54 protein-coding genes and 2 pseudogenes (2 of these 56 running past the window's edge) are annotated in these 56,558 nt (G+C 61.4%); 25 read left to right on the forward strand and 31 right to left on the reverse strand.

Going from position 1 to position 56,558, the window contains the following annotated elements; translation table 11 throughout:
- A protein-coding gene (locus NKI70_RS03320) for an ATP-binding cassette domain-containing protein (RefSeq protein ID WP_023678772.1) crosses the window boundary here: on the forward strand, positions 1-557 show its 3' portion. The gene continues 175 nt to the left of window position 1, outside the view; the window shows 557 of its 732 coding nt (coding positions 176-732); the start codon falls outside the window, past its left edge; the stop codon is at positions 555-557.
- A gap of 52 nt (positions 558-609) precedes the next feature.
- Here the strand turns inward: NKI70_RS03320 and NKI70_RS03325 are convergent, their stop codons facing one another.
- From NKI70_RS03325 to NKI70_RS03380, 12 genes and pseudogenes are all read right to left on the reverse strand, one after another.
- Positions 610-1,524, reverse strand: a complete 915-nt coding sequence (locus NKI70_RS03325; protein ID WP_352579041.1) for a sugar-binding transcriptional regulator — start codon at positions 1,522-1,524, stop codon at positions 610-612.
- Between the two features lie 181 nt (positions 1,525-1,705).
- Entirely contained in the window at positions 1,706-2,761 is a 1,056-nt protein-coding gene (locus NKI70_RS03330) for a hypothetical protein (protein WP_352724249.1), read from the reverse strand.
- A complete protein-coding gene (locus NKI70_RS03335; protein ID WP_352724251.1) occupies positions 2,762-3,844 on the reverse strand; it encodes an ABC transporter ATP-binding protein in 1,083 nt (360 codons plus the stop codon). It lies immediately after the preceding gene.
- A 77-nt stretch (positions 3,845-3,921) separates the two neighbouring features.
- Positions 3,922-5,247 (reverse strand): iron-containing alcohol dehydrogenase, encoded by a 1,326-nt coding sequence (locus NKI70_RS03340; protein ID WP_352724252.1) that lies wholly within the window; start codon positions 5,245-5,247, stop codon positions 3,922-3,924.
- On the reverse strand, positions 5,240-6,769 hold the full coding sequence (locus NKI70_RS03345; RefSeq protein ID WP_352724253.1) for a xylulokinase: 1,530 nt from the start codon (positions 6,767-6,769) through the stop codon (positions 5,240-5,242). The genes NKI70_RS03340 and NKI70_RS03345 overlap by 8 nt, the downstream gene beginning before the upstream one ends.
- A 64-nt stretch (positions 6,770-6,833) precedes the next feature.
- Positions 6,834-8,363 carry an ABC transporter substrate-binding protein gene (locus tag NKI70_RS03350; protein WP_352724254.1) on the reverse strand — a complete coding sequence of 510 codons (1,530 nt, stop codon included), beginning with the start codon at positions 8,361-8,363 and terminating at the stop codon, positions 6,834-6,836.
- Positions 8,364-8,410: 47 nt separating this feature from the next.
- The gene (locus NKI70_RS03355; protein WP_352724255.1) at positions 8,411-9,310 is read right to left on the reverse strand and encodes a carbohydrate ABC transporter permease; all 900 of its coding nucleotides are present in this window, start codon (positions 9,308-9,310) and stop codon (positions 8,411-8,413) included.
- Positions 9,310-10,221, reverse strand: a complete 912-nt coding sequence (locus NKI70_RS03360; protein ID WP_352724257.1) for a carbohydrate ABC transporter permease — start codon at positions 10,219-10,221, stop codon at positions 9,310-9,312. The genes NKI70_RS03355 and NKI70_RS03360 overlap by 1 nt, the downstream gene beginning before the upstream one ends.
- A gap of 347 nt (positions 10,222-10,568) precedes the next feature.
- Positions 10,569-11,615, reverse strand: a complete 1,047-nt coding sequence (locus NKI70_RS03365; RefSeq protein WP_352724259.1) for an NAD(P)-dependent alcohol dehydrogenase — start codon at positions 11,613-11,615, stop codon at positions 10,569-10,571.
- Between the two features lie 149 nt (positions 11,616-11,764).
- Positions 11,765-12,304, reverse strand: a pseudogene (locus NKI70_RS03370) (SDR family NAD(P)-dependent oxidoreductase); the annotation flags it as partial.
- The gene (locus NKI70_RS03375; RefSeq protein ID WP_352724260.1) at positions 12,305-13,144 is read right to left on the reverse strand and encodes a succinate dehydrogenase/fumarate reductase transmembrane subunit; all 840 of its coding nucleotides are present in this window, start codon (positions 13,142-13,144) and stop codon (positions 12,305-12,307) included.
- A 429-nt stretch (positions 13,145-13,573) separates the two neighbouring features.
- Entirely contained in the window at positions 13,574-14,365 is a 792-nt protein-coding gene (locus tag NKI70_RS03380; RefSeq protein WP_352692434.1) for a class I SAM-dependent methyltransferase, read from the reverse strand.
- A 143-nt stretch (positions 14,366-14,508) separates the two neighbouring features.
- Here NKI70_RS03380 and NKI70_RS03385 point away from each other — a divergent pair, with 143 nt between their 5' ends.
- From NKI70_RS03385 to NKI70_RS03395, 3 genes are read left to right on the forward strand one after another with little or no spacing between them, the layout of a single operon-like run.
- Complete coding sequence (locus NKI70_RS03385) at positions 14,509-15,618, forward strand: ABC transporter substrate-binding protein (protein ID WP_352692483.1); 1,110 nt, start codon at positions 14,509-14,511, stop codon at positions 15,616-15,618.
- Positions 15,608-16,687, forward strand: coding sequence for a FecCD family ABC transporter permease (locus tag NKI70_RS03390; protein WP_352724262.1), 1,080 nt, complete (start codon positions 15,608-15,610; stop codon positions 16,685-16,687). Before NKI70_RS03385 ends, NKI70_RS03390 begins: the two co-directional genes overlap by 11 nt.
- Positions 16,681-17,520 (forward strand): ABC transporter ATP-binding protein, encoded by an 840-nt coding sequence (locus NKI70_RS03395; protein WP_352692436.1) that lies wholly within the window; start codon positions 16,681-16,683, stop codon positions 17,518-17,520. Before NKI70_RS03390 ends, NKI70_RS03395 begins: the two co-directional genes overlap by 7 nt.
- 88 nt (positions 17,521-17,608) lie before the next feature.
- On the opposite strand, the gene NKI70_RS03400 is transcribed toward NKI70_RS03395, so the two are convergent.
- The gene (locus NKI70_RS03400) at positions 17,609-18,487 is read right to left on the reverse strand and encodes a GNAT family N-acetyltransferase (protein ID WP_352692437.1); all 879 of its coding nucleotides are present in this window, start codon (positions 18,485-18,487) and stop codon (positions 17,609-17,611) included.
- 242 nt (positions 18,488-18,729) lie between these two features.
- On the opposite strand from NKI70_RS03400, the gene argE reads away from it, so the two are divergent.
- The 5 genes and pseudogenes from argE (at position 18,730) to NKI70_RS03425 (ending at position 23,873) form a co-directional block, all read left to right on the forward strand.
- Entirely contained in the window at positions 18,730-19,854 is a 1,125-nt protein-coding gene (gene argE, locus NKI70_RS03405) for an acetylornithine deacetylase (protein WP_352692438.1), read from the forward strand.
- A gap of 15 nt (positions 19,855-19,869) precedes the next feature.
- Positions 19,870-20,793, forward strand: a pseudogene (locus NKI70_RS03410) (2-hydroxyacid dehydrogenase).
- Between the two features lie 14 nt (positions 20,794-20,807).
- Positions 20,808-21,164, forward strand: a complete 357-nt coding sequence (locus NKI70_RS03415) for a cupin domain-containing protein (protein WP_352692440.1) — start codon at positions 20,808-20,810, stop codon at positions 21,162-21,164.
- A gap of 171 nt (positions 21,165-21,335) precedes the next feature.
- Positions 21,336-22,379 carry a tartrate dehydrogenase gene (locus NKI70_RS03420; RefSeq protein ID WP_352692441.1) on the forward strand — a complete coding sequence of 348 codons (1,044 nt, stop codon included), beginning with the start codon at positions 21,336-21,338 and terminating at the stop codon, positions 22,377-22,379.
- An 18-nt stretch (positions 22,380-22,397) separates the two neighbouring features.
- The gene (locus NKI70_RS03425) at positions 22,398-23,873 is read left to right on the forward strand and encodes an NAD-dependent succinate-semialdehyde dehydrogenase (RefSeq protein WP_352692442.1); all 1,476 of its coding nucleotides are present in this window, start codon (positions 22,398-22,400) and stop codon (positions 23,871-23,873) included.
- Positions 23,874-24,030: 157 nt separating this feature from the next.
- On the opposite strand, the gene NKI70_RS03430 is transcribed toward NKI70_RS03425, so the two are convergent.
- Positions 24,031-24,720, reverse strand: coding sequence for a haloacid dehalogenase type II (locus NKI70_RS03430; RefSeq protein WP_352692443.1), 690 nt, complete (start codon positions 24,718-24,720; stop codon positions 24,031-24,033).
- A gap of 427 nt (positions 24,721-25,147) precedes the next feature.
- On the opposite strand from NKI70_RS03430, the gene NKI70_RS03435 reads away from it, so the two are divergent.
- Complete coding sequence (locus NKI70_RS03435; RefSeq protein WP_352692444.1) at positions 25,148-26,524, forward strand: aspartate aminotransferase family protein; 1,377 nt, start codon at positions 25,148-25,150, stop codon at positions 26,522-26,524.
- Between the two features lie 309 nt (positions 26,525-26,833).
- Here the strand turns inward: NKI70_RS03435 and NKI70_RS03440 are convergent, their stop codons facing one another.
- From NKI70_RS03440 to NKI70_RS03450, 3 genes are all read right to left on the reverse strand, one after another.
- Complete coding sequence (locus tag NKI70_RS03440; RefSeq protein WP_023678802.1) at positions 26,834-27,310, reverse strand: Lrp/AsnC family transcriptional regulator; 477 nt, start codon at positions 27,308-27,310, stop codon at positions 26,834-26,836.
- 10 nt (positions 27,311-27,320) lie between these two features.
- Positions 27,321-28,394, reverse strand: coding sequence for a tartrate dehydrogenase (locus tag NKI70_RS03445; RefSeq protein ID WP_352692445.1), 1,074 nt, complete (start codon positions 28,392-28,394; stop codon positions 27,321-27,323).
- Between the two features lie 84 nt (positions 28,395-28,478).
- Positions 28,479-29,804, reverse strand: coding sequence for an NAD(P)/FAD-dependent oxidoreductase (locus NKI70_RS03450; protein ID WP_352724264.1), 1,326 nt, complete (start codon positions 29,802-29,804; stop codon positions 28,479-28,481).
- A gap of 156 nt (positions 29,805-29,960) precedes the next feature.
- Between NKI70_RS03450 and NKI70_RS03455 the strand changes: the two genes are divergently transcribed.
- The 6 genes from NKI70_RS03455 to NKI70_RS03480 all read left to right on the forward strand — a co-directional run bounded on the left by NKI70_RS03455 (position 29,961) and on the right by NKI70_RS03480 (position 37,246).
- The gene (locus tag NKI70_RS03455; protein WP_352692447.1) at positions 29,961-30,164 is read left to right on the forward strand and encodes a hypothetical protein; all 204 of its coding nucleotides are present in this window, start codon (positions 29,961-29,963) and stop codon (positions 30,162-30,164) included.
- 416 nt (positions 30,165-30,580) lie between these two features.
- Positions 30,581-32,245: an ABC transporter ATP-binding protein gene (locus tag NKI70_RS03460; protein ID WP_352692448.1), complete on the forward strand. Its 1,665-nt coding sequence runs from the start codon at positions 30,581-30,583 to the stop codon at positions 32,243-32,245.
- 23 nt (positions 32,246-32,268) lie between these two features.
- A complete protein-coding gene (locus tag NKI70_RS03465) occupies positions 32,269-33,939 on the forward strand; it encodes a peptide ABC transporter substrate-binding protein (protein ID WP_352692449.1) in 1,671 nt (556 codons plus the stop codon).
- An 84-nt stretch (positions 33,940-34,023) separates the two neighbouring features.
- Positions 34,024-34,974 (forward strand): ABC transporter permease, encoded by a 951-nt coding sequence (locus NKI70_RS03470; RefSeq protein ID WP_023678808.1) that lies wholly within the window; start codon positions 34,024-34,026, stop codon positions 34,972-34,974.
- Between the two features lie 32 nt (positions 34,975-35,006).
- Complete coding sequence (locus tag NKI70_RS03475) at positions 35,007-35,885, forward strand: ABC transporter permease (protein ID WP_023678809.1); 879 nt, start codon at positions 35,007-35,009, stop codon at positions 35,883-35,885.
- A 29-nt stretch (positions 35,886-35,914) separates the two neighbouring features.
- The gene (locus NKI70_RS03480) at positions 35,915-37,246 is read left to right on the forward strand and encodes an NAD(P)/FAD-dependent oxidoreductase (protein ID WP_502898911.1); all 1,332 of its coding nucleotides are present in this window, start codon (positions 35,915-35,917) and stop codon (positions 37,244-37,246) included.
- A gap of 144 nt (positions 37,247-37,390) precedes the next feature.
- Here NKI70_RS03480 and NKI70_RS03485 read toward each other — a convergent pair whose 3' ends face one another.
- The gene (locus NKI70_RS03485; protein WP_352724314.1) at positions 37,391-38,329 is read right to left on the reverse strand and encodes an ornithine cyclodeaminase family protein; all 939 of its coding nucleotides are present in this window, start codon (positions 38,327-38,329) and stop codon (positions 37,391-37,393) included.
- Positions 38,330-38,458: 129 nt separating this feature from the next.
- Between NKI70_RS03485 and NKI70_RS03490 the strand changes: the two genes are divergently transcribed.
- The 6 genes from NKI70_RS03490 (at position 38,459) to fghA (ending at position 45,113) form a co-directional block, all read left to right on the forward strand.
- Positions 38,459-39,421, forward strand: a complete 963-nt coding sequence (locus tag NKI70_RS03490) for a GNAT family N-acetyltransferase (RefSeq protein ID WP_352724266.1) — start codon at positions 38,459-38,461, stop codon at positions 39,419-39,421.
- Between the two features lie 11 nt (positions 39,422-39,432).
- A complete protein-coding gene (locus NKI70_RS03495; protein ID WP_352724267.1) occupies positions 39,433-40,611 on the forward strand; it encodes an alanine racemase in 1,179 nt (392 codons plus the stop codon).
- Between the two features lie 56 nt (positions 40,612-40,667).
- Positions 40,668-41,942: an NAD(P)/FAD-dependent oxidoreductase gene (locus tag NKI70_RS03500; protein WP_352724268.1), complete on the forward strand. Its 1,275-nt coding sequence runs from the start codon at positions 40,668-40,670 to the stop codon at positions 41,940-41,942.
- Positions 41,939-43,393, forward strand: coding sequence for an aldehyde dehydrogenase family protein (locus tag NKI70_RS03505; protein ID WP_352724269.1), 1,455 nt, complete (start codon positions 41,939-41,941; stop codon positions 43,391-43,393). The genes NKI70_RS03500 and NKI70_RS03505 overlap by 4 nt, the downstream gene beginning before the upstream one ends.
- Before the next feature lie 227 nt (positions 43,394-43,620).
- On the forward strand, positions 43,621-43,839 hold the full coding sequence (locus NKI70_RS03510; protein WP_352724271.1) for a hypothetical protein: 219 nt from the start codon (positions 43,621-43,623) through the stop codon (positions 43,837-43,839).
- A 422-nt stretch (positions 43,840-44,261) separates the two neighbouring features.
- Positions 44,262-45,113, forward strand: a complete 852-nt coding sequence (fghA, locus tag NKI70_RS03515) for an S-formylglutathione hydrolase (RefSeq protein WP_352450659.1) — start codon at positions 44,262-44,264, stop codon at positions 45,111-45,113.
- 21 nt (positions 45,114-45,134) lie between these two features.
- On the opposite strand, the gene pqqE is transcribed toward fghA, so the two are convergent.
- From pqqE to NKI70_RS03555, 8 genes are all read right to left on the reverse strand, one after another.
- Positions 45,135-46,256 carry a pyrroloquinoline quinone biosynthesis protein PqqE gene (gene pqqE, locus NKI70_RS03520; protein WP_352724272.1) on the reverse strand — a complete coding sequence of 374 codons (1,122 nt, stop codon included), beginning with the start codon at positions 46,254-46,256 and terminating at the stop codon, positions 45,135-45,137.
- Entirely contained in the window at positions 46,253-46,549 is a 297-nt protein-coding gene (gene pqqD / locus NKI70_RS03525) for a pyrroloquinoline quinone biosynthesis peptide chaperone PqqD (protein WP_352578031.1), read from the reverse strand. Before pqqD ends, pqqE begins: the two co-directional genes overlap by 4 nt.
- Positions 46,546-47,304, reverse strand: coding sequence for a pyrroloquinoline-quinone synthase PqqC (pqqC, locus tag NKI70_RS03530; protein WP_352724273.1), 759 nt, complete (start codon positions 47,302-47,304; stop codon positions 46,546-46,548). The genes pqqD and pqqC overlap by 4 nt, the downstream gene beginning before the upstream one ends.
- Positions 47,301-48,239 (reverse strand): pyrroloquinoline quinone biosynthesis protein PqqB, encoded by a 939-nt coding sequence (gene pqqB, locus NKI70_RS03535; RefSeq protein WP_352724275.1) that lies wholly within the window; start codon positions 48,237-48,239, stop codon positions 47,301-47,303. The genes pqqC and pqqB overlap by 4 nt, the downstream gene beginning before the upstream one ends.
- 196 nt (positions 48,240-48,435) lie before the next feature.
- Positions 48,436-48,573, reverse strand: coding sequence for a hypothetical protein (locus tag NKI70_RS03540; RefSeq protein WP_352724276.1), 138 nt, complete (start codon positions 48,571-48,573; stop codon positions 48,436-48,438).
- Between the two features lie 128 nt (positions 48,574-48,701).
- A complete protein-coding gene (locus tag NKI70_RS03545; RefSeq protein WP_352724277.1) occupies positions 48,702-49,565 on the reverse strand; it encodes a substrate-binding domain-containing protein in 864 nt (287 codons plus the stop codon).
- A gap of 1 nt (position 49,566) precedes the next feature.
- A complete protein-coding gene (locus tag NKI70_RS03550; RefSeq protein ID WP_352622911.1) occupies positions 49,567-50,091 on the reverse strand; it encodes a c-type cytochrome, methanol metabolism-related in 525 nt (174 codons plus the stop codon).
- Between the two features lie 151 nt (positions 50,092-50,242).
- On the reverse strand, positions 50,243-52,144 hold the full coding sequence (locus tag NKI70_RS03555; protein WP_352724278.1) for a methanol/ethanol family PQQ-dependent dehydrogenase: 1,902 nt from the start codon (positions 52,142-52,144) through the stop codon (positions 50,243-50,245).
- Between the two features lie 48 nt (positions 52,145-52,192).
- Between NKI70_RS03555 and NKI70_RS03560 the strand changes: the two genes are divergently transcribed.
- Positions 52,193-52,453, forward strand: coding sequence for a hypothetical protein (locus NKI70_RS03560; RefSeq protein ID WP_352724279.1), 261 nt, complete (start codon positions 52,193-52,195; stop codon positions 52,451-52,453).
- Between the two features lie 362 nt (positions 52,454-52,815).
- The gene (locus NKI70_RS03565; RefSeq protein WP_502898914.1) at positions 52,816-53,169 is read left to right on the forward strand and encodes a hypothetical protein; all 354 of its coding nucleotides are present in this window, start codon (positions 52,816-52,818) and stop codon (positions 53,167-53,169) included.
- Between the two features lie 102 nt (positions 53,170-53,271).
- Here NKI70_RS03565 and NKI70_RS03570 read toward each other — a convergent pair whose 3' ends face one another.
- From NKI70_RS03570 to NKI70_RS03590, 5 genes are read right to left on the reverse strand one after another with little or no spacing between them, the layout of a single operon-like run.
- Positions 53,272-53,451, reverse strand: coding sequence for a hypothetical protein (locus tag NKI70_RS03570; protein ID WP_352724281.1), 180 nt, complete (start codon positions 53,449-53,451; stop codon positions 53,272-53,274).
- A gap of 32 nt (positions 53,452-53,483) precedes the next feature.
- Positions 53,484-54,011 carry an ATP-binding cassette domain-containing protein gene (locus tag NKI70_RS03575; RefSeq protein ID WP_352724315.1) on the reverse strand — a complete coding sequence of 176 codons (528 nt, stop codon included), beginning with the start codon at positions 54,009-54,011 and terminating at the stop codon, positions 53,484-53,486.
- Positions 53,980-54,777, reverse strand: coding sequence for an ABC transporter permease (locus NKI70_RS03580; protein WP_352724282.1), 798 nt, complete (start codon positions 54,775-54,777; stop codon positions 53,980-53,982). The genes NKI70_RS03575 and NKI70_RS03580 overlap by 32 nt, the downstream gene beginning before the upstream one ends.
- On the reverse strand, positions 54,774-55,760 hold the full coding sequence (locus NKI70_RS03585) for an ABC transporter substrate-binding protein (RefSeq protein ID WP_352724283.1): 987 nt from the start codon (positions 55,758-55,760) through the stop codon (positions 54,774-54,776). Before NKI70_RS03585 ends, NKI70_RS03580 begins: the two co-directional genes overlap by 4 nt.
- 43 nt (positions 55,761-55,803) lie before the next feature.
- Positions 55,804-56,013, reverse strand: a complete 210-nt coding sequence (locus NKI70_RS03590; protein WP_023678830.1) for a hypothetical protein — start codon at positions 56,011-56,013, stop codon at positions 55,804-55,806.
- 363 nt (positions 56,014-56,376) lie between these two features.
- Here NKI70_RS03590 and NKI70_RS03595 point away from each other — a divergent pair, with 363 nt between their 5' ends.
- On the forward strand, positions 56,377-56,558 hold the 5' end (the start) of the coding sequence (locus NKI70_RS03595; RefSeq protein WP_352450669.1) for a c-type cytochrome. 199 nt of this gene lie beyond the right edge of the window; 182 of the gene's 381 nt are visible here — the first part of the coding sequence; the start codon lies at positions 56,377-56,379; its stop codon lies off the right edge, out of view.

Below are 56,558 nucleotides of genomic sequence, written 5' to 3' on the forward strand. Positions count from 1 at the left end.
GCGGCGAGATCAGGATCGACGGTGAACCGGTCCGCTTCTCGAACCCGCGCGACGCCATGGATCGCGGCATCGAGACGATCTACCAGTACAATTCGATGGTCCCGACCATGACCATCGCCCGCAATGTTTTCATCGGACGCGAGCCGGTGAAGGGCTCGGTTTTCGGCATCGGCATCCTGGACCAGAAGCGCATGCGTGACGAAAGCGTCAAGGCGATCGCCGACGTCGATCTGCATCTGAGGTCGCCCGATGCGCTGGTCGGCGAACTGTCGGGCGGGCAGCGCCAAGGCGTCGCGATCGCCCGGGCCATGCACTTCAAGTCGAAAGTCATGATCCTCGACGAGCCGACCAATCATCTCTCGGTGAAGGAGACGCGAAAGGTGATCGGCTTCGTTCGCGCCCTCAAGGCCCAGAACATCACCAGCGTCTTCATCAGCCACAACATGCATCATGTTTTCGAATGCTGTGACCGGGTCGTGGCGATGGCGCGCGGCGAGATCGTTCTCGACAAGCGGATCGGCGAGACTTCGATCGAGGAAATCCACGAGGTTCTGTGACGCGAAGAAGCGATCACTCGCGAGCCGCTCTGCTGGTAGAGGTCAGTCTGCGCTACGGCTTTTCCGCAAGGATCGCCTCAGCGGTTTTCTCGTCGGTGATCAGCACATCGACGACTCCCAGACGCAACACGGCGCGCAGCACCGGAACCTTGTCGAGGCCGCCGGAGGGCAGGATCACAGTGTCGACGTCGCGCAGATGTTCGGGGGCGAGGCCGATGACACGGCTGTTTAGCGGGTGATCGACGAGTTGTCCGTCGGCGCCGATCCAGTGGCCGCAAATATCGCCGACGGCTCCGGCTTCGCGCAGCGATCTGAGATCATCGTCTCCTACCAGTCCGATCCGAAAGATGGTGGCGTCCTTGTGCACCGCGCCTACAGAAACGAAAGCGGCGTCAACGTCGCGGGCATGGGTGAAGGCGTCTTCCAGAATGGACTGGCGCATAAGCAGATCGCGCGTGGCCTCCGTATCCGTGAACACGGGTGCCGCGATGTAGAAGCATTCCGCATCGAAAAGCGCCGCGAGCCGCGAGGCGATTTCATAGATGTTGATCGCCGATCCACGCGTGAGCCCGCCGAGCAGGGAAACGACCGACATCCCTCTGACGGGGCGTACGGTCACTGACCGCAGACTAAGCTGGAGCGTCCGTCCCCATCCCACGCCCACCGATATCCCGTCACGGATTCTATGCGACAGGGCTTCACCGGCAGCGGCTGCGATGACCTGTGGCACCAGGGTAGGATCGGGCGGTGTCGGAACCACGATTGGGTCGGAAACGCCATAGGCGTCCCGCAGCCGGTTCTCCAGCTCGATGCAGTTCGCCACCTTGGAATTGATGCGAATCTGAACGATCCCCCGCTGACGGGCATGCGCCAGCATCCGGTTGACGCGAAGGCGTGTCAGGCCAAGAGACTTGGCGATTTGCGCCTGGGTGAGGTCACCGACATAAGCAAGCCAGGCGGCGCGCACGAGCAGCCCTTCCTCGCGATCGGCCGTGACGGAACTCGTGACGGCTTGGCGGCCGTCGCGTTTCTTTCGTGCTGGTTTCTCCATCAGATCATCCTGTCCACTCCGCGGCAGCGGGTCCAGAGCGGCTCGGCGGAGCCATGTGCTCATCGATATGAGGCATCAATCGAGTTTCCCGGCTCCGCTAGCCTCGATGATAGCGGTCGAAGGACAAAACCAGCGGAGCATCATGGCAAATTGCGTCGATGATGGCAGTCGTCAGCGGCAGGCGATCGTGGGGAAGTACACCCCGGGCCATCATATTCTTCAAAGTCGGACCAAGGTCCAGCGCCAGTTGCGCGCCCTCGACCGTGTCCGAACTCATATGTTCGCGCTTCGCCACGGAATAAGGCAGGCCGCGGCCGAGCAGGCGCCCCATGCGACCGTTACGGCCCGCCTGGCAGGTCACATAAAGATCGCCGGAGCCGGCCAGCCCCAGCACTGTTTCGACCTTTCCACCCAGAGCTTCGACCAGAATCGCCATCTCGGCGAGGGACTGCGAGAAAAGCGATGAGGCTAGGTTGTGCATGAGCGCGCCATTGGGCGCCTTGCCGTCGCGCTCGAGCAGCCCAACGGGAGCCCCAACGGCGAGTGTGTAGAAATTCTTGAACGCAGCGCAGATCTCGACGCCGACGAGATCGGATGACGATCGCGCATGATAGAAAGGCGCGCGCAGAATGCGGGACGCCGCGGCCACCTGGTCGGGATCGTGCCCGGCCAGGATCACAGAGGTGTCGCGCTGTGCCGCCAGTTCGCCGGCAATGCACGGTCCGCCGACGGCCATGACCGGGACAGACAAGCCAGTGCGTTGCTCGATCTCGCGGGCAAGCAGATGTGGCAGGATTTCCACGCCTTCGTCGCTTGCTGCAAGTCCTTTCGTAATCATCAGTATCGGCACGGGCGACTTGATGCTTTCTGCAATGCGGTCGATCGCCCAAGGAATGCCGGCCGACGAGACGCCGAGTACAAGCAGATCGGGTCCATCGTTCATCGCCGCCCCGAATTCGGTCCAGGAACAGGCGGTTACCACATCAGGCAGAGTGATGTTGAGGCGTGGGTGATGACTTGTGCTGGCCACCGAGCCGACGATCTCCTCATCGAGATGGGTCCCGACAAGAGTGATGCGGTTACCAGCGTGAGCGGCCGGAAGCGTCATGGCAGAGCCCATGACGCCGGCGCCGAGGATGAGGATCCGCGCCATTCAACTTCTTCCCTTGTCCAGCCGCTCGCCGCTACCTTGGTCGAACAGGTGGATTCGCTCAGGCGCCGGCTCCAGATGGATCACAGCTCCTGGAGCGAGCTCCATGCGGTCATGCAGCACCGAGCAGATCGCGATGTTGCCCATGCTGGCAAAGATGTGGATTTCGGGGCCAGTCGGCTCGACAACCGTAATCCTCGCCGGAATGCCGCGCCCGTCGGCCACTGGTCGAAGATGTTCGGGGCGAATGCCGTAGATCACCTTTTGGCCGGGCCGAACCGCAGCCCCTGGCGGCAGCGGGAGCGATAGCTCGTCGGTCCGCACCACCCAGACGTCGCGCTCGGCAGCCACCTCGCCATGGAACATGTTCATTGCGGGCGAGCCGATGAAGGAGGCGACGAAGAGATTTGCCGGGCGATCGTAGACATCGAGCGGGCGCCCGATCTGCTCGATGTGGCCGTCGCGCATGATGACGATGACATCGGCCATGGTCATGGCCTCGATCTGGTCATGCGTGACATAGACTGTGGTGGTCTTCAGCCGCTGGTGGAGTTCCTTGATTTCGGTGCGCATCTGCACCCGCAGCTTGGCATCGAGATTGGACAGCGGTTCGTCGAACAGGAACACAGTTGGGTCCCGCACGATGGCGCGGCCCATGGCGACGCGCTGCCGCTGACCGCCCGAAAGCTGGCGAGGGTACCGTTCCAGATAGGGGGTCAGATTGAGGATCGATGCCGCCCATCCGACCTTCTGTTTGATTTCTTCGGTTGGGCGTTTCTTCAACTGCATGGAAAAGGCCATGTTGTCGAAGACGGTCATGTGCGCGTAAAGCGCGTAGTTCTGGAAGACCATCGCGATGTTGCGGTCTTTGGGGTGGAGCGTGTTGACGACCCTGTCGCCTATGGCGATCTCACCGGACGTGATGGGCTCGAGACCGGCTATCATGCGCAACAGCGTGGACTTGCCGCAGCCGGACGGCCCCAACAGAACGACGAACTGGCCATCCTCGATCGAGAGATCGAGTCCATCGATAATCGAGAGGGCGCCATAGTCCTTCTTTATGTTGCTGATGGTGACAGACGCCATAAATTGCTACCCTTCGATTGCCCTTGCCGGTTGGATCGCATTTTCGCCATGCGAGCTATTGGCGATCGGATGCGCTCTCACCATTCGCTCTCCAGAAACTCTTCCAAGAGTCCCGCATCGGCGGCCAGATTGATGAAGGACCATCGACCGCGGATTTCCCGCGAATAGCGAATGGCGTCGTGCCAAAGCGCGCGCGGCAGGCCTAGTTCCGCGCCGGTGACCGGCCCTCCCGCAGCCTTGAGTGCTGCCTCCATGCGGGCGACCGGCATTGCCATGGGCCGAACCTCCTGGCGCAGCGCCGGCCAGATTTCCGCAAGCCTGCGGTTGAAGATTTCCGACTGGCTGGCGTCGAGTGCCGTCTTCTTCATCTCGGCAATGCAAAGTGGTCCAAGCTGCGCGCCATAACGGGCCAGCATCGCCGCCTCGTCGATGAAGGTCGGCCTTGCCTGCGGCGGCTTTTCCATGTCCAGCAGCCGCGCTTGCAGCCGCGCCATGACCAGCGAGGCAACCCCAACCTGCTGACCATGCGTGGTGCCGGGATGACGCTCTCCCGCGAACATGTCGACCCAATGGGAAATCTGGTGCTCTCCCATGGACCCGGGATGGGAAACGCCGGCAAAGCACACGCCCATCGAGCACAGCGTCAGGACGCGCTGGAGATGCCCGACAGCGGTGACGTCATGCCTGGCAAGGCCAGGCGCATGGGCCAGCATCGGCTCCTCATCGCCCGCCTGAAGCAGATAAGGCACCTCGGAATAGTAAGTGTCGAACAGCCGATGCGAAGCCCACCAGTCGATCTGGGCGGTGGAGCGGCAGAGGCTGTCACCAAGCCCGGCCGCGCTGAGCCAGGCGGGCGCTGCGGCCGACACGCCAAGGTCCAGGAAGATGCCCCGGGGCGCGTGTGAGGGCAGCGAGATCTTGAGCCCGGAGGCCAAGGTCACCGACGCTGTCGAGGCGCCGTAGCCATTCATCGAGGCGGCCGTGCCGAAGACGGCATAGGGCCGCTCGTCGAGAAAGGTTGCATGCTTGCAGCCGTCGTTGAGGACGCCCGACCCGACGGCCACGACCCCGTCGGCGTGACGCGTCTTCTCCCTGACCATCTGGATCATTGCCTCATCGCAGTCGAGGCCGTCAGGCAGCACGATTTCATCGATGTCGGCGATGGCACGCAGCGCCTTCGCGACGCGCCTGCCCATCACATCGACGGTGTTGATATCCGACACAACAGCGATGCGGCTGCCTAGCGCCAGGGACGCAACGAGATCCGACTCGCGGCCCTCCGTCGTCTCCAGCAGTTCGATCGTCTGGAACGGCAGGACCGCGGCCGCGCCGGTCTTGGGATCTGTCCAGCGTCCCGCGACAACGTCCTCGATCAACGCGTTCCAGTTGGTCGTTTCAGCCATGATCGGCCTCCATGAAGGCCGCGAGGCGCTGGTTCCAGGCTGAAAGCGTTGGCCAAAGATCGGCATGGATCGCAAGAAGTTCGGCGTAGAGCGCGGCCCGTTTCGTGTCCGGTTCGAAGGTTTTGGCCGGCTCGCTGGCCATTGCGAGCGACGCTTCGGCGATGGTGGAAAACCAGCCCACGCCCTTTGCCGCCGCCATCGCCGCGCCAAGCGAGGAGGCTTCGACGGTCGTCGAACGCTTTATGGGACGATCGAGTGCATCCGCCAGAATTTGCATCCACAGGTCAGACTTCGCTCCTCCGCCGATCGCTATGAACTGGTCGATGGTCTGGGCGGCAGCCGCAGCCGCCCGCTGACTTGTCGCGGCCTGATGCAGCGCTATGCCTTCCAGTACGGCGCGATAGATGTCGCCGCGGCGGCTGGAGCCCGAAAGCCCGGCAATCACACCACGTGCCGCACTATCCCAGTGTGGGTCCATGACGCCCTGCCAGTAGGGCAGGAGCATTATGCCGCCTGCGCCGATCGGGCTGGCAGCGGCTTCGGCCTCGAGTGTCTCCAGGGCATCATTTGCGCCATGCAGATCGACGCCAAGCATCTCGCGCGCCATCCAGTCGACGAGAAAAGTGCCGGCGCGAAGGCACGTCTCGTAGATATAGCCGTCATCGGCGACCGCCGTCTCTGTGCGGAAGGCCAGATCATGGACGTAGTCGATGCCGAAGCTGCCGGAGACGACAGCCGTCCCGAGGTTGATGTAAGCGCATCGCGGCTGCAACACACCCGCGCCCGTGCCGGCGCATTGACCGTCGCCGCCGCCGGCGACGATCGGCGTGCCCTCCCGCAGGCCCGTCAGCATGGCGGCTTCCGAAGTCAGTTGGCCCAGAACGGTGCCGGGCCGCGCCAGATCCAGCATCATGCGCCGGGCGACGCCCGCTGCCTCCAGTATATCGTTCGACCAGTCCATAGCTCGCATATCGAGTATGCCCATCGGGTCGGCGGATGCGGTGGACGTCACCCACCGGCCGCTCAAGCGAAAGACCAGATAGCCGTGGACTTCGGCCATCCGCTCCACCCGGGCAAAAATCTCGGGCTCTTGCTCGCGGAACCAGATCATGCGGTAAAGGCAAGGAATGACGTCCAGCGGCTTGCCGGATATTGCGTGGACGCGTGCCGCGCCGAAGCTCTCGCCGAAGCGGCGTGCCTTCCGCCGGGCGCGCTCATCGAGCCAGAGCGTCGCCGGCCCGACCGCTTGGCCCTGCTCGTCGAAAAGTCCGAAGCTTTCGCGCTGGTTGGCAATCGCAAGGGCGGCAATGCGTGCCGGCGAAACTGTTGCCGCGACACCACGAAGCGCCGTGACCGTCGAGGTCCACCACTCGGCCGGATCCTGCTCGAAATAGCCCGAACGCGGGTTGGACATTGCAAGCGGTGCACGACCTTCAGCCACGGCCAGACCATTGCGGTCCCAGGCGATCGCCTTGGTTGCCGAGGTCGAGGAATCAATGCCGATGACGAGATCAGGAACCATTGCCGCCACGTTGCCAACGGGCGAGGGCGGTGAAACCGCCTTCGCCCAAATCACCGATTACCCGCTAAAGACCGGCATCCTTGACTTTGCCGTCGACAATGCCGGCAATGGCATCCAGGCATGCCTTGGCGTCGCCGCCATAGTCTTGGCCCGTAAGCAATTTGCCGAGCTCAACCGGAATGTCGTTGTTCGACAGATCCGCCCAGATCGGCATGTCCGGCTCCGATCCCATCTGGTTGTCGATCGTGTATTTGATCGCGTCGAAATGGCGTGTCGTTCCGGGCCCGACAACGGCCTTCGCCTTGACCCGAGGATCTGTAAAAGAGGAATTGCGCATCGGCGACGCGCCGCCGCCGAGCGTCGACACCCGCGCCATCACATCCTTCGAGCAGACCCACTGCATGAACAGCCATGCCGCTTCCTTGTTCTTGGAATATTGCGACAGCGAAATCGTCGAGCCGCCCTGGTGGCCGACAGCCGGGATTTCGTTGAAGCCGCAATCGGCGGCGGCGCGACGGCCAGGAACCTCCTTGGGCGCGGGCAGGGCCTCGAACAGGCCTTTGACCTTGGAATCGTTGGCGTCGAAGCCGGGGAAATCCTCGCCCCAGGTGATTGCCATGGCGGCCTGACCCTGTGTCAACGCCTGCCCCTGACCGTCCCAGGTCCACGTCGTCGCCGACGGCGGCGAGTTCTTGACCAGCTCCTGATAGAATTGCAGCCCGGCCACGCCGCGTTCGTCATTGCCGACAAACTTCTTGTCCTTGTTGAAGATCGAACCGCCATGGCCCCACAATGCGAAGGTCCAGTCGCATTCCAGCGAATAGTGGCCGGACTTCGCCTGGCACGCGGTGCCGAAGATGCCGTTGCTTTTTTCTGCCTCTGTGAGCGCCTGCACGGCCTTGAGGTAGGCGTCGAGGTCTGTCGGCAGCGCAATGTTGTGTTTGTCGAAAAGATCCTTGCGGTACATCAGGATGAAGATCGGAATATCGAATGGAATTCCACACTGTTTGCCGTTGTACATGGCAATGCCGTCGACCAGCGGCTTGGAGAAATCGTCCCAGTCGAAGTTGGGCATCGCCAGTTCTTTGTTCTGGTCATAATACTCGCGCGGATCGACGACATCCTGGGCAAATGTCGCCATCCAGGACTGGTCGAGATAGTAGACGTCGTAGGTGCCAAGCTGGCCCTGTACGTCTTGCGTCGCCTTGGCGAGAACCTGCTCCAGCGGCACGATCTCGACTTCCACCTCAATGCCGGTTGCCTTGGTGAATTCACCCGCGACAAGCTGGTTGGCAACGATCGTTGGCGGCGTCGCTTCCGAGGTGTAGCGGATTTTGGTGCCGGCATATGGTTTGCCGACGTCGGCCAGCCACTTCAGCATATCGGCGTCCTGGGCGCGGGCTTCCTCAACCCCGAGGCCCAGCATCCCCCGACTGGTGCGGCCGCCACCTAGCATGGCTGATCCGAAGGCGGAAAAGCCGACACCAGCGAGCGCCATCCTCCTCATGAAGTCGCGTTTGGTTATCCGGCGCGCCGTAAAGTCATTGCAGGTATCGGCGACGAATGTCTTCTTGTCGTGTTCACTGAAGCTCATGATCGTTCCTCCATTGCGTTTTTGTCGTCGTTCTTCTCGTCTGCGCCTCACTCCTTCAGCGATCCGAGGGTGAGGCCGCGGACCAGATGCCGTTGAACCAGCAGGATAAAGATGAAGCTGGGTATGATCGCGGATGTGCCGAGCGCTGTGATGTAGCCCCACTCGGTCGCGGTCGATGTGACAAAGGTCGAGATCTTCACCGGCACAGTGCGGATCGACGTTGTCAGGAACAGTGAGAGCAGGAACTCGGTCCACGAAAAGATGAAACACAGCACAGCCGTCGCAGCGATGCCGCCCTTGACCATGGGAAGGACGACGCGTCGAAACGTCTGCCAGCGCGTCGCGCCGTCGATCAGCGCCGCCTCATCGACCTCGCGCGGAACATCGTCGAAGAACGACTTCAAAAGCAAAACCGCCAGCGGCAGGTTAATCAAACTGTGAACGAGGATGAGCCCCGTATAAGTATCGCGCAAGCCGAGATCCCGGAACATGAAAACGATCGGAATGACGATCGCGATTGGCGGCATGAAGCGTTGCGAGAGAATCCAGAACAGGAAGGACTGCTGGCCGCTGAACTGCATTCGCGACAGGCAATAGGCGGCCAGTGTGGCCAGCAGCAGCGTCAGCGCCGTCGATCCGACGGCTATGATGGCGCTGTCGAGCAACGACTGACGGGAATCGTAGGAACTGGCGCCACCCTTGATGACCCCGGCCGCCTCGCCGCCCTGTTCCATGCCGATGTCGACGCGCGAAACGCCAAGCAACGTGACACGGTAGTTGTCCGGCGTCGGGGTGAAACTGGTGTAAACCGGTCCGCTGCGATCGAAGATCGCCGAATAGGGTTTGATAGACGACAGGGCCCACCACGCGATCGGGAACATGAAGATCGCCACCACCAGGACGGCGAGCACGTCACGGGTGATCATTTGGGCGCGGGACGACTCCATCAGAACCTCACCTTGAACAGCCTGACGAAGAGGTTCGACACGACGATCAAGACGACGAGCACGATCAGCGACAGAGTCGCGGCATAGGGAAAGTCTCCGGTGAAGTAGATACGGCCAGCGTAGAATGAAAGCGTCTCGGTGGCCGTGCCAGGCCCGCCGGCAGTGATGATGTAGATGTAGTCGTAGATGCGAAAGAGATCGACGCCGCGGATCAGTACCGCGACCGCTATCACCTTGCGCAGCATCGGCAATGTGAGGCGCAAGAACGTCTGGATGCCGTTGGCGCCGTCGATCGCCGCGGCCTCGAAAGGTTCCTTCGGCAGCGCCCTGAGCCCTGCCAGGATGATGAGCACCATGAACGGCGTCCACTGCCATATGTCTGCCAGCAGGATCGCCGCCAATGCGGTTCCGGGCTGCGTCAGGATCGGCTGTGCCGGCGAGATCAGGTCGAGGGCATAGAGGTAGAACGACAGGACACCGAAAGAACCGTCCTGCATCAGCAGGAACATCATTCCGGTCACCGCCGGCGGCACCACCAGCGGCAGTGTCATCAGCGCCCGCAGCACGCCGTAACCTTTGCGATCGGTGTCAAGCAGAAGCGCGATGAGGATGCCGAGCGCAAGCTGAACCGCAAGCGCGACGAAGGTGTAGATCAGCGTGGTTTCCAGCGAATGCCACATACGCGCATCCGAGAAGGCGCGCGTCCATTGGTGGAGCCCGGCGAAGTCGAGCTGCCGGGAGACGACATTGCGTTTGTGAAACGACAGCCAAACCGAATAGGCGAGGGGATAGATGCCGAAAACGAGAAGCATCACCGTGATCGGCGCGAGCCAGGGGAAAGGATGCTCGGCCGTCATGAACCGGGGCAGGGCCCATCTGGGCGTTTCGCGGGTCACGGTCACCGTGCTCACGCGCAAATCTCCGCTCGGTCACAGAGACGCATCGGCCTTCTCCCTATCGGCCAGATTGTGCCAACTTGAACTTTTGTAAGTTTGTTGTGCCTTTTGTTAAGAACGTGTCGGACGGCCGCCGATTTGTCAAGTGTCGGTTCCGTCAGGCTCAGGGGTTTTGGTCGTAGTCCCAGAGGATGCCGTGATCGCCGGGTACGGGGTTGTTTTTGGAGCGAGCGCCGCCGGCAAATGCCGTGTACCAGCATCAAAAGCGCTCAGGGCCGCCGTCAGCCAGCCTTGGCTGCCCAAGAAGCTACGCAACGCATTGAGGAGATCGGGAGGACAGCCCGGGGGCTTTGGAACTCGCCTTAATCCGGCAATCGGATCTGAAGCTTTACGTCCGCCGGCCGGGCTTCGACTGCGCGGTCGAAGGCGGTGATGGAATCTTCGAAGGGGAAGGTCGCCGAAATGAGTGGCTTTAGGTCGACCCGGCCCGACCCCATCAGCGCGATTGCCCGCTCATATTGGTGGGCATATCGGAACACAGTCTCGATGCGAACTTCCTTGGTCGAGGCGGTGGCGACATCGAATGCGATCGGCGCCACCGGCAGGCCGACCACCACCACCGTGCCGCCGGGCCGCGGCAGATCGAGCAGGGTCTCCCATGCCTTGGACGAGCCCGAGCATTCAAACACCACGTCGGCGCCCCAGCCATCGGTCAGGCGCTTTACCTCCGCCGCCAGGTTCTTGTCGCGGACGTTGACCGGGATCACGCCTTGATAGCCGCCGGCGATGTCGAGCTTGGGTTGGGCGAGATCTGCAACAACGGCGCGGGCGCAGCCGCCGGCCAGCGCCGCGATCGCCACCATCGTGCCGATCGGCCCTGCGCCAATCACCACCGCCGTGTCGCCCGGCGCGATCTTTGCTTTGGCAGCCGCCTGCATGCCGACAGCGAAGGGCTCCACCATGGCGCCTTCGGCGAAGCTGACATTGTCGGGCAGTTTGAAAGTGTAGTTAGCGGGGTGGACGACATAGGGCGTCAGCACGCCGTGGATCGGCGGCGTTGCCCAGAACCTGACCGCTGGATCGATGTTGTAGAGGCCGAGCCGGCTCGCCCGCGAATTGGGTTCGGGGATACCCGGCTCCATGCAGACGCGGTCGCCGACCTTCAGATGCTCGACGCCTTCCCCCGTTTCGACGACGGTGCCGGCGGCTTCATGGCCCAAGACCATCGGCGCTTCGACCACGAACGGGCCGATGCGGCCATGCGTGTAGTAGTGCACGTCGGAGCCGCAGATGCCCACGGTATCGATCTTGATGCGAACTTCGCCCGGGCCGACGGTCTGTGGCAGATCGATGTCACGCAGCTTGAGTTCGTGTTGGCGTTCGAGGACAAGGGCGCGCACGTTCGTCATCGGCGTAGTCTCCTCTAAAGCTGATTGTAGGGGCCTTCGTGACCTTCCACGGGTATACACACCGTCCATTTCGCGGCAAGCGAAAGCGACCACCCGTCCGCAAACGAACATGTGAAGCACTGCGCTGCCCGGAGAAGATAGAGATCGGCTGCTATCCGTAGCGGGGCGGCGGGAAGTTTGAGGGAAAGGTTAGGCATCATTGTTCTCCGGGCGCCCTCGTATGCGTCCCAATCGGCCGCATCGGGGAGCGAGGGGATGGTGATCGATTCACCTTGGTCGAAACTTGTGAATGCAGCGTCGACCATTGCCTCTGCCTTCATGACGACTTCGCCGGGAAGATGGTCAAGCGACATTCCGGCTGTTTCCCAGAATCGGCAGCCGTGGCCCCCGGAAGCACGGTTGAACCCGGACGTTTCTCTCGCCGAGTTCCTTGTGAAGCGAAAGCCCAAGGGCAAGGACGAAAGCCTTTGAGGCCCCGTAGACTCCGTTCAGGATCTCGGGGTTATGGCCAGAACGGAAGCGAGGTTGATAATCGCCCCGCCACCCCTGCTCACGAGTGCTGGGGCAATGGCATAGGTCAACCGCATCAGTGCAACAACGTTCAGGGCGATGATGTCGTCCATCCGGTCCACATTTGACGCGAGCAGTGGCGCTGTGGCGCCGATAGACGCGATCGAGTGCAGGCGGGTTCAGTTGGTGCTGGTTGTGGCGGTGAACCCGCACTGCTTCTGTTCCATATCGATCTGCTTCGTGATGCGGACGGCGTTCTGTGCGTAGGCCTCCGTCACGGAGCCACTATTCACAGTCTTGGCCTTCAGCGGGCTCACGCCTGCGCAGAGGTGGAAAACATGCGGCTCGGTGGACTTCGCGGCTCCGTTTTCGGGCGCGATCCAGTAGACGACATCCTGACCGGCGGGGTGGCTCGCGTCCCGCGTCGCCGCCGTCACGGCGGCGGTGTCCGTCGCGATCGCCTGCGCCTGAGCGGCGACATCGGGCGAACAGGCGGTGGTGGGCTGCCCCGACTTGATCTGGGCTGCGCATGCGTTCATATCCTGGGTGTACTGTTCGACCGACGGGGGTTTGAAACTGATCCCCATGACCGTCGCGAGCACGGCCAGCGCAGCGCCGACGCCGCCGGCAACCTTCTTCGTCCGCGGATCCATGTTTTTGTCGGTGAGGATCAGGAAAACCAGCGGGAGGAAGGCAATCAGTGTGATGATTGCGCCGAGCTGGTTTTGGAAGAAGAACCTGGCCGCGTCGGATGCACGAGCCGGATCGTGCCTGTTGGCCGCCTTCCATAGCAAGTTGCCGGCGGTTGCGAAAATCGCGATGCCGACCAGAAGGCCGATGACCAGCGGCAGGTGTCCCTGGTCGAACTTGTTCTGGCGAAGCAGCATAATTCCGTAGATCTCGCCGCCAATGGCGACGACCCACGAGAGTGCGGCGAAAAGGCGAAGACGCGTGGCGGAGGACTTCTGGCCCTGCGTCGCTTGCCAATCCTTGGTAACGTCTGGCTTGTTGTCGGTCATTGACCAGATCCCCTGATATCGACACTTCTGCGGGCGGCGTTAGACCAGAAGGCGAACCCGCCCTGCGCAGCGTCATTGAACGAGCATCACCTGCCTCAGCGACACGGCGAAAATGTGAGCGCCACGCCACGGCAGGCCTCATCTCCATTCATAATTCATATTGCGCATGAGTGAATCCGTCCATACCCACGCAGGCAGACGCCTATGCGGCGATGGCTTCGTTCTTCTTAATCTCTGGCTCGAACTTGACGTAGCGGACTGACAACTTACGGCCCTATAAACGCGACGTAGAGTATCGGCTTGGCAAAGAAGCCTCCTGCGCACCTCCGACGTCGCATATCTGCGGTTCGGATGTCAGATGAAGAATGGCGCGGTGAGAGCCGATAATCGTCGATAGATGGGTTGTGGAAATCGTTAGAAATTTCCCAACTACGAGGCCGACTTGGTCGCGCAGATCGCGTAGCGATGCTGCGTCGAGCGTTCCAGCGCCCTGAGGAAGTTCATGTGCCGTGCCTGCGCGCGATGAATCGCGCCGAGCCGGGTGTCGACCACAGGCATCTCAAAGCCAGCCTCCACGAGAAGCGCGCAGACCTCGTCCGCTTTGGCGCCGTGCGAAAAGTGCAGCCGCGACAGGATGCTGCGATGGCGGTCCGCCATCACCTGATCCAGTCCGTGGACCGGCCCGACTGTCCGGCCAACGGCCCTTTCCAGGACTTGTCGCAGAGAGGTTACCCAGGTCTTACTGGCGAAATCACCATCAATGATCAGCAGCCGTCCGCCAGGCTTGAGCAGCGAGAACCATTCGGCGAATGCCGCTCGCGGATCCACCAACGTCCAGACGAGATGACGAGTGACGAGGACGTCATAGCTTTCTCCGTTTTCAAGGGTGCGCTCGGCGTCGCCGATCAGAAACCGGATGCCGCTTTCCCTCTGCATCGCCTTTGCACGCGCGCGGGCAAGCATAGTCTCTGACCAATCGAGCCCGGTCACGGCATAACCCAGGTCGTGCATGAGATGAGATACGACCCCAGTGCCGCAAGCGAGGTCGAGCGCGCGACGCCCATCCCCGCGCCCCAAGTGCTTGAGTATCAGCCTGTGCCAGGCCAAGCGTTCCCGCGGTGAGAAGATTTCATGCCCTACCGAAAGATCGAATGTTCCGGCGCGCGTCGACCAATAGTCGCGTATCTCGTCCCGCAGCGAATAATTGGGCTCGCCTGCCATTCCTGACCCCTTGTCGTCGTACCAGTCTGGAATGGCTCTAAAAGATATTTCTTGAGAATTGAAGTCATCTTTTATAAGGCACCTCTGGCTAATCCACTTCAAAAGAGGGCGCGATGAATTTTGGAAAGATCCCAGCACGGACGATGTCGGCCGTTATCGTCGCCCTGTCGATGACGCTGGCCGCCAGGGCCGAAATGGTTGCAGTGACTGACATCACGGGCCGCCAGGTCGAGGTGAACGTCCCGGTCGAGAAGGTAATCCTGGGTGAGGGCCGGCAGGTCTATCTCGTCGCGGCACTCGACACCGAGGATCCGTTCAAGCGCATCGCTGGCTGGCGCGAGGATTTCAGCCAAGCGGATCCGGACAATTACGCCGCCTATCTGGAAAAATTCCCCAGGATGGCGGAGATCCCGACTTTTGGCGGCTTCAAGGACGGTACTTTCGACGTCGAGCAGGCGGTGTCGCTCAAGCCCGACGTCATCCTGATGAATATCGAGTCGAAGCAGGCTACGGAAGACGGCAAGTATATCGAGAAGCTCGCCGCTGCCGGCATTCCGTTGGTCTATGTCGATTTCCGCGAGCGCCCCTTCACCAACACCGAACCCAGCATGCGCCTCTTTGGCAAGCTGTTCGGCAAGAAGGAGCGCGCCGAGGAATTCATCACCTGGCGCGCCGCCGAGATCGCGCGCGTTACCGATGTCATCGAGAAGGCCAAGCCGGAAAGGCCCAAGGTCTTCATCGAACGCGCCGGCGGCTATTCCGATGACTGCTGCATGAGCTTCGGCGACGACAATTTCGGCAAATTCGTCGAGATGGCAGGCGGCGACAACATCGCCAAGGACATCATCCCCGGCACGTTCGGCACGCTCAATCCCGAACAGATCATCGCATCCGACCCGGATCAGATCATCGTCACCGGCGGATGGTGGGAAGCCTATGTGCCGGGCGGTGCCTGGGTCGGCGTCGGGCCCGGCCGTGATCAGGCAGAGGCGCTGCGCAAGCTGAAGGCGCTGACCGAGCGGCCGGCGCTGACCGGCGTGAAGGCCGTCGAGGACGGCGCGGTGCATGCCATCTGGCATCAGTTCTACAACAGCCCCTATCAGTTCGTGGCCATCCAGCAGATGGCGAAGTGGCTGCATCCGGATCTTTTCGCCGATCTCGATCCCGAGGCGACCTTCAGGGAGTTGCACGAGAAATTCCTGCCCGTCGCATACCGGCCCGGCCACTGGGTCTCGCTGACCGATGTCGATTGAATCGACGGCCGTCAACACCGCGCTCGACAGCACCGATGGACGAGGGCGTTACCGCGCTCTCGTCTGGCGGCGGCAGTTGATCCTTGCCGGCCTCGGCGCTGCCCTGCTCTTCAGCCTGTGCGTCGACCTTGCGGTCGGTCCCGCCCGCTACGGACTTGGCGAGGTCGTGCGGGCACTTGTGTTCCCCGACACCGTGCCGCACCAGGTGCGCGTGGTGCTCTGGGAGATCCGCATGCCCGTAGCCCTGATGGCCATTGTCGTCGGGGCGGCGCTCGCCGTGGCCGGCGCGCAGATGCAGACTATCCTCAACAACCCGCTGGCGAGCCCCTTCACCCTCGGCATATCCGCCGCCGCGAGCTTCGGCGCCGCGCTTGCACTTGCCTTCGGGGTGAGGCTTCTTCCCGCCGCAGTCGAGTATGTAGTGCCGATCAACGCCTTCGTGATGGCGATGCTGGCGGCCTTCCTTATTCACGTGCTGAGCGTAAAGCGCGGCGTCAGCGCGGAGACCATCGTGCTGCTCGGCATCGCGCTGGTTTTCACCTTCAACGCGCTGCTCGCGCTCGTCCAGTTTTTCGCGTCGGCGGAAGCGCTGGCGGCGGTCGTCTTCTGGACAATGGGCAGCCTCACCAAGGCCACCTGGCCCAAGCTTGCAGTCACCACATTCATTCTTCTGGCAGTCTTACCCATTTTCGCGCGGCGCGCCTGGGCGCTGACGGCGTTGAGGCTCGGTGAGGACAAGGCGGCCAGCTTCGGCGTCAAAGTCGGTCGCCTGCGGCTCGAAACGCTCATCCTGGTGAGCCTCCTCGCCGCCATTCCCGTCGCCTTCGTCGGCACCATAGGTTTTATCGGTCTCGTAGGCCCGCACATTGCGCGCATGGTCATCGGCGAGGACCAACGCTTCTTCCTGCCCGCTTCGGCCCTTGCGGGCGCGCTCATCCTGTCGGCTAGCTCGGTCGTCAGCAAGTCGCTTATCCCTGGGACGGTCTTTCCGATCGGCATCGTCACCTCGCTGATCGGCATCCCGTTCTTCATCTCGCTCATCCTGTCCAGCACGAGGCGCTCATGGTGACGATCCGGCTCGAGGCGCTCGGCGCGCGCTACGGCACGAGCCTCCGGCTTCGCAATGTTACGACGCCTGCGTTCGAGGGCGGAGACATCGTGGCCGTGATCGGTCCGAATGCCGCCGGGAAGTCGACGCTCTTCAGGCGCATCGCCGGCCTCCTGGACGGACCGGGAGCAATGCATGTCGAGGGGGCCATTCGCGGGAAGAGTGGCATCTGCTACATGCCACAGGAAACGTCCGCCAACGCGGTGCTCACCGTCTATGAGTCAGTGTTGCTCGCCCGTAAGCAGGGTATGGGCTGGTCTGTGGGCGACGATGATCTGGCTCGCATCGACGAGACGCTGGCGGCGCTCGGCATCGCCGACATCGCTTTCCGCAACATTAGCGAGCTTTCCGGCGGCCAGCGGCAACTGGCCAGCCTGGCACAGACGCTGGTGCGCGAGCCGGAGATCCTGCTGATGGACGAACCGACATCAGCACTCGATCTGTCGCGGCAGGTGGAAGTGCTCGGCCTCGTGCGGGGACTTGCTCAGGCGCGAGGCATGGTCGTGCTGATCGCCCTGCACGACCTCAATCACGCCCTGCGCTTCAGCGATCAGACAATGGTCATCGCGGACGGCCGGCTGATCGCATGCGGGTCATCGCCGGACGTCATCACATCCGATCTGCTGCGGGACATTTATCACCTCAACGCCCGCATCGAGCCGTGCTCGCGCGGCATCGGCCATGTCATCGTGGATGGCGTGGCGGATGGGCGTCGGACGGCCATTATGTCGGCAGCGGAAACTGAATCCTGGATTAGGAGCAGATTCGAAGCGGCAGCCGTTCCGGCCGCGTGACGGCAACCGCATTATGCCGGTGGATCGACGCGCGCACTGATCGACCTGATTCTCTGACCGCTGGTTGAAGGCGACAGTATGCTTGCATTCAGCTCAAGGCGTGGCCGGCCAATCCATAGACCCAAGGCCCATTGTCTTGCCGGTTCAGGAAGCGGCGCCCTTTGGACATGGTCGTAACGGTCTCGGCAATGCCGAGGCCGCACTGCTGGAGAAACGCGGCAAACACGCCATCCTTCTCGCGGGTGTCGACGCGGGCGAATCGTCCTGCCAGTTCCTTCAGATGCACGGCTGTAAGATGGACTGCGTCGAGATCGTTTCGCGCGACCATGGGGCCGATCACGTGACCACGCCCGAACTCGCGACACATGGAATAGCCGACGATTTCGCCGCCGCGGCTCAAAGTGCAGATTGAGGCATCCGCTGCGAGCAACGCGAGCAGCCTCTCGCGGTTTATCCCTAACGCGCGCGTATCCAGCGGCGTGATGTCCTTAAGCCTGTCGCTCGACAGCGCCTGCAATTCACCGTTCAAGGCCGGCATAGCCGGGAGTGTTTGTGGGACCTCCCCCTGGCGCTGGTATACGATCGCCTCGGTCGTGAAGCCGAGTGAAACGTAGAGGGGGTAGGCAGCATGGGTCGCGTTGAGCGCCAAATTGCGATCGCCGCACTGCTCAAGGACTAGGTCCATGAGCCATCGGCCGCCTCCTTGCGCTTGTGTGCGTGGCGTTGTGATCACCAGGCCAATGGTGGCAAAGTCGTCCCCGTGGGGAAACCACATCGCGCTCCCGAAAACGCGTCCAATACCATCAACGGCAACAATGCCGCGGCCGGCACGGCGCAGAAAGTCCCAATCCTTCGGCCGGTGAGGCCAGCGGACTGAGATCGACAGCGCGTGCAGTAGCTTGACGTCGACATCATCAATGTCCCGCGCGACCAGTTCGAAGGATTTCAGGCGTACTGATCTCTGCATCTCAATCGATCCGCTTCTTCAACGAATGCGCAAGGCACGCGGTGTTGATCCTGTCATCGATCGCCATGTCGCGACATACCTCTTTTGCCGCAGCATTATACGGGAAAGCCAGCAGGTTTCGCTGGTTCGAGGTGCTTTTTCGCAATCTTCGGCCAAAGCACGACGCAATTCGGCAGGGAACACTGCTGCCTGCGGATAGGCTGGTTGTACCCGGTGATAGTGTGCAAGCAGAGCGGACCGCCATGAACGTGGAAGAAATCCTCGCGACCCTGGTTGCATTTCCCTCTGTTGTGGGCACGCCAAACGGCGCGATCGTCGATTGGATCCGCGACTATTGTCAGGCAGCCGGAGCCGAGGTGACGGTTCTCCCCGGTCCCGAGGGCGACCGGTCCAACCTTTTCCTCACGATCGGCCCGCGCCAGGGTCGGGGCTACATCATCTCCGGGCATATGGATGTCGTCCCGGCCGGCGAGCCGGAATGGAGCTCGGACCCGTTCGTTCTGCGCCGCGAGGGCGGCAGGCTTTACGGCCGCGGCACCTCCGACATGAAGGGCTTCCTCGCCTGCGCATTGGCGGCGCTCCCAGGACTTGCGGCGATGAACCTGCGGCAGCCAGTTCATCTCGCATTCTCATATGACGAAGAGGCGGGGTGCCGTGGTGTGCCGCATCTCCTAGCCGCGTTGCCGAGCTTATGCGAGAGGCCGCTTGGCGCGATTGTCGGCGAGCCGAGCCGGATGCAGCCTGTGCGCGCGCACAAGGGGAAGGCCGCCGCGCGGCTCGAGGTGATCGGGCGATCCGGCCATTCCTCACGCCCCGATCTCGGACTCAACGCCGTCCACGCCATGGCCGGCGTCATCGCGCACGCCGTGGCCTATGGCCGATCCCTCGCCGACGGGCCGCTCGATGACAATTTCGAGCCCCCGTATTCTTCCTTGCAGGTGGGCGTCATCGCCGGTGGACAGGCGGTCAACATCATCCCTGGCCACTGCACAGCCGATATCGAGGCGCGCGCCGTGCCCGGCGTTTCTCCAGCCTCCCTGCTTGAGCCGGTCAAGGCCCGGCTTTTCGCCCTGCGAGACAGCGGCTTCGATGTGGCGTGGCACGAGTTGAGCACCTATCCCGCCCTTGCGCCCGCCAACGGGAGCGAGCTAGCGGCCGTTCTGACGGAGCTGACGGGGCAGGAGCCGCTGACAGCTGTGAGTTACGGCACGGAGGCCGGACTTTATCAGCAGGCCGGCATCGATGCGGTCGTTTGCGGACCCGGCGACATCGGCCGTGCCCATCGTCCCGACGAATATATCGAGATTGGTGAACTCGCCGCTTGCCGGAAGATGATCGAGGGGCTCGGCGCGCGTCTTGCGGCCTGAAGGAAGGGCGGTCACATGGCGTTTCTTTTCAATTCCGATGCGGCGCGTGCTGCGGTCTTCCGCGAGATCTTTGCGCGCCAGCTCCCGGATCTGGAATTCGTCCATTCCGGGGACGAGATGGAGCCGGAGAAGGTGCGCTATCTCATCACCTGAACGGTGCCGGACGAGATCTCGCGCTACCGCAATCTGGAAGTGCTGTTTTCCATCGGAGCGGGCGTCGACCAGTTCAAGCAGGACGTGGTGCCAAGCCATGTGAAGCTTGTGCGCATGGTCGAGGACGGCATCATACGCATGATGCAGGAATACGTCGCGCTCGGCGTGTTGGCGCTCCATCGGGAGATGCCCGCCTATCTCGAGCAGCAGAAAAGATGCCTCTGGCAACCGATTGCCGCTCGACAGGTGGCCGAACGCCGGGTTGGCTTTCTCGGCCTTGGGATGCTGGCGCAGGCGGCTATCGAGCGCTTGAAGCCCTTCCGGTATCCGCTTGCCGGGTGGAGCCGCAGCGAAAAGCGGATCGAGGACGTCGCCTGTTTTCACGGCACGGACCAACTCGCGGGCTTTCTGAAGCAAACGGATATTCTCGTCTGCCTGCTTCCGCTCACGGAACAAACGCACGGCATGCTCGATGCAGGGTTCTTCGACTTACTGCCCGTCGGGGCGCAGCTGCTGCATGTCGGCAGGGGTCCGCAACTGGACCAGGCCGCGCTGATCAACGCGCTCGACACCGGTCACGTATCTGCGGCGATGCTTGATGTCACCGATCCAGAACCGCTCCCGGAAGACCATCCGCTGTGGTCGCATCCGAAGGTGATGATAACGCCGCACATCGCCTCGGTGACGCAACCGCATACGGCGGCACAATCCGTCGTTGACAACATCCGGCGCCACCGCGCCGGAGAAGAACTGATCGGCCTCGTCGATCGGACACTCGGCTACTAACCAGGAAACATCACATGTCACTTCTGATCACGATCGACACAGTTCCAGACTTCGCGCCGAAGGAGGCACTACCGGCTCCGGAGCGGCTCATTTCCGGCAATCCATCCTTCAAGACCTGGGCGCAGGATGCCTCGAAGGGAGAAAAGGTGCTCACCGGTGTCTGGGAGGCGACGCCCGGCGAGACGCATTCGATCAAGGGCACGATCTACGAGTTCTGCCTCATCGTTTCGGGTCTCGTCGAAATCGAGGAGAAGGGCGGTGAGACCAAGACCTACCGCGCCGGCGACAGTTTCGTGATGAAGCCTGGTTTCGTCGGCGTCTGGCGCACTATCGAGACCGTGCGCAAGATCTACGTCTGCGTCTATGACTGAGTTCAGTGCTTAAGGTCCGGCCGAATAGCGCGCGGCGGTTCCAGAACAATCGGCTTTTCAAGTTCCGCCTGACGCGATTCGACGCCGCCGGGCGGCTCATCCTCGACGGAAAATGCGGCAGGCGGTCGACTATTCTTCCGATGACGTTAGTGCGAATGAGGACCTCCATCAATGAAGACCTACAAGATAGCGCTCATCCCCGGCGACGGCATCGGCAAGGACGTCACGCAGGCGGCATGGCAGGTGCTGCAGGCGGCGGCTAAGCAGGGCGGTTTCGCCCTTGATGACACAAGATTCCCGTGGTCGTGCGCCCACTACCTGGAGACCGGTGCAATGATGCCGTCAGACGGCATCGAGACACTTCGAAAATTCGATGCTATCTATCTCGGCGCTGTGGGCTGGTCCGCGGAAGTGCCCGACTCAGTATCGCTTCACGGACTGCTCCTGCCGATCCGGAAAGGGTTCACGCAGTACGCCAACATACGACCGCACCGGCTGTTGCCGGGCGTTCAGGGGCCGCTCCGCTCCGATGGCTTCGATATCCTGTGCATCCGCGAGAATACGGAAGGCGAATATTCCGGCGCCGGTGGGCGCGTTCATTCCGGCACGGCCGATGAGGTCGCGGTAGAGACCGCGATCTTCACGCGTACGGGTGTCGAACGGATCATCCGTTTCGGTTTCGAACAGGCGCGGGCGCGTCGCAGGAAGCTCGCATCTGTCACCAAATCCAACGCGCAGAAACACTCTATGGTTTTCTGGGATGAGGTCACGCGCGAGGTGGCGAAAGACTATGCCGATGTGGAGGTCTCGCACTACCACATCGACGCCATTGCCGCCCGCATGGTCCTGGCGCCTGAAAGCCTCGACGTAATCGTCGCATCGAACCTTTTCGGCGACATCCTCACGGATATTGGAGCGGCCATTCAGGGCGGGCTGGGTTACGCCGCCTCCGCCAATATCAATCCCGATCGCAGCGCGCCTTCCATGTTCGAGCCGGTCCATGGTTCGGCGCCCGACATCGCGCATCTCGGTGTCGCCAATCCGATCGCCGCGATCTGGTCCGGTGCGATGATGCTCGAGCATCTGGGCGAGGGGCAGGCTGCGGCAGAAGTGATGTCGGCAATCGAGTCCGCAACCGGGCGGGGGATTGGCACGATCGCAGGCAAGGACAGGACTGAAACAATCACGCAGGCCGTGCTGGCACGATTGAGCTGAAAGGGCAGAGGAAAGACCATGAATGCGATGACGAAGATTGGCATGTTCAACGACTCCGACCTTTTCCGCCAGCAGGCGCTGATTGGCGGTGTCTGGCGGGATGGCGAAACGAAGGGCGTGGTCGATGTCATTGACCCTGCCAGCCAAAGTGTTCTCGGCACCGTTCCCGCAATGGGCGAGAACGAGACGAGAGCGGCAATCGATGCCGCGGCCGAGGCCTTCAAAAGCTGGAAGAAGAAGACCCATGCCGAGCGTGCAGGACTTCTGGAGCGCTGGCACGACCTCATTCGTCAGCACGAACAGGATCTCGCGCTCCTGCTGACGCTGGAACAGGGCAAGCCGCTTGCCGAGGCGGTGGCGGAAATCCGCTACGGCGCATCTTTTGTGAAATGGTTTGCGGAGGAGGCGCGCCGGATCGGTGGCTCGACCATTCCGTCACCCACGGCCGATCGCCGCATTCTGGTGCTGAAAGAACCCGTCGGCGTCTGCGCCATCATCACGCCGTGGAATTTCCCCAACGCGATGATCGCACGCAAAGTAGCACCGGCGCTGGCCGCAGGTTGTACGGTTGTCATCAAGCCGTCGGAATTTACGCCATTCTCGGCGCTGGCGCTCGGGGTTCTGGCGGAACGGGCAGGTATCCCTGCCGGCGTGATCAATATTGTGACCGGCATGCCCGTCGAAATCGGCAACGAACTGATGGCCAACGAGACGGTGCGCAAGATCTCGTTCACCGGTTCGACCCGCGTCGGTGCGCTGCTCATGCGTGGTGCGGCCGATAGTATCAAGCGGCTGAGCCTGGAGCTTGGCGGCAACGCACCCTTTATCGTCTTTGACGACGCCGATCTGGATAAGGCAGTTGAAGGGGTGATCGCATCCAAGTTCCGCAATGGCGGTCAAACCTGCGTCTGCGCGAACCGGATTCTTGTGCAGGAAGGCGTTTACGACGCTTTCGCCGAAAAGCTGAGCCGGCGCGTCACGCGGATGAAGGTTGGCGCAGGGACCGACGAGGGCACTGAGATCGGCCCGATGATCAACGCGGCCGCGATCGACAAGATCGAGCGTCACATCGCGGATGCACGGGCGAAAGGTGCGCAGATTATCGCCCAAAGCGAGACGATGCCGGAGGGTAAGCAATATGCACGGCCCGTCGTGCTGGGAGAAGCTACTACGGGGATGCTCCTGGCATCGGAAGAGACGTTCGGTCCGGTGGCGCCGCTTTTTCGCTTCGAGACGGAGGAAGAGGCCATCGCCATTGCGAACGGTACGCCGTTCGGCCTTGCCGCCTACTTCTACACCGACAACCTCAAGCGCTCATGGCGTGTTGCCGAGGCGCTGGAGTTCGGTATGGTCGGGCTCAACACAGGCATGATCTCGACCGAGGTTGCGCCTTTCGGCGGTGTCAAGCAGTCCGGAGTGGGGCGCGAAGGATCGCAGCTCGGCATCGAGGAATATCTCGAGGTCAAGGCGCTTCATGTTGGCGGGCTTAACTAGTTATCTTGCAAGCAGGTGGAAACACTTGCAGCCCCTAAAGCGTTGGAACAACAAAGAAAGGGGCGGTGAAAACCGCCCCTTTCTCTATTGCGACCAGTGAGCATTAACGTTTTTGGGAGCGCCTCAGTCTGGTGCGACTGCGCCAGCAAACAAACGTTCAGGCGAATTCCCGAACGGGCTCCAGTCCGACGGCGCCGGCCAGACCGCCGATATCCTTGATTTCGGTATATTCGTAGAAGGGGTTCGCAGGCTCGTGGCCGCGGTTCACCCAGACCTTGCTCTTGATACCGAGATCATAGGCGGTCATGAGATCGTAGCGAAATGAGGACGACACGTGCGTAATGTCCTCCGGGCCGCAGCCTAGTTTGTCGAACATATATTCGAAGCCCTTCATCTGCGGCTTGTAGGCGCCCGTCTCTTCGGCCGTGATGACCATGTGAAAGGGTGCGCCGAGTTTCTCCACGTTCGACATGATCAGGCTCTTCATGGAGTTCGACAGGATCACCAGCGGAATCTCCTTGGCGACCTTGGCCAGGCCCACCGGGACATCCGGGTGCGGACCCCATGTCGGCACTTCCGCATAGATGCGCTGGGCATCCTCGGGCCGGAATGCGACGCCGTTGCGCTTGCAGGTCCGTTCCACGGAATTGTGCACGATCTCGCTGTACGGCTTCCAGGCGCCAAGGACCTCATCGAGGCGATAGGCCGAGAAATCCTTGATGAACTGCGCCATCCCAGCTGGGGAGAGCTGCGCACCATATACGCGTCTCGCCGCGCCGGCCATGTCGAAGTTGGTCAGTGTACCGTAGCAGTCGAAGGTGATGTATTTCGGTCTGAACTGGGTCATGAGCGTCGATCCTTCCAATCCTGTCGGCACTGCGTGCCTTTAACAGCAAGGATCATAATGAGGACCGGAGAAGACTAGTCGCCGCATTCGATGCGCCCTGAAGCAGATTGTTTTGTATTGCGTGAGAGCTTTGGCAGAGAGTTGCGCCTGAGTTCGTTTCGAGCTTCGGCGGGCGCGCGATCTCTCAGCCGTGCGTGGCATAAGATGCGGTGCCAGCGGCAAAGGAAAGTCAAAACGCCTATCGCTCAGGTTCTGGTCGGGAGGAACTGCTGCCCGCGGCAGCCTATCTTGGACTTAGAGAATTCAGGCCCGGAATGAACCATGACCGCGCAGCAGATCATGCTGGAAAACGAGCTGAAGGACGAAACCACACCACACCGGACTTATGCTCTCGTCAGTCAGGCACTGCGCTGAATCGGAGGAAGAAATGCTGGCAAACTCACTGATCGAACTCGATCGCGCACATCTGGTTCACCCGTTTTCATGCTATCGGAGCCACGAGGAGACGGGCGTGCGGGTGCTCAAATCCGCCAAAGGCGCAACCGTGACCGATGCAAGCGGGAAAACCTTGCTGGACGGATTCGCCGGTCTATGGTGTGTCAACATCGGATACGGCCAGGAAAGCGTCGTTGAAGCAGCAGCAAAGCAGCTAAGAGAGCTTCCCTATGCGACGGGATATTTCGGACTGGGGTCCGAGCCTGCCATTCGCCTTGCTGCCAGGCTTGCCGAACTGGCGCCCGGCGATTTGAACCATGTCTATTTCACGCTTGGCGGCTCCGACGCAGTCGACAGTACGATCCGCTTCATTCGCTATTACTACCATGCCAAGGCTACGCCGCAAAAGGACCAGTTCATCTCGGTCGAGTATGGCTACCATGGATCCTCGACGGCAGGGTCAGGTCTGACCGCGATCCCGGCTTTCCACGCGGGTTTCGGCGTGCCTTACGACTGGCAGCACAAAATTCCTTCGCACTACGCCTATCGCAATCCGGTCGGTTCCGACCCGCAGGCGATCATCGCTGCATCGGTCGCGGCGCTGCGGGCCAAAATCGCGGAACTCGGCGCGGGCCGCGTTGCGGCCTTCTACGCCGAACCCATCCAGGGTTCGGGCGGTGTCCTCGTTCCACCGACAGGTTGGCTGAAGGCTCTGCACGCCGTGTGCAAGGAACACGACATTCTGTTCGTTGCCGACGAAGTCATCACTGCCTTTGGCCGTACCGGCCCGCTCTTCGCGTGTGAGGAAGACGAGGTCGTGCCGGATTTCATGACCACGGCGAAGGGACTGACCTCGGGCTACGTGCCGATGGGCGCCGTTTTTATGTCGGCCCAGGTGTACAATACGATCGCGGACGGAGCCGGCAAAGCGGCTGTCGGCCATGGCTATACTTATTCGGCCCATCCCGTTAGCGCGGCGGTCGGGCTCGAATGCCTGCGTCTTTATGAAGATGGCTTGCTCGAGAATGGGCGGAAGGCGGGCAAGCGCCTGATGCAAGGCCTTCGCTCGCTCGCCGACCACCCGCTGGTGGGCGACATTCGCGGTCGCGGCATGCTGGCAGCAATCGAGTTGGTCACCGACAAGGCACGCAAGACGCCGCTGCCGGTGGCGGCCGATCCGGGGCGCCGCATCTTCGAGCGCGCGTGGGCGAACGGCCTTGTCATCCGCGCCTTCAACAGCGGCATCCTCGGCTTTGCGCCGCCGCTCTGCTGCACCGAGGACGATATTGATGGAATCCTCGAACGTACCCGAATGACGCTGGATCAAACGCTCGAAGACAAGGACGTGCGGTCAGCGATGCAGGGATGATCATTGCCATCGCCGAAGCGACCTCGGTCAAATGCGGTAGACGCCTAATGCATGTCGCGCAAAAGTGTGCAGCGGTTTTGCGATAACGACATGCATCAAAACAAGAACCTAAAGCGCGTCGCATGAGGCCGGTCGAACGCGACGCGCTTTAGCGGCCCCGAAACAAATCCTCAGGTGATGCCGCCGTCTGCCAAGTGCCAAGCATTTGCCGGTATGTGGAATCGCTTGCCGTTGCACAAGCGCAGCGAAAACAGCAAGAGGGAACGCTGGCGCGCGGCTCTCCAGGTCCAAGACTGCGGAGCAGCTTTCTCATTTGTCGAAAATGATGTCGAGAGGCAAATGGGATTTCACGATCGGTGACTTCAGCACGACGAAGCTGAAATATTTGTCGATTCCGATATCCAATTCGATCATGCGCTCCATGATCGTCTGGTACTCGCTGATGCCCGCTGTGACAAACTTCACAAGATAGTCGTAGCCGCCTGAAACCAGATGGCATTCGATGACAGAATCGACTTTCTGAATTGCGGTGAGAAATCTCGCGAAGTCGTTCTGTTGATGGTGCTTGAGCGTGACTTCGGTGAAGATCGTTAGAGTCTGTCCGAGCTTGGACACATCGATCTGGGCGGAATAGCCGGTGATGAAGCCTTCCGCCTGAAGCTTCTTCACCCGCATCAGGCAAGGGCTCGGCGAAAGGTTGACCAGGTCGGCAAGCTCGACATTCGTGACCCGCCCGTTCTTTTGCAGTTGGGATAAGATCTTGATGTCGATCCTGTCGAGCTTCATTGGAAACCTGTCAGACGTTCGAACCGCGGATCGCCCGACAGACGGCGTCCGTCACCTCCTGCGTGGTCGCTGTCCCTCCTACGTCCGGCGTCAGCACGCCTTCACTCGTCACCGCTTCCACAGCGCTCATCAACCGCACGGCCGCTGCGCTCTCGCCCAGATGTTCGAGCATCTGGGCAGCGGTCCAGAAGGTGGCGACCGGGTTGGCAATACCTTTGCCGGCGATGTCGAATGCCGAGCCGTGAATTGGCTCGAACATCGAGGGATAGCGCCGCTCGGGATCAATGTTGGCGGTCGGTGCAACGCCGAGACTGCCCGCGAGCGCGCCTGCAAGGTCCGACAATATGTCGGCGTGAAGATTGGTGGCGACGATCGTATCGAGGCTCCGAGGTTTCAACGTCATACGCACTGTCATAGCATCGACTAGCATCTTGTCCCACGCGACGTCCGGGAATTCCCGCGCCACCTCGGCTGCGATTTCGTCCCACATTACCATGCCGTGACGCTGCGCGTTGGATTTCGTAACAACTGTCAGGAGCTTTCGTGGCCGTGACTGCGCCAGCCGGAATGCATAGCGCATGATGCGGGTGACGCCGACGCGCGTGAAGATCGCGACCTCGGTTCCGACCTCCTCGGGGAGTCCGCGATGGGCGCGGCCGCCGTGGCCCGAATACTCACCCTCGGAATTCTCCCGCACGATCACCCAATCCAGATCGCCAGGGCCAACGCCCGCCAGCGGCGAAACAATCCCGGGCAATATTCTTGTCGGCCGCACGTTCGCGTATTGATCAAAGCCTTGGCAAATCGGCAGCCGGAGGCCCCAGAGCGTGATATCGTCGGGCAGGTCGGGAGCGCCGACCGCGCCAAAGAAGATGGCGTCGAAGCGCTTCAGTTGCGCCACCCCATCTTCGGGCATCATCCGACCATGGGCCTTGTAATAGTCTGAGCCCCAGTCGAAGTGCCGGACGCGGAGCTTGAAGTCGCCGCAGCGCTGCTGCAGCACCTCAAGCGCCTGGAGACCTGCGGCAATCACCTCTGGGCCGATCCCGTCGGCAGGAATGGCGGCAATCTCATATTCGCGCATCGTCACTTCCCTGTTTTTTGGTGCTGGCCGCCTCGTGACCTCAATCTCGTGTGCGATCGATTGTATGTTGGCAAGACGGTCTTCTCAGAATTCAGCGACCTTGCCCCACGCAGCAGTCTTCAGGCGCTCGGGCCTATAAGGACGCGGATCGACGATAGGCTCGCTGCCTGTAATGATGTCGGCGATCATATGCCCCGCGCCGGGGCCGATCCCGAAGCCGTGACCGCTGAATCCCGCCGCCAGGATGAAGCCCGGAATCCCCTCCACTTCGCCGACTGCGGGAATGCCATCGGGTGTACTGTCGATATAACCCGCCCATACATCGGAGATCGCGACGCGTTGGAGTTCGGGGATCAATTCGCAGGCTCTTCGATATGTCAGCCGAATCTGTCCCATGTCGGGCTTCGGGTCGAGAATGCGGTTCCGTTCCATTGGCGTGATGTCGTCGAGGGCCCATTTGCGCAGGCTTTCATGGCCTTGACGCCAGCCCTCGAAGGCGCCCGGGGCGAGATTGCGCCAGCGGCGGGCGAACATAGGTACAAACTCGCGGCTGAACCTGAACTGCTGCAGCGTTGGATCGACACGCGCCCGCCCGCTGATCGCCAGCGCGTATCCACCGTTGCTGCGCCGCGTCAGAGAGACGCGCGTGGTATGCAGGGCATCCGGCAGGCTGTTTGCGCCGGGTGCCACGGCCAGAATGGACGAACGCACGGCAGCTTGCGGGAAACGCACACCAAGCTGGTTGCAGAAGGAAGAAGCCCACGCGCCCCCGGCCATGACAACAGTCTTTGTATGGATGGTGCCCGCTTCGGTCACCACAGCGCTCACCCGGCCGGCGCTCAATTCCAGCCCGCGCGCCGCGCAATGCTGATGTACGGTGCCGCCCGCCGCCATGATGCCGCGCGCCGCAACCGGCACTGCCTTGGAAGGGTCCGCCGTTCCGTCAGTTGGCGAGAACACGCCACCTTTCCATTTGCGGCCCGTCGCTTTGCCCCGTTCGGTGGCTTCTTCCGCGCTCAGCATGTGCGTGGTGATCCCGACCGTTCTCGCAAAATCGCGCCACTTCGCCCAGCCTGCCAGCTCATTTTCGTCTTGTGAGAGATAGAGGAGCCCGCAGCGGCGCAAGCCGGTGTCTTGGCCGGTCTCCTGTGCCACCTTGTCCCAGAGGTCGAGACTCTTGGTCGCCATCGGCAGCTCGCGCGCATCGCGGTTCTGCTGGCGGCACCAGCCCCAGTTGCGGCTGGACTGCTCGGCCGCGATGCGCCCCTTCTCGACCAGGGCGACCTTGAGGCCGCGGCGCGCCAGATAGTATGCGCTGAACACGCCCACCACGCCGCCGCCGATAACGACGACGTCCGCCTCGCGAGGGAGGGAAGGGCTGCAGTCGATGTGCATGAGCGGCGCGGGCATGGATGGGACTCCGGTAATTTGAAGCATCCTAACCTGCCGCCCGCAGAGGCAGGCTGCGGAGTTTGTGCCTGGACGGAATTTCCTGCGTTTAGCAGCCTCCAGGACAGGCAATTATTGCGCGAAAAGCTCGCTGCGAGCCAAGCAGGAGTACACTTCATGCAGTCGCGTCATCTGCGGTATGGGCGGCACACGGCGCAGTTGTCGACCTTGATCGGCAGCGCCTTGGCCGACATTGTGATGGGCCGCACGGTCACCAATCCGCTCGGCGGCATGGCCTGCACATGTGCCGATGTACACCGGAAAGCCTTGGTCCTATCCCTCTTGGGCGCGTATTGCCGGATGAAGGATATGGTTGCCTGATCCCGGTTTCCGCGCCGAAACGGGAACAGAGTGAAATGCCGAACTGGATGTTCTTTTCAGAAGTTCCTGCCGCGCGAGGGCCAAGTTTCGAAGACTCTGCGGAAACAGAACAGTCAAACTGGCTGGAAGAACGGAGCAACCCTTCCTTATGGTAGGCAGGCTCCAGAGGACATCCGACAGGCAGGGCTTGCCCCTTCGGAGAGTTCTCCAAGAAAAAAGGGAACAGAGTCCGGTACACGGACCGGATTTCATAAGGGAACCGCCAGGATGAGCAGAACCCGTCTCTCGCAGACTCAGCGCGCGAAGCGCCGAGAAGGCCAGACTACGGCCGCTACGGTGAGGCGCTTCTGCTCAAAGGGCGATGAAGCGGTCCGCAACAGGGTGGACGCGCTCGGTTGAAAGGGGAGGTGATCTCGATGGTCGCAAGCATCCAGGCTGTAGCCCCCCACGATGTGGCGCTTTCGGTGCGCGACCTCACGGTGAATTTGCCGCAAGGCATGGAACGGACCCATGCTGTCAAAGATATTTCCTTCGATCTGAAACGCGGCCAGATACTCTGCATCATAGGCGAGTCCGGATCGGGTAAGTCGGTCACGGCGAACGCGATCATGGGGCTACTGCCCAAGGTGATCCGCCTCTCATCGGGAATAATCCAGCTGGAGGGGATGAACATCGTCGGCATGTCGCCAGACAAGCTGCGCAACCTGCGTGGACGGGTCGTGTCGATGATCTTTCAGGACCCGCTCTCGGCGCTCAATCCCCTGATGACGGTGGGCGCGCAGATTGACGAGGTCATGGCAGCGCATGGCTTCGGCACGCCACAAACCTGTCGAAGCCGCGCAATCGAACTGCTCACTGAAGTAGGCCTGCCAGATCCCGAACTCATGTATTACCAGTACCCTTTCCGGCTTTCGGGCGGGCAGCGGCAGCGCGTCATGATCGCCATGGCCCTGGCGCTCGAGCCGACGGTGCTGATTGCGGATGAACCAACCACCGCGCTCGACGTCACCACCCAGGCTCAGATCCTGCAACTGATCCGTGACATTCAGCGGCGCAAGGGCATGAGCGTGATGTTCATCACCCACGATTTCGGCGTGGTGGCCGAGATCGCCGACAGCGTCGTGGTGATGGAAAAGGGCCATGTCGTCGAACAGGGCAGCGCCGAGCAGGTGCTGAAGTCGCCCAAGCACCCTTATACCCAGCGCCTGATTGCAGCCGTACCGCATTTGACCGGCGAAGATCGCCCTCGTCCGGAGGCTGCCAGCAAGGAGCCGATCCTGAAGGTTGAGGGTCTGGTGAAGACCTATCGCGGCGGCAGCGCGCTGTTCGGCGCGCAACGAGTTGTGACAGCGGTCAACGAGGTTTCGTTCGAACTGGCGCCCGGCCGCACGCTTGGGGTCGTAGGCGAGAGCGGTTCGGGGAAATCCTCGCTGGGCCGGCTGCTGATCAAGCTGCTGGACAATGACGGCGGCGGGATCTTGTTCGAGGGCTGTGACATAGCCAGGCTTTCCGAAGCGAAGTTCCGCCCGCTTCGACCGCGGATCCAGATGATCTTCCAGGATCCCTTCGCTTCTCTGAACCCACGCTCGACGGTCGGTCACATCATGACGGTAGGCCCGATGGCACACGGGATGCCTTATGTCCAAGCGCGCGATGAAGCGCGTGCGCTTCTGGCCCATGTCGGTCTCGATGCCGGCGCTTTTGGCCGCTACCCGCACGAGTTCTCGGGTGGGCAACGCCAGCGCATCGGCATCGCTCGTGCGCTGATGTTCAAGCCGAAGCTGTTGATTGCCGACGAGGCGGTCTCCGCACTCGACGTGTCGATCCAGGCGCAGATCCTGCAGCTTCTGGACCAGATCCAGCGCGAGACGGGCGTGTCGATGGTCTTCATCACGCACGACCTGCGCGTCGCCAGCCAGATCTGCGACGAAATCGCGGTGATGCAGAAGGGCCGGATCGTCGAGCGCGGACCGCCCTCGCAAATATTCCTGAACCCGCAAGCAGCCTACACGCGCCAACTGGTAGCGGCAATTCCAGGAGAGCGGCCGGGCAATGCCCGTTCAGTAGCAGCAAACGCATAAGCAATAACAAGAGAGGAACTACCATGACCAAAAATTCATCGACTACGTCCAACTACTCGAGGCGCGAAGCGCTGCGACTGATGGCGATAGGTGGGGCTGCAGGCCTCATCGCGCCCAATCTCTTGGGCAAGCCCGCCTTCGCCAAGACCCCTCCTGCAGGCCCGGCCGGTCGCGTCATCGTCGGCCTCTCCCAAGAGCCGACCGTGTTCAATCCGCTGATGGCGCATATCGAAGTCGATGACGCGGTCCATTTCTCGGTTTTCGACGCGCTGGTCCGCATGGATCCCCAAGGTGGCCTACATCCAAACCTCGCAGCCGAGGTGCCAAGCCAAAAGAACGGCGGCATTTCGGAGGACGGTCTCAACTGGCGCATTCGGTTGCGTGACAATGCCCGCTGGCACGACGGTGAGCCCTTCACGGCCGAGGACGTGAAATTCACCCTTGAACTCATCACGAACCCGAAGTTTCGCGCTTGGCGCACGAGCGGCCATTCGCTCGTGCAGGACATCACAGTGGTTTCGCCCACCGAGATCACATGGCGGATGAAGGAGGCTTTTGCGCCCTATCTTTCGTTCTTGGCCGAAACGTTCATCGTGCCCAAGCACATTCTGGAGAAAGAGGCCGATCCGAATACAGCCGCGTTCAACCAGGCGCCGGTCGGCACCGGCGCATTTAAATGGAGCGAGCGCGTCGCAGGTGATCACATCGAGCTCGTCGCCAATCCTGAGTACGCGGGCGAAGGCCCCTATGTCGAGCAGCTCATCTTCAAATACATCCCCGACATGACAGTGCTCTACACGCAATTCAAGAGCGGCGACGTGGACCTTGTCGATCAGTCGTACATCACCGCCGACCATTATACTGAAGCCCGCGAACTAGCAGACCGCGTGGTGACACTTGAGACCGGGTCATCCCTGGAGTCGATCTACCTCAATTTGGGCCGCCCGCAGTTCAAGGAGTTGGCAGTGCGCCAGGCGCTCTACGCCGCCTTGGATAGGAAAGCGATCGTCGACACGATCTATTACGGCGTGGGCACTCTCACCGAGACCTTCATGCCGAAGGAGTCCTACTACTACGACCCGAACCTGCCGGTTCAGGAGTTCAATCTGGACCGGGCGCGCCAAATCCTTGATGAGGCCGGCTGGGTGCCGGGGCCGGATGGAATCCGCGCCAAGGATGGGGTGCGACTGTCCTTCTCGAACTCGACAACTTCTGGCAACAACCTCCGCGAGCAGACGCAGCAGTTCCTGCAGCAGACGTTTGCCGAGATCGGCGTCGAGATGACGATCTCGAATTTGCCGGCTGCAGTCATGTGGGGCGAGTTCTGGCTGAAATCGCAATTCGACACCGCCATGGTGGGCGTCACCTATCTGATTGCCGCGGACCCCGACGCCACAAACCGGCTCCATACGAAGGCAATCGCCGCTCAAGGCGGACACGGTTCGAACACCGGGCAATATTCCAACCCTGAGGTCGATGCCCTGCTCGAAAAGGGCGCTCGCAGCTTCGATCCGGAAGAACGACGCGGGATCTATAATCGCGTGCAGGAAGTGGTGCGCCATGATCTGCCCTTCCTGCCGCTGTTCGCGTACACAATCGTCCTCGGGCGCAAGAAAGGGTTGGACGGCTTCGAGCCCAACGCCAACACCCGCACCGCGTCGTGGGATGCCGCAGCCTGGCAGTGGAAGGCCTAATCCACGCAGTTGCCGCCGCCCCGCCGATTCCGCCGCAGCGGCGGCAACAGACTAAAATCATCAACCCACAATGGAGGGACTCGAATGCGCGGCTTCCTGCTCAATCGCCTCTCGCAGAGCCTGGTGCTGCTTGTGATCGTTTCGATCATCGGCTTCGGCATTCTGAACCTCCTTCCCGGCGGCCCGCTGGCGCAATTCGGGCTCGATCCCGGAATGACCCAGCAGGATATCGAGCGTCTCAAGGGGCTGCTGGGCCTCGATCGACCCATATGGATCCAATATCTGGACTGGGCATGGCGGCTGGTGCGGGGCGACTGGGGTCACTCCTTCCGCGACGGAGCGCCGGTATTGGAGGTGATCGGCAGCCATCTCTTTGCCACGCTGCTGCTGATGGGGTCCTCAACCGCAATTGCGATCTCCATTGGCGCCTGGATTGGAATCCGAGGCGCCACGCGCCGCTACTCGCTGTTCGATTATCTTGCAACTGTCGGGGCCATGGTTGCGTTGTCGGTCCCCACCTTCTGGTTCGGACTCGTCGGCATCTACGTCTTTTCCCTGAAGTTGGGTTGGCTGCCTGCGGGTAATATGTCCGAGATCGGCGACGCCTCAATCCTGGGCTACCTCCACCATCTGATCCTGCCAAGTATCGTGCTGTCGCTGGTCCATGTCGCGATCTGGAGCCGCTACATGCGGACGGCCACTCTCGACGCCATTAGCCAGGACTTCGTCAAGACGGCTCGGGCCAAGGGGTTGAGTGAACGCCGGATTCTGATGAAGCATGTCGTCGGCAACGCACTTTTGCCGATGATTACCCTGGCCGGGATGCAGCTTCCCAGTGTCCTCACTGGCGCGCTCGTGACCGAAACCGTCTTTACCTGGCCAGGAATGGGACGGTTGTTCCTCGATAGCCTTGGTTACAGCGACTATCCGGTTGTGATGGGGCTGCTGATGTTCTCCGCCATCCTCGTTCTGCTTGGAAACCTGATCGCCGACATTGTCGTCGCTATTGTCGATCCGCGCATTCGTCTGGCTTGAGCGCGCAACTTCCCCGACAGGAGACAGCCGATATGACCGCTTTCACCGCAAATGCAGCTCCAAGCCGATGGAGAAACAACCGCGCGGCACGTCGTTTCATGCGTCATCGCTTGGCGCTGCTCGGGTTGGCGATGATCATCTTCCTGAGCCTCGCTTGCGTCCTCGGCCCCCATCTCCTGCCTTATGACTCACTGTATATCGATCTGCGGGCCCGCTTTGCCCCTCCGCTGACGGGCTACCACTTTCTAGGTACCGATCCGCTTGGCCGCGACGTGGCGGCAAGGCTTTTGATGGCGGGACGAATCTCGCTGCTGGTGGGTTTCTTTGCCATGGTTTTGTCGACACTCATCGGCACCCTGGTCGGCGTAATTGCCGGCTATCGCGGCGGCTGGGTCGGGGCCACGCTGATGCGCACGGTCGATGGATTCCTGTCATTCCCATCGATCTTTCTGCTGCTGGCGCTGGCTGCCGCACTGAAGCCCAGTCCTGTGATGATCACCGTCATTATCGCCCTCACCAGTTGGATGGAGGTTGCCCGCATAGTCGAAGCGGAAGTCCGCTCGTTACGCGAACGCGAGTTCGTCCTAGCCGGGCGAATGCTGGGATTGAGCGGCACCCACATCATGTTCCGCGAGATACTGCCCAACGCCATGGGGCCGATTATCGTCGCTTCCACCTTGACGGTCGCGCGCGCCATTCTCATGGAAGCCTACATCAGTTTCCTCGGCTACGGGATCCAGCCGCCACTGCCCAGCTGGGGCAACATGCTCAATGGCGCCCAGCAATATCTGGGCAGCGCACCTTGGCTGGCAATCATTCCCGGAGCTGCAATCACCATCGCGGTAACCAGTTTCAATTTCATCGGTGACGGGCTGCGTGATGCGCTCGACGTCCGAGACGACCACATCTGAAGTTTCACCGACCGTAGATTACCCCTGCAATGCAGCGAGAAGTCAGCCACGTGCAAGAGCCTCATATCGCCGACAAGAACACACCCTACTGGTGGGAAGCAGCGCCCGTCATGCCGCTGCCGCGGCAGCCAGTCGCAAAGAACCTTGACGTGGCAATTATCGGCGCCGGTTATGCCGGGCTTTCGGCCGGGCTTGCGCTGGCGCGCGAGGGACGCTCGGTCGCCGCTTTTGATGCGATGAATCCGGGCGAGGGTGCTTCCACGCGCAACGGCGGGATTACGAGCGGGACCATCCGGCCGGACCATGCCACGATCACCCGGCGCTTCGGTGAAGAGAAGGCCTTGGCGATCGAGGCCGAGGGCAAGGTCGCACGCGAATTCCTCTACGACTTCATCAAGACCGAAGGGCTCGACTGCGACTTCCGACTGGTTGGCCAATTCAAAGGCGCATTCGGATATGAACAGTATGAGAAGATGGCGCGCGGCGCCGAGACGCTGGCGAAGAAACTGGGAATCGAGTCCTACGCGGTTCCGCATGCCGAGCAGCGAAATTATATCGGCACCGACTTCTACCGCGGCGGAACCGTTCGGATGGACATTGGCGGGCTGCACCCCGCAAAATTCCATGCTGAGCTCCTGCGGGTGGCGCTCGCATCCGGGTTGACGGTCCATTCGCATACAGTGGTCAAGTCGATCGAGAGGAACGGTTCGGGGTTCCGCGTCGCGACTTCGGCAGGGACGGTGGATGCACGGCAGGTTCTGGTCTGTACCAACGGCTATACCGACGGCGCCGCTCCCTTCCTGCGCCGCCGCCTGGTTCCGGTCCGCAGCCGGATCATCGTCACCGAAGAACTTGCGCCCGATGTCATGGCGCGACTGATGCCGAAGCTGATGACGATCACCGAGAACCGGCAACTCGGTTTCTATTATCGTCCCTCGCCCGACGGAAAACGTATCCTGCTGGGGGGCCGTGACAGTTCCCGCGTCGGCGATCCGGCGGCGCCGAAACTTCTCCTTCGCAAGGGCCTGGTGAACCTTTTCCCGGAGTTGGAGAACGTGCGCCTTTCGCATTGCTGGTTCGGCAATGTGGCGATGAACCGAGACATGCTGCCCCGCATCTTCGAGAAGGACGGCGTGGTCTATGCAACTGGCTTCTGCGGTTCGGGCGTGGTCTGGGCGCCATGGATTGGCATGCGTGCGGCCCACAAGTTGATGGGGCATGGCGAGCAGTCGCGCACTGCGTTCGACTTTCGACCGCCTTCGGCCGTCCCGCTCTATCGTGGCAATCCGTGGTTCATGCCGGCGATTATCCAGGGCTATCGGTTGCAGGACCGTCTCGCCTTCTGGCGCGCCAGACGCTAGTCGCCGATCGGGGGCGATCCGTGGTTCATGCGGGCAACCCTTTGGCGCGCCCGCCGCTGACACGACTGCAGGATCGCGCGGGGTCACCTTGTTGCCGGAGAGTGTCGAAAAATCCGTCGGGACTGGGGCCTGGTGCGAAACTGATCAGCGGTGGGACGCCTTTGCGCGGATCAGCGCGTCGGCCATGTAGAGGTCCTGCAGGGAGATGCCGGAACTGTCGAAGACCGTGATCTCATTGTCGAAGCGGCGTCCGAGCGCACGCCTTTCAATAACGTCGCCGATTTGTGTTACCACAAGCACGCCGACGTCGATCTCGTCGCGCACGTATTGGAACTCGCCGATCTGGACGGACTGGGAAAGCAGATCACAAAACAGACGTGCCTTGGGAAATAATTCGCTCGGCAATTCGCGTTTACCCGGAGCATCCGACCCGATGCTGACGATATGGGTTCCGGGTCCCACCCAAGCGGCATCGAACAGCGGTTCGCGTGCGGGTGTCGCCGTCACCACGATGTCGGCCGTGCGCACGGCTTCTTCCGGCACGGCAGCGCGCGCCTTCAGTCCCCTTTCGCCGATCTGATCGACAAAGGCGTCGCGCCGCGGCGAAGGCCGGGCCACGACCAGCACGGTTTCGATTGGGCGGATGCGTGCCAGTGCCATCACTTCGAAGCTCGCCTGGTTGCCGGCCCCGAAGATCGCCAGAACCTTGGCTTGCTTGCGCGCAAGAAGATCGGCCGCAACCGCGTCGGCGGCGGCCGTCCTGTAGGCGTTGACCTTCCCGGCCTCGACTACGGCGCCGAGCCGACCTGTATGCTGATCGAGCAGCACGATGGTCGAGTTGTGGCGGGGAAGGCCACGTGCCGAGTTGCCCGACCAGAAGGAGCCAATTTTCACGCCGGTCAGCTCGCCCGACGAACCGGATTTGATTGAGAAGGTATTGGTCACCTCCTGTGTGCGCCCGAGAACGGCCGGAAAGACCCAGCTCTGCCGCGATGCTGCCGCCACGAGAGCCTCGCGCGCCGCCTCGAAAGCAAGTTCATGCGTGACGAGGGCGGCTGACTCCTCTTCGCTGATGTAGATCATCCAAAATTCCTCCTGGGCATCGCCGATCGGGCAACCACGAAGCGGCGATTCAAGGTGCCAGGTATTCCTCGCCCGATTTGCACGATTTGGCATGCCGAGGAACTGCATAAAACGAATAATACCGCTGATTTGAAGGCGCAAAACAGCAGCGAAATCTGTCCGCCGGGCGCGACTCTAAGATCCGACTTCAATCCGACTCTGGATCAACTGACAGCGTTGCACCTTATGGCCTTTGAGCATGACAGAGATATCGTCAGCGCCCCGATCGAGCTGATGAAATTGGAAACCCGCCATTTGCCGGGCGCACTGAAGCTGTCGCAGGAGATGGCCTGGCCCTACTGTCAGGAGGATTGGGAATTTGCCCTGATGGTCGGCAATGGCCTGGTCCTTGAGCGGGCAGGACAGGTGATTGGCACGGCCATGTCCTGGAATTACGGACAGTCCTATGCCTCGGTCGGGATGATCATAGTTACTGTCTCCGCGCAAGGCGGTGGCAACGGCGCCCGGCTCTTTGATGGATTGCTTGAGGCGACACACGGTCGCAACCTGCTGCTCAACTCAACCGAAGAGGGGCTGGCGCTCTACAAGCGACGCGGCTTCACTGGCTGGGGCACGGTGCTTCAGCACCAGGGCTCGCTGGCTGTCGCCGTGACGCGGAGTACCCGCGACGACATCCGTCAAGCGACAGCCTCTGACCTCGCGGCAATCCAGGCCTTCGACGAACGGGCCACGGGCATGCCCCGGCTGCCGATGGTGGCTGCGCTCGCCGATGTGGGCAACGCATTGGTCATTGAGCGCAGGGGACGGATTGCAGGCTACGCTGTCGCGAGGAGGTTTGGTCGCGGCTATGTCGTCGGCCCTTGTGCAGCCGAGAGCGACCACGACGCGCGGCTTCTGATCCTGGCCCAGCTTTCGAAGCTTCACAATCAATTCGTTCGCATCGACGTCTATGCCGAGGATGGATTGGGCGACTGGCTTGCGAGCCTTGGCCTGCAGCGGTCCGGCACTGCGACCGCCATGGTCAAAGGACAACGACCCGTCGCCGAGGAGCCAGCCCATATGTATGCGTTGGCAAACCAGTCGTTCACTTAGGAAACGAGACTATGAATAAGATGGCGGCAAGCCTGGCGGTGAGCGAGACGGCTAGGACGATCGACGCCTTGGTCACCCCGACGCTGCTTCTCGACCGTGGCCGGCTCGAGCACAACATCAAGGGTCTGGCTGAGCGCGCCAGGAAGCTTGGCGTGGTGCTGCGCCCGCATATGAAGACGGCCAAGAGCATCGATGTCGCCCGATACGCGTTCCATCGCGAACGCGGTCCGATCGCGGTCTCTACCATCGCCGAGGCGGAGTATTTCGCGGGCCATGGCTTTCGAGACATGACCTACGCGGTCGGCATCTCGCCGGCCTCGGCCAAGCGGGCCATGGAGCTTTGTCGCCGCACCGGCGCTGATGTGAAGCTGTTGCTCGATTCGGTCGGGCAGGCCGATGCCCTGGCCAGCGTCCGCGAAGCCACCGGTATGACCCCATCTGTTTTCATCGAACTGGACTGCGATGACCATCGCGGTGGCTTGAGGCCGGACGACCCGAAGTTGCTCGACGTGGCCGGCAGTGTCGTTGCGGCCAGTGCCAAACTCGTCGGCGTTCTCGCCCATGCAGGCGAATCCTATGGCTTGAACACGCCCGATGCGCTGGTCAAGGCAGGCGAGAACGAGCGTTCAGCCACGGTGCGCGCCGCTGAAATCCTGCGCGCCCATGGCCATGCCTGCCCGATCGTCAGCGTCGGCTCGACGCCGACAGCGCATTTCGCCAGCAATCTTGAGGGGGTCACGGAGCTGCGCGCCGGGGTCTACATGTTCTTCGACCTGGTCCAGCACGGCGTTGGGGTGTGCGAACTCGACGATATCGCGATTTCCGTATTGGCCACGGTGATCGGGTCCAAGCCGGAAAAGGGATGGGTGCTGGTCGATGCAGGGTGGATGGCGCTTTCGCGCGACCGGGGAACCGCAAACCAGCAGATCGACCGGGGTTACGGCGTAGTCTGCGACGAAAAGGGGCGGGTGCTTGAAGATGTGATCGTGGCCCAGGCCAGCCAGGAACACGGTATTCTCGCCATTCGTGCCGGCTCTGGAAAGTCCATGCCCGAGTTGCCGCTCGGGACTCGGGTCCGCATTCTGCCCAACCATGCGTGTGCGATGGCCGCCCAGCATGATTTCTACAGCGTTGTCAACGGGGACAGCCCCACGATTGAAGCGCGTTGGGAGCGGATGCGCGGCTGGTAGGCGCGCGACTACGCTCGGATGTCGCCCCACTCAAATCAACACTGGTGGTCAAGAAAATGATGTTTACCTCTTACTGGCTGGATACGTCTCAGCCGTTCAATGAAGGGTCGTCCAAACCGCTCGAAGGCCACTACGACGTGGCGATTGTGGGCGGCGGCTTGACCGGCTCCTCCGCCGCGCTGGCCCTTGCCAAAAAGGGCGCCCGGGTTGCCCTGTTGGAGGCCGAAACGATCGGCAATGCCGCGTCCGGCCGCAATGGCGGCATGTGCAACAACGGCTTTGCCCAGAACTATGCAATCATGGCTGGCAAGCACGGCAAGCCGGCCGCAAATGCGCTCTACAAGGCTTTTGACGCCGGCGTCGATATGGTCGAGCGGCTGGTGCAGGAAGAGAAGATCGACTGCAGCTTCTCCCGCGTCGGCAAGCTCAAGCTTGCCGCCAAGCCCGAGCACTACGACATGCTGGCGCGCAGCCAGGAACTACTGGCTGCCAATGTCGATCCCGACACCAGGATGATCGCGCGCGAGGACCTGCGAACCGAAGTCGGCACCAACCGCTACCATGGCGGGCTGCTCTTTCCCAAGAGCGCGGGCATGCATGTCGGCCGGTTCGTCCGGGGCCTCGCGACCGCCGCTGCCCGGCGTGGCGCAGAGGTCCATGAACGCTCGCCCGTCATGGCGATGCGCAAGGTTTCAGGCGGGCATGAGGTAACGACGCCAAAGGGCAAGATCGTCGCGCGGCAGGTCCTGTTGGCAAGCGGCATTTCCCAGGTTGGCCCGCTCGGCTGGATCCGCCGGCGCATGATCCCGGTCGGCGCATTTCTGATCGTGACCGAGCCGCTGTCGCCCGACCACCTTAGGCGTCTCATGCCGACTGGGCGCATGGTCGTCGACACGCGCAATCTCGTTGTCTACTGGCGGCTCACGCCGGACAATCGCCTTTTGTTCGGCGGGAGGGCGCGCTTTGCCGTGTCCAACCCTCAATCCGACGAAAAAAGCGGCCGGATACTCAAGGCGGCGATGGTCGAGGTCTTTCCGGAACTGGCCGGCACCCGCATCGACTACTGCTGGGGCGGCATGGTCGATATGACCGGCGATCGCCTGCCGCGCGCCGGAGAGCGCGATGGCATCTATTACTCGATGGGCTATAGCGGACACGGGACCCAAATGTCGACGTTGATGGGCACCATCATGGCCGACGTCATGGACGGGCACCCCGAGCTCAATCCCTGGAAGGATTTCGACTGGCCAGCGATCCCCGGTTATTTCGGGCGCCCCTGGTTCCTGCCGATTCTCGGCGCCTATTACCGCATGAAGGACCTTGTAGGGTGATGACGCCCCTCGAACGCCTGGCCCGCAACGGCCACCTGGACAAGTTCTTCATCGACGGTCAATGGGTTGAGCCGAGCGGCACCGCGACGGGCGTCGTCGTCAATCCCGCCACAGAAGAGGTTGTGAGCCAGTTTCCGCTTGGAAATGGCGAGGACGTTGACGCGGCCGTTGCAGCGGCTCGCCGGGCATTCGCCACCTGGAGTCGGACCACGCCAGAAGACCGCGCGGGTCTGCTCGATCGCCTGCGAGCGCTGCTCGAGGCGCGCGGCGAACTGCTGGCTCAATGCCTGAGCCTCGAAATGGGCGCGGCGATCGGCTATGCGCGCAGCGCCCAGGTGCCGCTGGCGATCACGCATGTTAAGGTCGCTCGCGATGTGCTGACAGACTTTCGCTTCGTCAAGCAACGGGGGCAAACCGCCGTCACCCACGAACCGATCGGTGTCTGCGCCTTGATCACTCCGTGGAACTGGCCACTTTACCAGATCACCGCCAAGGTTTCGCCGGCGCTCGCTGCAGGCTGCACGATCGTGCTGAAGCCGAGTGAGCTTTCTCCCTTGGACGCCCTGCTATTCGCCGAGGCAATCGAGGAAGCCGGCTTCCCTGCTGGGGTTTTCAACCTCCTGCAAGGTGATGGTCCAGGCGTGGGTATGGGTCTCGCCTCCCATCCGGATGTCGACATGATCTCCATTACCGGGTCCACCCGCGCGGGCATTGCTGTGGCCCAGGCGGCGGCGACCACGGTCAAGCGTGTCGCGCAGGAGCTGGGCGGCAAGTCGCCGAACGTGATCCTGCCGGACGCAGATCTCGATCGCGCCGTTTTTCTGGGCGTAGCCGCCGCCTTCCGCAATCTCGGCCAGTCATGCAGCGCCCCGACGCGCATGATCGTGCCACGCTCGCTGCTCTCCGAGATCGAGGCAATCGCCAAAAGGGCAGCAGCCCAGATCGTCATTGGCGATCCGCTTTGCGAAGCCACAACTCATGGTGCAATCGCAAACCGTGCCCAATTCGACCGCATCCAAACCATGATCGGCGTCGGCATTTCTGAGGGCGCCAGGCTCCTCACCGGCGGACCGGGCCGTGCGCACGAGCTGAACGTCGGGTTCTATGTGAGGCCGACCATCTTTTCCGACGTGCGCACAACCATGCGTATTGCCCAGGAAGAGGTCTTCGGGCCAGTTCTCTGCATCATCCCCTACGACACAATCGAGGAGGCCGTCACCATCGCCAACGACACGGTCTACGGTCTGGGGGCTCATGTGCAGGGCCAGGATGTGGACGCCGTCAGGGACGTGGCCTCGCGGATCCGCTCCGGTCAGGTGCATCTCAACTACCCGGCCTGGGATCCGCACGCCCCGTTTGGCGGTTTCAAGCAGTCCGGAAACGGACGCGAATATGGAATCGAGGGCATGTTGGAGTATCTCGAGGTAAAATCCATCCTCGGCTATTTCTAGGCGACATCTTCGCCCAGCGCAGGGGGCGCGCCCGTGGGCCGAGCCGAGCTCCTGGACCGGGCTCACATACGAACCTGGCAATTGCCCTCCGCAGCGTGCGGGCCATCTGCTGAGAAACCCGGTCGAGGCCCGGTAGGGAGGCTTAGTCGATCTAGAATGCCGTCGGAATTAGAGATGTTTGGCCGTCGCGGTCCAGCCGGCCGAGTCTGTACGTATGGGGAGGGTGGATGAGTAAGGTGAAAAGGGTCAGTCCGGTAGTAGAGCAAGCAATCGGCGCAGTCCTCAATAGGGAGGATCGTGGTGACACCATCTCGATCACAGCGACATTAAACGCAGCATGGCAAGCCGCCCCATATCTGGTCGCATCCGACGAAGAGCTAACCGAGGCGAGCGTCGAGGCAGCAACTGCCCTGGGCCTGTCCGTGGCTTTCGACGGTCGGGAATAGCCGTCGGTTCCACCAGTTCTTGCTCGGTACCCTGGCGCGCTTGCTGCGAGCCCACGCGATGACGCGTGCGTGCTCGTCCGCCATAGCCGCGTCGAAGCGGCTGTCGCCACTGAAAGCCATGGCAAGTGCATTTGCGCAGAGTTCGGCGTTCCGGAAGCATCGCCGATGCCTGCGCAGTGACTGCGTCCTTGTTATAGCCAGCATCGCCAACAGTCGCCCAGCCTGGCCCGTATGGCTTGCTGGGCAACGGTGCGCCAGCGAGTGGCCTCTCGCGCCTTGCTGCGCCAAGACGGTCGGCGACGGCAGGCCATCCCGGCTCCGATCAAGAGCCCCGCGCGCCAGCCGGCCCACCAAGGTTGCCGCGATCACCCTTGATGTCGTAGAGCCTACGGTCGGCGGTTAAAATTGGTGGAGAAGAATATATGCCAGAGCACCCGAAACTCGTCTCGACTGCCAAGTCGCATGGCGGCGCCCAGCATGTTTACTCTCATCTCTCGACGAGCTGCTCGTGCGAAATGACGTTTGCCATTTTCGTGCCTCCGCAGGCACGGGAAAGCCGTTGCCCCGTGGTGTGGTACCTCTCCGGACTCAGCTGCACCCATGCGAATGTAATGGAAAAAGGCGAATACAGACGTATTGCCGCCGAACTTGGCTTGATCGTTGTCTGTCCCGACACCAGCCCGCGTGGTGCCGACATTCCGGATGAAAAGGACAATTGGCAGTTCGGCAGCGGCGCCGGTTTCTACCTCGACGCGACGCAAGAGCCGTATGCCAAGAACTATCGCATGTATTCCTATATCGTCGAGGAGCTGCCAGCCGTGATCGGGCGCGAATTTCCCGCCGATATGGCGCGCCAGTCGATCTTCGGCCATTCGATGGGCGGGCATGGCGCGCTGACGATCGCACTGAACAATCCCGCGCGTTTCAGAAGTTGCTCGGCCTTTGCGCCGATCGTGCAGCCAAGCACAGCCGGCTGGTCGAAGCCGGCTTTCGAAAAATATCTCGGCCTGGATGAGGCCTCGTGGCGGCGCTACGATGCCACTTCGCTCATCGAGGATGGACACCGTTTCCCGGAATTCCTGGTCGATCAGGGAACGTCAGACGGTTTCCTCCAGGAGGGCCTCAGGCCTTGGCTGCTCGAAGACGCCTGCTCCAAGGCAGGCATTCCGTTGAAATTGCGGATGCAGGACGAATACGATCACTCCTATTTTTTCATTTCGACATTCATGCATGACCATATGACGTGGCATGCCGAACGGCTTTCACGAGGGTAGGCCGTAGGAATAGGTCGGCAGTCAGGCGGGCTCGGTGACGACGCCGATGCGCCGGTAGACGAATGGTTCGTCCTTCGAAGGAACCGTCGCAGCGCGCTGGGCCTCGTCGATCAGCATTGCCATGCGCGCATGGATCGGCGATTTCGCGCAAGCCGGGTCCGTCGCGGCGGCATCGCCGGCGATTGCTATCGCCTGGCAGCGACAGCCGCCCCAGTCGATCTCGCGCCGCTCACAGTTGCGGCAGGGCTCCTGCATCCAGTCCGTGCCTCGAAAGGCATTAAATGCCGGGGAATCGGTCCAGATCGCGGCCAGGCTGCGTGATCCAAAACGCTCGAAGCCGAGCGACGGTATGGTCTGGGCGGCATGGCATGGCAGTACGGTGCCGTCTGGCGCCACCATGAAGGCGTCGCGCGCCCAGCCGCCCATGCACGGCTTGGGATAGATGGCGAAATAATCCGGCGTGACGAAATCGATGTTCATGATGCCGGTGAGCCGTTCGCGCGCCGCCGCGACGATCTCCGCCTGCCGGTCGACGGCAGCACGCTCGGGCATCAGTTGATCGCGATTGGTCAGCGCCCAGCCGGCGTACTGCACGTTGGCGATCTCGAGACGCTCCGCACCCAGCGAAAGGGCAAGATCGATGAATTCCGGTACCTCCTCGATATTGTGGCGATGGATCGGCGCGTTGATGGTAAGCGGCAAGCCGGCCGCGCGAGCGCGGAGTGCCGTTTCCAGCTTCTTTTCGTGGCTGCCCCTGTGATTGCCGATGCGCTCGGTGGTCGCCGGCCGTGCACCTTGAAAGCTCAGTTGCAGATGGTCGAGCCCGGCTTCGGCAAATGCCTCGATGCGGCCATCCGCAATGCCGACACCGGCGGTGATCAGGTTGGTGTAGACGCCGCGCGCCGAAAGCCCGGCGATCAATTGCTCGAGATCGCGACGCAGCGTCGGTTCACCGCCGGACAGATGCACCTGGAGAACGCCAAGATCGGCGGCCTGCGAGAATAGGTCGAGCCAGCTCTGCGTGTCGAGTTCGCGATTGGCCTTCAGCAATTCGAGCGGATTGGAGCAATAGGGGCATTGCAGCGGGCAGCGATGCGTCAGTTCCGCCAGCATGCCGATCGGGGGGAGAGGGGGCTCGCTCATAGCTTCACCAGCAGCTTGTCAGACCATTCCTGCAGGAAGGCGACGACATCGGCCGCCACAGCCTCCTGTTCGGCATCATAATCTGCGGCAAGGCCGGCAATGATGTGGCCGACCGTGGACCGTCCGTCGCAGCGGCGCAATATGTCGAGGCTGATCTCGTTTGGCCAGAACACCTTTTCGGGCGACAGCACGGCGAACGCCTGGCGCACGGGGTCATACTGTATGCGCACGTGCTTCGGCAGCGATGGAACCGACTGCAGCGACACCATGGCTCTTTCGCGCAGTGCCATCATTGGGCTGCCTCAGGACGGAAGGCGCCGGGCGGGATATTGCCCGGCTCGCCATAGGCGTGTTGAAGCGCGTCGAGCATGGCCCAGAGTATATCGCATTTGAACACCAGTGCATCGATCGCCTGCTGCTGGCGTTCTGCCGTGTCGGCATGTTCGAGCACATAGGCGAGGGCGAAGTCGGCGTCGCGCGAGGCCTGTTCGGGCCGTCGGGTGAAATAGGCCAGCGTGTCCTCGGTGATATAATCGTATCTGGCCAGCATCGCGGGTACCCGCTCGCCGATGATGAGCGGCGAGAACATCTCGGTCAGCGACGACGCGACCGCCTCCAGCAGGGTCCGGTTCGTACAAAAGGAGAGGTAAGCGCCAACCGCAAAACGTGTCGCCGGCAGGGCCAGCCTCTCGCTCTTCACCGCGTCGGCATCGAGACCGAGCGAGGTCGCCAGGTGCAACCAGCGCGCAATACCGCCGCTCCAGCCGTCTTCGCCGTCATGATCCTCGATGCGTTTGCGCCAGGCGGCGCGAAACGCCGGATCCTCGGCATGCGCGAGGATCATGGCGTCCTTGCGCGGAATGACAGCCTGATAGCAATAGCGGTTCAGCGCCCAGGCCTGCATCTCGGTCCTCGACAGCGCACCGCTGGTCATCCTGTGATGGAAAGGATGGCGGTTGTGATAGCGCTCGGCACCGACCTGCCGCAGCACGGCTTCGAGCTCGCTTGAGGACAGGCCGTTGCTGGCTGCGTCGTGGAAATCACTCAAAATTCCATCTCCATCCCGTCGCGGGCCACTTCCCAGCCAGCCGCTTCGACTGCTGCATGCTCGGCAGAATTCTCGTCCAGAACAGGATTGGTGTTGTTGATGTGGACGAAGACACGGCGGCCGATCCTCACATCGGCCAAGCCGGCGATCGACCCCGCGTCTCCCGACATTGCCAGATGTCCCATGCGCGCACCGGTCTTTTGGCCGACGCCGGCAGCAATCATCTCGTCGTCGGTGAAGACCGTGCCGTCGAACAGAAGGCATGCGGCATCGGCTAGACGTGTGCGCAGGGTCGCATCGATGCGGGCGCAGCCAGGGATGTAGAAGACGGAGCCGCGACTGCCGGCACCGGCGATACGGACGCCGATCGTGTCGCCGGCATCGGAGCTGAAATTGGCATCCGGCTGGCCTCTTTCTTCGAGATAGAGGGCTATCTTCCCGGGCACGGGAAAACTCTCGACAGCCACCCCGGTGTCGTGGCCGTCTGCATCGCAGATCGACAGTTCTTGCGCCGGCGGCAAGATGCGTCGCGGCACGAGCGCTGGATCGAGGACATTGAAAATCGAATTCGCCTCCAGCGTCGCCAGAACCTGTGTCGTTGCATAGATAGCGAAAGGCTGCCGCTCACGCAGGCTGAGCAGGCCGGCCACATGATCGACATCGGCATTGGTCAGCACCACCGCGCGAATAGGTGTCGAGCGCAGCGGCGCATCGTGCGCGGGCTGCAATTCAGGCGTTGCCGCGATCTGCTGGCGAATGTCGGGCGAGGCGTTGAACAGAACCCAGCCAAGCCCATCCGCCGACGCGGCGACACTCGATTGGGTTCGTGAATGCACGCCAGCCACCCCGGTGCGAGCCGCACGGCTCAGACGATAATTGCAATTCCATTGCGGAAAGCCGCCGCCGGCCGCCGATCCGATAATTCTCAAGCGCATGAAAACGCCCGCCCCGCGGCTTCTCTGACCAGCAGCCAATTTGCAGCCGCAAAAAACGGCCCGCCCGCTTTGCGCGCCTCAAACTCTTTCACGAAAATCCCATGCGGCAAGGGGATGCGTGCCCCTGTTGCCAGGGACACGCACCTCTGCGGCCTACTTCTTGGGAGTAATTTCAGCAGGCAGATACCGCGAAATTTCAAAGCCCGCAGCAACCTGACACATGGTCGGTTTTGTCCAGCTCTTCTTCATAACATTTCTCCTCTTTTACCAGCCCGAAGGGGCCGATGCTGTCGTTAGTCAACCATTGCAGGGCACCGAACAATGGCTCGTCCATCACGTTTCAAAATGGACAAATGAAACACAAGGTTTTGAAAGGCCGAAAAGCAAAACTATCGAAAGTAGCTGTAGTCTTCTCTTCAATTGTTCATCGCGTGGGTTTGTTCTCCTCCTGACCCATCCCGACTATTGCGTAATCGGATTGTCGTGCTCGTCGATCAGCGGCACATTGTAACCCAGCAGGAGCTTGGTGATCTCCGCCTGGTTTTCCCTGATCACCCGGTTGAGCGTCCGCTTCCATTCCTGGTCGGACGGACGTACGCCCATGGTGATGCGGTAGGACATGCGCGAGCCTTTTTTTTCCTTCAGCAGCGGAACAATGGTGACATCGGCTCCGAGTTCCCTGCCATAGTAACCTGCCATCGGCCCCCACAGGACCGCCGCGTCGATCTTGCCGGCGAGCATGTCCTTGATCATGACCTCCCCCATGGAAGGGGTGACGCGCGTATCCACCGCCAGCGGGTAGATCTTGGCGGTCCGCAGAAGCTTGTTGGCGGCCATGTTGGCGGTTGGCGGCGTGCTTTCGACGACGCCGATTCTCTTGCCGGAAAGTTTCGGATCTTCGATCGTCTCGACGCCTTCCATGCCGTTGCCTTTCGGGTAGACGAGCACATAGGCGGAGCGATAGTAGGCGTTGGTGTTCTGTACCAGTTCATCGCCTTGGGCGTAGCCCATGATGATGTCGCATCGATTGGCCCCCAGCGTGTTGCGCACAAAGCCGGTGACAGTGGGAAACCACGTGTAAGCGACTGATTTCCGCCCCGTCTTCTTGGCAACCAGTTCAGCCAGCTTGTTTTCGAAGCCTTGGCCGTTCTTGTCGGTAAAGGGCATATTCGAGGGATCGGCGCAGACGCGCAGAATGTCGGGATCCACCAGTTCGCCCGCAGCGCCAAGCCCGGCATTTTGCGCCAGAACGTTCGACGGCAGCAAGGCGAGCGCGCCGAGGATCGGCAGAACGACGCGCAGCTTCGATGCAGTGCAGCCGGTCATATCATCCACCCATGCAGGATGCTTCGGCATCCTTGGCTGCCTGAGCCTTGTTTTCGTGCTTGGGCGGCCTGCCGCGGGGTGCCGCGCCATCGGCGCGCGCGCGCAGATAGACGTAGAGATCGTCCAGGTAACAATAGACGTTCTTGTTGTCGCCAAAGGCAGGCATGACGTTTTCCTTGCCGCCGCCGACATTCTTGCGGCCCTCGGCGACGATCGACAGGAACGTGGCGTAATCCATGGTTTTCAGACTATTGACCAAGGCAGGCGCATAGCTCGAACCTGTTGCGTCCTGTCCGTGACAGACATGGCAATCGGAGTGATACCGACGGTACCCGCTGAACGTGTACCAATCGACGGTTCCGTTTTCGATCTTGTAGGTCGGATTTCCGTCCGCATCTAAATATTTGCCCCCTTCTTGCTTCACCGCCTTGGCTTTTTCCATGCTGTCTTCGGCCCTTGCCAGACTTGAGCTGGCCAGAGGCAGCAGGACCAGAGCGAGAGCGGAAACTGCAATGCGAACGATCATTCAGACTCTTCCTTCATTTGCCAGGGACACTGGCTGCCGTCGTGCTCGGCATTAATCGGTGTCGGGTGGGCGCGCAATCGAGAGCCCAGTTCCCGGCTTCGGGTGACCGGGCTCTCGTTTTCGAACCTAGTCGTAAGGCTCTTCCCGGTTATTAGTCCGGGAGGCCGAAGACGGTGAGCTGGCCGCCCAGCGTCGTATAGTCGGCAAGTGCCGCGTAACCGCCGACGGCACCCAGACCAGCGGTTCCAACGACCGCGGTCTCGTCGCCCTGCGCACGGCCCTGATCGACGGCGCCATGCCAGGCAGCGGCGTTATCGGGCGAAAGCAGCCCCCCTGCCAGACCGATACCGGCCCATCCACCGACGCCGGACAGAACGGCGACGTACTGCTTGCCGTCATGCTCGTAGGTCGTGATGTTGCCGATGATGCCGGACGGGGTCTTGAACTTGTAGAGTTCCTTGCCGTCCTTATCGACCGCCTTGATGTAGCCTTCGAGGGTACCGTAGAAGACGACGTCGCCGTCTGTCGCCAATGCGCCCGACCACACCGAGAACTGCTCGGGCTTCGACCAGACGATCTCACCCTTGGCTGCATCCCAGGCAATGAAGTTGCCCATGTTACCGTCACCGCCAGGCGCCGCATACATCGACACGGTGGCGCCCACATAGGGCTGACCGGCGGTGTAGCTCACTTTGTAAGGCTCATAGTCCATGCAGACATGGTTGGTCGGCACGTAGAACAACCCGGTCTTCGGCGAGTAGGCGGCCGGCTGCTGGTCCTTGGTTCCAAGCGCGGCCGGGCAGATACCGGTCGAGTTGGTGTCTTCGCCGTTCTGCTGGGTCGAATACTTGGCGACGACCTGCGGGCGGCCATACTGGTCGCTCTTGGGATCCATGTTGACTTCCGTCGCCCAGTTCACTGCCGGATCGTATTTTTTGGCGACGAGAAGTTCGCCGGTGGCGCGATCCATTGTGTAGGCAAAGCCGTTGCGGTCGAAATGCACCAGCACGTCGTGCTTGGTGCCGTTGACTTCCATGCCATCGACGAGAATCATCTCGTTGATGCCGTCATAGTCCCACTCATCATGCGGGGTCATCTGGTAGAGCCATTTGGCAACACCGGTATCCGCATCGCGAGCCATGATTGTCATGGACCAGCGATTATCGCCTGGGCGCTGGACCGGATTCCACGTCGAGGGATTGCCAGTGCCGTAATAGACCAGGTTCAGCTTGGGATCATAGGAATACCATCCCCATGTCGTGCCGCCGCCCGTCTTCCACTGTTCGCCTTCCCAGGTGTTCGTGCCGGAATCCTTTCCGACAGGCTTGCCGAGATGAGTCGTCTTCTCGGGATCGAGAAGGGTGTCTGCATCAGGACCTTCCGAATAGGCTTTCCAGGCGAGCTTGCCGTCCTTCAGATTGTAGGCGGCCAGCCAGCCGCGAACACCGAATTCAGCACCGGAGACGCCCACGAGCACCTTGTCCTTGATGACTACGGGTGCCGACGTGCCGGATTCGCCCTTTCCGCCGTCGGTCTGGTCTCCGTTCTTGACAGACCAGACGACCTTGCCGGTCTTGGCATCGAGCGCGACGACGGTGGTGTCGGCCTGGTTGAGAATGATCTTGCCGTCGCCATAGGCGACACCGCGATTGACCGTGTCGCAGCACATGATCGGAATGACGTTCGAGTCCTGCTTGGGCTCGTATTTCCACAGGATCTTGCCGTCATTCTTGAGGTCGAGAGCAAAGACGTTGTTTGGGAAAGGCGTATGGACATACATCACGTCGCCGATGATCAGCGGCCCGCCTTCGTGACCACGCAGCACGCCGGTGGAAAAGCTCCATTTGACCTGCAGGTTCTTCACATTGTCCGCAGTGATCTGGTTGAGTTTGGAATAGCGGGTGTTGGCGTAGTCACCCGTCTGCATCGCCCAGTTCTTCGCATCCGATGCGAGCTTTGCAAGGTCTTCATTGGCCGAAGCCGTATAGGCAGCGCCGAGCGATAAAAACGCCGCGGTCGTCAGAATGTAGGTAGTTTTCGCAAGTACACGCATCCAAAATCCTCCCGGGTTCACAGTGAAGAATCGACCGTCAAGCCCCACATGGGCCTGCCCAAGCAATTCATGTTGGGAAGTTATTTTCCGGCAGCTGTCACGACCTACCCCGAAGCAGAGGGCACCGTTACCGCCCGCCCCCCTTGGTCTTCGAAAGACTGCCGCCGCTCCCTGATGACGGTGGCGCTCTTGAAGCCGGAAACAGGAAAAAGCTATGTCATCGTAAAAGGCCAGGCAAGCAAAAACCTACAATGCGTCGTTGCGCTGCAATATCGATTATGGTGCGATGCAATATTTAGAAACAAGTAAAATAAGCATCGGGTGAAAAACTAATAAGAGGATGGCCGCCAGCTGCGACATATATAGCAAACATATTGTTCCCGTATTCTCAAGGTGATACACATTTGACTTTATTTCGATATATTCTACGAGGCACCTCGGAGTAAGTATGCGTGCATCTCGCTGGCTGCCGATAGTGAGCGAAGCATGAAATGAACGCGTGAAGGAGGGTGCGCAGGGGGTCATGAAGCTGGCTCTTGTCGGTCGATAGGGCATTCCTCCTTTGGTCCTATACGCAGGCCATGGGAGCTTGACTGGCTTTGCGGCACGTCGCCAATTGGAGCGATGATCCCGTCTGGACGCATGGTGTCCAGGCCAACTGGAGGTTCCTCATGATAAGGTCTGTTGGATCTCTCACCTTGCCGGTGGCCTTTGCGACCACGCTGGCCTTTGCGAACTCGGCCAACGCCGCGGGAAACTACCCGACGGCAACGATTGCCGACTACGTGCTCGGCTGCATGCAAACAAATGGCCAGACACGTCAGGCGCTTGAAAGCTGTTCCTGCTCGATCGATGTTATCGCCTCGATCCTTCCTTACGATCACTATGAGAGGGCGGAGACCTTCAAAAGCATGTCGCTGACGACAGGGGAGGCCGCAGGGTTGTTTCGCGAAAGCGCGCCAGCGAAGGCGGCGCGCACGGAACTGAAACGCGCGCAGGCTGAAGCCGACGTACGTTGCTTTTAATCAGGCGAAACAGGCGCGCGTGGCGGTGCCTCACAGTCTCGCCGTTTCTATTGGCCATTGGCTGCGAAATACCTTGCAATCCGCATTCGAGCCGTAAGGCGATCAGGCCACACCCGGAAATTTTTGCTGGAATGACCGCAAAAGGTCGCTCATCACCTGTGGATTGAGATGTTGTCGCGGCAGTCTTACGTCGAACATGCCGAGCACGTGGGCTGGGCGCTGCTCAAGCACGATGATGCGGTCCGACAGCATCAGTGCCTCGCGCAGATTGTGCGTTACCATCAAGGCGGTCGTAGGCCGCGCTGACCAGACGGTCAAAAGCAATTGCCGAAGCCGCTCGGCGGTCTGTTGTCGAGGGAGGCAAAGGGTTCGTCCAGGAAAAGTACCGCCGGTTCGGTGGCGAAGGCCCTGGCAAGCGCTGCCCTGCGCGCAAGGCCCAGCGAAAGCTCCGCCGGATAGAGCGAGCGCATGCCGGCGAGGCCGAGAGTGTCAAACAGCTCGTCGAGACTCTTCGCTCTTAGGCTTTTCGGCAGCGCCAGCCTGACATTCTGCTCCACCGTCCGCCATGGCAGCAAAGTAGGCTCCTGGAACACGGCGGCGATGCGGTTCGAGCCGCCTTGCGGCAGTTGGAAAGAGCCGGAAAAGTCTTTGTCCAGTCCAAGCAGGATGCGCAACGTCGTGGTCTTGCCGCAGCCCGACGGCCCAAACAGGCAAGCGAATTCGCCCGGCCGGACCTCGAAGGACAGACCCTGTAGCGCCGTGATCGACACGCCTTGCGCGGACCTGAAGGTCTTTTCGGCGATGTCGACCCTAAGCGGGACCGCGGCGCCAACGGGTTGCATGTCGTTCAATGGGCTGCACCAGGAGAAGTTCGATGACAAGCATCACCGCCACGAAAGCCAGCGTGTACGCGAGAATGGCGGCGACGTCGAAGAGCTGGAAATAGAGATAGATCTGGAAACCGACGCCATTGGAGCGGCCGAGCAGTTCGACCACCAGGACGATCTTCCATATGAGGGCGATGCCGGATCGCGAGGCCGCGGCAAAATAGGGCTGCAGTTGCGGCAGCAGGACATGGCGGATGCGCTCGAGTGGGCCGAAGCGGTAGACGGCGGCCATTTCGGCATAACGCGGATCAAACGCCCTGGCGCCTTCGCGCATCGTCACCACGACATTCGGGATCTTGTTCACGGCAACTGCGCCAATCGCCGCCGCCTCGTTGAGGCCGAACCAGATATAGGCGAGCACGATGACCACCAGCGCGGGAATGTTGAGAAACAGGACCACCCATGGACTGAAGAACCGGTCCGCACCGCGGTAGCTCCCGAGGATGACGCCGATGACCGAGCCGATAATCATTGCGACGACGTACGCCGCAGCAACCCGTCCGAGCGTCGCGCCAAGATGATAAAAAAGGTCACCGCTCGCCGCTTCCCTGAGCAGTACCTGCCAGACCTGCCCTGGTGGGGGGAAAGCACGGCTTTGCCACAGATGAGCCGCGAGGCCCCACAGCAGGCAAAGTCCAATCAGGGAAACCGTTACCGTCAGCGCTGGCGTCAGCGGCGTCGCAAAGCCCGATCGACCCGACTTGTCTTCCGTTGCGGTCATTTCGCGAGTTCCGGCCAGAACGTGCCGGGCGCCATCTCGGGCGCCCTGCCAACCAGCTTCTCGCCGCCTATCGCGGCCAGCACGTGATAGAGTTTGCCCGCATCGGCCGCTTCTTCGGCGACCGGCCGTCTTGGGATGCCCTGGCGATAGCGGTCGCGCAGTTTTTCCAACTCCTTGCCTTCTGCGCGAATGAGTGGCGCCAGGCGCAGCCATTCATCATCGGATCTGGCCAGCAAGTCCTTGGCCTGCATGGATGCCTTGACGAAGCCCCGGGCGGCATCCGGATTGTCGCTCGCCCATTGGTCGTGGAAGACGTAGCCGAGTGCCGACACGGGGCCCGAGGCACCAAGCGCTTTCGTCGCGGCATCCGCACCGATCAACCGACGAAAGCCATTGGCCTCGAGCCGGGCGCAGAAATGCCAGAAATTGAGCACGGCATCGAGTTCGCCTTGCATCGCCTTTTCAGAAATCAGCGGCGGCGCGCCAAAGACGACGTCACAGGCTGTCGGCAGGTCGAGGCCGTGATCGCGTCTGGCCAGCGCCTGGACCAGTAGCCAGCTCTTGTCGAGCGGGCCGCCGGCGACACCGATTTTCTTTTCCTTGAGGTCGGCGAGCGTCCGGATCGGCGATTCCTCCTTCACCATGATTGCTCCCACGGCGGTCGAATAAGGGGCCAATGTAAGGTCGCCGCCCTCGGAGCGCTGGCGCGAGACCCACAGCCAGTCGGTCACGATCATGTCGATCGCGCCGGCCAGCAGCGCGACGTTGGTCGCATCCTCCCCGGCGAAGTAGACAATTTCCAGATCGATCCTGTTGGCCTCGTCGAGCTTGTGGCGTTTCAACGTATCGAGTTCCCAGCTCACGGTGCCGAACTTCAGGACACCAATTCGGACCTTAGCGGCCGCAAAGACGGCAACCGGCTTTGAGGCGAGGATGGCCCTCAGAGCCGCCAAGCGCAGCGTCGTGCGCCGCGAAATCATCATGGCGTCTCCTCTTTTAGGGTCGTCGACGAACCAGGAATGTCGATCAAATCGCTCGTTCCTTGCTCGGAACGGCACATTTCCAGCGCACGACCTTGAGACTCGGATGTTCCTGAGACCATTTTGCGATCTCGGCGGGCGCCAGGAACATGCATTGGAACAGAGAGCCGCGGCTCTCGAAATAGAGATGTTCATCTCGGCAATTGCCCGGATTGGCGCTAAGGCACACCGTTAATATGAGATCGACCATGTCCATTTGGCACTTATCGTCGCCTGCGCGGCGAACTCTCCAGAGTTCGTGCTTTGGAGTTGCGCGGATTCCTGAAGGTGCCCAAACAGCAAACCGGTTGGAGTGAGGCTACGCGTTCGGCCAACAGGCGTCAATGATGTGGACCGCGTGTCGCTACACACTTCCGTTCGCGCAGTCGGGAAACGAAACAGGACCTTTGTACGATTGACTTCTTTCATCGGCAGTCTAGCTTTTCGAGGCGTGCAGGTGCTGCCAGTCCGGGGAGGAAGGACAATAGTTCGCTCTCCCGCTTTAAAACGAATGCCGGCGATCAAGGCATCGACACGCGTAAAGTGTCCCGGGCACTCACACGATCAATGAGGAAATGCCATGCGCGCAGTCGCATTTTTCGCCGCCGTGTCCGTCGCCACCTTTGTCACTACCCAGTCTCAGGCACAGGATGCCGCGGCGGGTGAGAAGGTCTTCGCCAAATGCAAGGTCTGCCACGTCGCAGACAAGGACCAGAACAAGGTCGGTCCGTCCTTGAACGGCGTCATCGGCCGAACGGCCGG

Origin of the sequence: Mesorhizobium sp. M0500 (genome assembly GCF_040321165.1) — a bacterium.
GTDB lineage: Bacteria > Pseudomonadota > Alphaproteobacteria > Rhizobiales > Rhizobiaceae > Mesorhizobium.

Bases quoted from the DNA above. Each gene is read 5' to 3' on its own strand.
- NKI70_RS03330 (WP_352724249.1), bottom strand. From the start codon at position 2,761: ATGGCGCGGATCCTCATCCTCGGCGCCGGCGTCATGGGCTCTGCCATG.
- NKI70_RS03335 (WP_352724251.1), bottom strand. From the start codon at position 3,844: ATGGCGTCTGTCACCATCAGCAACATAAAGAAGGACTATGGCGCCCTC.
- NKI70_RS03340 (WP_352724252.1), bottom strand. From the start codon at position 5,247: ATGGCTGAAACGACCAACTGGAACGCGTTGATCGAGGACGTTGTCGCG.
- NKI70_RS03345 (WP_352724253.1), bottom strand. From the start codon at position 6,769: ATGGTTCCTGATCTCGTCATCGGCATTGATTCCTCGACCTCGGCAACC.
- NKI70_RS03350 (WP_352724254.1), bottom strand. From the start codon at position 8,363: ATGAGCTTCAGTGAACACGACAAGAAGACATTCGTCGCCGATACCTGC.
- NKI70_RS03355 (WP_352724255.1), bottom strand. From the start codon at position 9,310: ATGGAGTCGTCCCGCGCCCAAATGATCACCCGTGACGTGCTCGCCGTC.
- NKI70_RS03365 (WP_352724259.1), bottom strand. From the start codon at position 11,615: ATGACGAACGTGCGCGCCCTTGTCCTCGAACGCCAACACGAACTCAAG.
- NKI70_RS03375 (WP_352724260.1), bottom strand. From the start codon at position 13,144: ATGACCGACAACAAGCCAGACGTTACCAAGGATTGGCAAGCGACGCAG.
- NKI70_RS03380 (WP_352692434.1), bottom strand. From the start codon at position 14,365: ATGGCAGGCGAGCCCAATTATTCGCTGCGGGACGAGATACGCGACTAT.
- NKI70_RS03385 (WP_352692483.1), top strand. From the start codon at position 14,509: ATGTCGGCCGTTATCGTCGCCCTGTCGATGACGCTGGCCGCCAGGGCC.
- NKI70_RS03390 (WP_352724262.1), top strand. From the start codon at position 15,608: ATGTCGATTGAATCGACGGCCGTCAACACCGCGCTCGACAGCACCGAT.
- NKI70_RS03395 (WP_352692436.1), top strand. From the start codon at position 16,681: ATGGTGACGATCCGGCTCGAGGCGCTCGGCGCGCGCTACGGCACGAGC.
- NKI70_RS03400 (WP_352692437.1), bottom strand. From the start codon at position 18,487: ATGCAGAGATCAGTACGCCTGAAATCCTTCGAACTGGTCGCGCGGGAC.
- argE (WP_352692438.1), top strand. From the start codon at position 18,730: ATGAACGTGGAAGAAATCCTCGCGACCCTGGTTGCATTTCCCTCTGTT.
- NKI70_RS03415 (WP_352692440.1), top strand. From the start codon at position 20,808: ATGTCACTTCTGATCACGATCGACACAGTTCCAGACTTCGCGCCGAAG.
- NKI70_RS03420 (WP_352692441.1), top strand. From the start codon at position 21,336: ATGAAGACCTACAAGATAGCGCTCATCCCCGGCGACGGCATCGGCAAG.
- NKI70_RS03425 (WP_352692442.1), top strand. From the start codon at position 22,398: ATGAATGCGATGACGAAGATTGGCATGTTCAACGACTCCGACCTTTTC.
- NKI70_RS03430 (WP_352692443.1), bottom strand. From the start codon at position 24,720: ATGACCCAGTTCAGACCGAAATACATCACCTTCGACTGCTACGGTACA.
- NKI70_RS03435 (WP_352692444.1), top strand. From the start codon at position 25,148: ATGCTGGCAAACTCACTGATCGAACTCGATCGCGCACATCTGGTTCAC.
- NKI70_RS03440 (WP_023678802.1), bottom strand. From the start codon at position 27,310: ATGAAGCTCGACAGGATCGACATCAAGATCTTATCCCAACTGCAAAAG.
- NKI70_RS03445 (WP_352692445.1), bottom strand. From the start codon at position 28,394: ATGCGCGAATATGAGATTGCCGCCATTCCTGCCGACGGGATCGGCCCA.
- NKI70_RS03450 (WP_352724264.1), bottom strand. From the start codon at position 29,804: ATGCCCGCGCCGCTCATGCACATCGACTGCAGCCCTTCCCTCCCTCGC.
- NKI70_RS03455 (WP_352692447.1), top strand. From the start codon at position 29,961: ATGCAGTCGCGTCATCTGCGGTATGGGCGGCACACGGCGCAGTTGTCG.
- NKI70_RS03460 (WP_352692448.1), top strand. From the start codon at position 30,581: ATGGTCGCAAGCATCCAGGCTGTAGCCCCCCACGATGTGGCGCTTTCG.
- NKI70_RS03465 (WP_352692449.1), top strand. From the start codon at position 32,269: ATGACCAAAAATTCATCGACTACGTCCAACTACTCGAGGCGCGAAGCG.
- NKI70_RS03470 (WP_023678808.1), top strand. From the start codon at position 34,024: ATGCGCGGCTTCCTGCTCAATCGCCTCTCGCAGAGCCTGGTGCTGCTT.
- NKI70_RS03475 (WP_023678809.1), top strand. From the start codon at position 35,007: ATGACCGCTTTCACCGCAAATGCAGCTCCAAGCCGATGGAGAAACAAC.
- NKI70_RS03480 (WP_502898911.1), top strand. From the start codon at position 35,915: ATGCAGCGAGAAGTCAGCCACGTGCAAGAGCCTCATATCGCCGACAAG.
- NKI70_RS03485 (WP_352724314.1), bottom strand. From the start codon at position 38,329: ATGATCTACATCAGCGAAGAGGAGTCAGCCGCCCTCGTCACGCATGAA.
- NKI70_RS03495 (WP_352724267.1), top strand. From the start codon at position 39,433: ATGAATAAGATGGCGGCAAGCCTGGCGGTGAGCGAGACGGCTAGGACG.
- NKI70_RS03500 (WP_352724268.1), top strand. From the start codon at position 40,668: ATGATGTTTACCTCTTACTGGCTGGATACGTCTCAGCCGTTCAATGAA.
- NKI70_RS03510 (WP_352724271.1), top strand. From the start codon at position 43,621: ATGAGTAAGGTGAAAAGGGTCAGTCCGGTAGTAGAGCAAGCAATCGGC.
- fghA (WP_352450659.1), top strand. From the start codon at position 44,262: ATGCCAGAGCACCCGAAACTCGTCTCGACTGCCAAGTCGCATGGCGGC.
- pqqE (WP_352724272.1), bottom strand. From the start codon at position 46,256: ATGAGCGAGCCCCCTCTCCCCCCGATCGGCATGCTGGCGGAACTGACG.
- pqqD (WP_352578031.1), bottom strand. From the start codon at position 46,549: ATGATGGCACTGCGCGAAAGAGCCATGGTGTCGCTGCAGTCGGTTCCA.
- pqqB (WP_352724275.1), bottom strand. From the start codon at position 48,239: ATGCGCTTGAGAATTATCGGATCGGCGGCCGGCGGCGGCTTTCCGCAA.
- NKI70_RS03540 (WP_352724276.1), bottom strand. From the start codon at position 48,573: ATGGACGAGCCATTGTTCGGTGCCCTGCAATGGTTGACTAACGACAGC.
- NKI70_RS03545 (WP_352724277.1), bottom strand. From the start codon at position 49,565: ATGACCGGCTGCACTGCATCGAAGCTGCGCGTCGTTCTGCCGATCCTC.
- NKI70_RS03550 (WP_352622911.1), bottom strand. From the start codon at position 50,091: ATGATCGTTCGCATTGCAGTTTCCGCTCTCGCTCTGGTCCTGCTGCCT.
- NKI70_RS03555 (WP_352724278.1), bottom strand. From the start codon at position 52,144: ATGCGTGTACTTGCGAAAACTACCTACATTCTGACGACCGCGGCGTTT.
- NKI70_RS03560 (WP_352724279.1), top strand. From the start codon at position 52,193: ATGGGCCTGCCCAAGCAATTCATGTTGGGAAGTTATTTTCCGGCAGCT.
- NKI70_RS03565 (WP_502898914.1), top strand. From the start codon at position 52,816: ATGATAAGGTCTGTTGGATCTCTCACCTTGCCGGTGGCCTTTGCGACC.
- NKI70_RS03570 (WP_352724281.1), bottom strand. From the start codon at position 53,451: ATGGTAACGCACAATCTGCGCGAGGCACTGATGCTGTCGGACCGCATC.
- NKI70_RS03575 (WP_352724315.1), bottom strand. From the start codon at position 54,011: ATGCAACCCGTTGGCGCCGCGGTCCCGCTTAGGGTCGACATCGCCGAA.
- NKI70_RS03580 (WP_352724282.1), bottom strand. From the start codon at position 54,777: ATGACCGCAACGGAAGACAAGTCGGGTCGATCGGGCTTTGCGACGCCG.
- NKI70_RS03585 (WP_352724283.1), bottom strand. From the start codon at position 55,760: ATGATGATTTCGCGGCGCACGACGCTGCGCTTGGCGGCTCTGAGGGCC.
- NKI70_RS03590 (WP_023678830.1), bottom strand. From the start codon at position 56,013: ATGGACATGGTCGATCTCATATTAACGGTGTGCCTTAGCGCCAATCCG.